This window comes from Dermacoccus sp. GAS27A, assembly GCF_044909235.1.
Taxonomy (GTDB): domain Bacteria; phylum Actinomycetota; class Actinomycetes; order Actinomycetales; family Dermatophilaceae; genus Dermacoccus; species Dermacoccus nishinomiyaensis.
Genome location: NZ_JBIYDW010000011.1, coordinates 57,389 through 115,059, shown reverse-complemented (window position 1 = coordinate 115,059; position 57,671 = coordinate 57,389). Strand labels below are relative to the sequence as shown.

Sequence of the window (57,671 nt, the reverse complement as noted above, 5' to 3'; positions counted from 1 at the left end):
CCGGTGAGGGCGATGGACAGGGGCATGAAGGCGATGGAGATGAAGAAGTCGAGGCTGGCGATCCGGCCGAGCATCTCCAGCGGGACGTGTTCCTGCAGGACTGTGCCCCAGATGACCATTCCGATCCCGATGCACGCTCCGTAGAGCGCCAATCCGGCGCCGATGGCCCAGGGATTGCTGGTGATCGCGGGAACTGCCAGTGGCAGGCAGCCGAGTGTCCAGGCACCGACCATCGCGGGCAGGAAGCGTGAGGGGGTGGGCCACGAGCCGGCGAGGAGGGAACCCGCCAGGCCGCCGATGCCCAGAGCTGCGATGACCGTTCCGTACACAGCGGCACCGTTGTCGTGGCCTGAGCGGAGGAGGGCGGGCAGAAGGACTTCCAGCGGGCCGGTCACGACCAGGCCCATGGCGGCCGCGAACAGGACGCTGGAGCGGACCCAGCGCGTGCGCGCTACGTAACCGAACCCGTCGAGCAGGTCCCGCAGTGGCGAGGGGGCCGGAGCCTCGGCTTCGGACTCGGCCGGACTGGCCGCCGGAAGGCGCAGGGCGGCGATGAGAGCGATCCCCAGCGCCCCGGCGATGAGGTACCCGCCCGCGGCGGGCAGGCTCGCGCCGATGACGGCCCCGACTGCGGCGGGGGCCAGGCTCTGTCCGACCAGCGGTCGGATGGCGCCTTCGAGCCCGTTGACGGCCATCAGGTCGTCGCTGCCCACGAGGACGGGGACGAGCGCGGTGTAGGCCGGGAAGAAGAAGGCGGTCGAGGCCCCGATGATGAACGCGGACACCGCCAGTATCCAGAAGGTGACCATGCCGACGATCGCGGCGGTGGAAGTCGCTGTTGCAACGGCGAGGTTGAGCGTGAGGACGGCAACGATGACGGACTTCTTGGAGATCCGGTCGGCAAGTACCCCGGCAGGCAGAGACCCGGCGAGCAGACCGGTGCCGCTCCACGCCACGACACCCGACAAGGTGGCCGGCGTTGCGCCCAGGTCTAGGGTCTGCACGGCCAGGTAGAGGGCCCAGGCACCCTGGGCGAAGACGGTCAGCACCATCGCAGTGAACAGCCAGCGGTAGGTGGGAAGGGTCAAAGGGCGAAGCGGGTTCATGCCAGGTCCTTGGGGTCGAGGCTCAGGTGGGGCCAGTCGGCGAGGTCGGCGAGCATCTGCCGGTCGTGCGTGGCGACGATCACGGCACAGGAAGTCCGCACGAGCTCGGTGGTGATGTCGTCGACGAGGCTCGACGACAGATGGTTGGTGGGTTCGTCCAGGAGCAGCAGGTCCGGGTCCATCGCCAGGCACATGGCCAGATGAAGGCGGCGTTGCTGCCCTTGCGACAGACGCCCCACGGGGGTGCGGGTTGCCGCAGGCTCGAGCAGCCCGAGCGATCCGAGGGACGGTGCCTGTGACCGGCGGCCCTGCGTGGCCAGGTACGTCTCGAAAACCACGTGGGCGGGGCGGGCGTCGTCCCAGTCCGGGACCTGCTGCGACAACAGGGCGACGCGCGCCCCCGGGTTCACCCTCAGCTGCCCCGCACTCGGGTCCAGCCGCCGACCGAGCAGCCCCAGTAGCGTGGACTTCCCCGCGCCGTTCGGCCCGGTGACCAGCAACCGGTCTCCACCACTGATGTCCACGGACACCGGCACGGCCAAGCGGTCCATCACGGTGACCATGGCGGCGGTCACGATGCTCTTACCAGGGCGGGCCGACGATACGGGCCAGCCCAACCGCAGTGGCGGCGTCGGCACGTCGATCTCATGACGCTCCAGATCCTCGACGCGGCGGTTGAACGCCTGGACCACCCCGGCAGCGCGGGTGGCGCGTTGATGCTTGCCCGTGCCCTTGTCAGGTCGCCATCCGCCCTGTGACAGGCGGGAGCGCGCTTCGGCTGCAGCGCGCGTCAATTCTTGGTGCTGGGCGACCTGGTCAGCGTGGTCCTGCTCCCAGGCGGCTCGTTCTCGTAGCCGCCCTTCGCTCCATCCCTGATAGCCGCCCGAGTACACGCGGGGGCGGCCGTCGCGTGTCGGGTCGAGATCCAGGAAGCTGGTCGCCACGTCCCGCAACAGGGCGCGGTCATGGCTGACCAGGGCAAGGCCACCTGGGTGCTCGCGCAGGCGGTCGGTCAGGAACGACAGGCCTGCACCGTCGAGGTGGTTGGTGGGTTCGTCCAACAGAAGCAGGTCTGGGGCCGAGCCGAGTGCCACGGCCAGGCGGACCCGGTACCGCTGGCCGACCGACAAGGTCGACAGGAGGCGACCGCGGTCGCCGCATGCGTCCAGACCGGCCAGCGCGATGTCCACACGGCGTTCGGCATCCCACGCATCCAAGAGCGTGGCTGTCTCCAGCGCGGCCGAGTACGCGTCGGCCGCGTCTTCTCCTGCCCCCAGCGCCGCGCTTGCGACGTCGAGGGCCTGCAGGGCGGCCCTGGATGGGGCCGTCGCCTCGGCGACGAGGTCGCCGACCGTTTGGTCGCCCTCGGTGGGCATGTCCTGCTTGACCAGGACGAGGGAACCCGCTCGGGTCACCACGCCTGAGTCGGGCGTCACGACTCCGGCCAGCACGTGGAGCAAGGTCGTCTTGCCCCGGCCGTTGTCTCCCACGATCGCCAGGCGTGAGCCGGCAGAGACCGTGACGTCCACCCCGTTCAGGACATGTCTGTCACCGAGGGTGACGTTGATGGATTCAGCGCGGAGGTGTGCGGCAGCGCCCTGAGGCGTTCCATTCCAAACACACGACCGCGACGATTGCGTCGTTGGCATTGCGTACTCTCAGCTCGTCAAGGAGCCGGGCAACGCAAAGCGGCCGCCCGGCAGATGGCCAGGACGGCAGACGAGAGATTAGAAGGGGTCCCGCCGCCGTCAGCGGGCGGAACGCAGCTTCATCGAGGCAATGCCTGAGTACATGCGTTCGAGGCTACACAGCCTGCGGACCGTCGGCGAATCAATTAACGTCTCCGGTCAGTACATCTAGCTTCAGGCCGAGGGCCTGCGCGATGGTGAGGAGACTCTGGCCACCGGAGGGGTCTGCTAGTACGTACCCGCCGCCGTGGCCGCGGGATGACTCCACGATCTCGGCGCGTACTAACGCGGCAAGGATCTTGTGCAGATAGGACTCCGAAATCCCTGCGTAGCGGGCCAGCTGCGCGGCCGTCGCCGGGCGCCCCCCCGCCAGTAGAGTGCGACGCAAACGTGCGCGGCCTCACTGATGCTTTTGGGGAGGCTCACACGCTGAGGATACGACTCAGGGTGTCGCCTTGATCGCACAGGCGCTCAGTGGCGCGCTAGTTCTAGCTAGCTGGGGTGGTTCCCTCTGCGGCAGCCAAGAACTGGGCCCGAAGGGCATGTAAGAGGTCGCCGTCTCTGGTGCGCCAGCACTCCCACCCGGGGTAGCTGCCGTGCCCGACACTCATCGTCGCCGCGGCCGACAATGATGACGCGCGCCGTCCGTCCGGCAAACGGAGGCGCCCATCGCGTTCGACCGTCACCGTAAACGTCTGCCCGCTCTGGGGCCGCCGCCAGGCAAGGGTTTCACCCTCATGCAGCAACCCGGCGCTGAGCAGATCAGCAAGCGTCGCGGGGAAAGAACGCTTCGCCGAACCGCCGTCTCCGTTTCCCGTCTCGGTGTTCCCGACCGACGTGGCGGTGGGTGGGCCAAGCTCCCCGCGACGATCGACGTCGAGGAACTTCTGCCCGTCGGCGTCCTGATACATGCCGACGCTCAATACGACCAAGGGCACCCCAGCGCCACGCAAGAACGCGATCGCGGCCTCGGTGCGGCGGTGGAAGGACGCCGCCGCCAGGACAATATGTGGATTAGGTGAGATCGGCACGGGCTGCTCGGTGCCGGTGAACTCCTGCCAGTCCGCCCAGAACTGCTGAGCACCGTTCGTGTACAGCGTCGCAACCTCCTGCAGGTTGCTCTCTCGCGCCCACCCCGCATACTCCAGCGACTGTGACAACAGCTGCCGATCGACGTCACGCTTGACCTCGATGACGACGATCCGACCCGTCTCGTCGAGAGCGAGGATGTCGGGGATACCCCCGTGCGGAAGGTGCGCTTGACGCGCCACGCGAAACAGCGTCCGCCCGAGCATCTCCTCGAGGTTGTCCCACAACAGGTCTTCAACCTCGCGCTCGTACAACCCGTCGGCCGCCGCGTACTGCGCGAACGGCACCAAGCCCTGGCCCTCTTGTTCGATGCGGAACAGCGCCATCTCACTGCACCTCCCGGATCGCCAGGGGCGGGAGGGCGTCGACGATCCTCATCGTCTCCAGGCTGACGGTGACGATGCGGGCGAGCAGATCGATGATGTACCGCGGGTCGCCAACCTCCTTCGACCAGTCGTTCGGGTCGTTGACGATCCCAGAGGCCTTGTCCGTCTTGATGTAGTAGCGATCGATGATCCACTCGACCGCCGAACGCGAGCCCAGCATGTACCGGTACGCCTCCTCCGGGATACCCGAGAGAGTGATGCGGCCGTTGTACTGGATCGTCGAGTGGTCGTGACGTTGACCTGCGGCCTTCTGTTCGGGTGACGGCTTGCCGAAGCGCATCTTTTTGTCGCCCACCGCGTAGAACGCGTACGGATCCTGACCATCGGCAGGCTGCGCGTCCAGCCCCTCGAGCGGGTACGGCTCGACGCTCTCGTATCCGAGGTGCAGCTCCGAGAGCTTGCATCCTGCGTCGATGAACGGCTGGGCGTCATCGACGAGGGGGATGCGCGGCAGCATCTTCTTCAGATCCGCCGCGTACGTCTCGCGGTAGTCGGACGAGTGCAACAGCCCGTAGACGTAGAAAAAGATGTCGTCCTTCGCAACGGCCGATCCGTAAGCCGCCTGGAACTTCGTCAGTACTTCATCGGTGATGTTATTGGCGACCGCGTCTTTATCCCCAAAGAGCCCGTCGCTCTCAGTGTCCCCAACAGTGAACAACGGGGCGACCCTCGTCGTGGCACCAAACAAGTCCAGAGATGTGGGCTGGCCAACCATCAGAACACCTGGCGGACGATCAGTCTTCGGTGTAGAGAAAGCAATGGCAATATTTTTACAGTCCGTACCACTGAAAAATCCTGGCACGCGTCCCCGAACTTCAACTAGTGGGCCGCTACTGAAGATCAGTTGTTTAAAGAATGGCCGATACATAGCTCGCGAAAGTGCAGGCTGATCTGCGATGTCCCGCCCCCGCGCAAAACGTTGACGCAAGCCGCGAGACCATGGGATCAGTGTTTCGCGATCCGCGTCAGCCCCCGCCAATGCCTCGTTGTACAGGCGGATTAGCAACGACGCATGTGCCCGAGATTCATCAGCAGAGGAGGCGACAGCCCAGGAGTCTCGACTGGTGGAAATCCCTAGAGCTGTGACTCTCATTACGTCGGTGTCAATTGAGGGGGCGTGGAGGAAGTCCTCTCTGCGCGGGTTGATCCAGTCGCCGTGTTCATTCGGGGTAATGCGCGTCGCGGGCTCGAGTCCCGTTACTGACCCCGCCTCTGCAACCTTGGCGAGTTTCTGTTCGCGGGTGAGGTAGTCGCCGATGTCGGTGTAGTGGATCGTCGCAGGGCCCGACTTTGCAGGGTCCTTGACGAGGATCGTGATGGTCACAGTTGCGCGGGAGCCCGCGTTGAAGACCTTGCCGCCCTCCTTGCGTGACTGCTCACCCGCGGTGCGCTGGTTGCCGCGCAGGTTGTAGACGTAGATGTCGCTGAACTCCTCGGTAAGGCTCTTACGCATTCCGTCGAAGGCGTTGGACTCTAACCAGCCGCCATTCGTCACGTACGCGATGACGCCACGGTCCTTGATCCGCAGCGACGCCCACTTGATGGCGCGCACGTACGAGTCGTACAGGTTCCTTAAGAGTGTGGCGGAGGAACTCTCTGCATAGGACCGTCGAATCGCAGCATCGAGGTCGGGATACTTCTCGTTCGCGTTGTTGTCGTTCGCCGAGTCCTGGCCCACCGAGTACGGCGGGTTACCAACGATGACCTGGATGTCGAGCTTCTTGAGCTTTTCCAGGCGCTCGTTGTTCTGCACGAACACCTCGGTGTCGAGGCGGTCGTCGTTCTCCCACGACTGGAACGTGTCGGTGAGGATCAACCCTTCGAACGGCTCGTAGTCCGTGGGCTGGTCCAACGATCCCCGCAGGTCCTGGTAGGTCGTTTCGATGTTGACCGCGGCGATGTAGTACGCGAGCAGCAGGATCTCGTTGGCGTGCAACTCGTTCGCATACTTGCGTGCCAGGTCATGCGGTTCGATGAGGCCCAGCTGCAGCAGCCTCACCATGAACGTACCCGTGCCCGTGAACCCGTCAAGGATGTGCACGCCCTCATCCGACAGCGTCTGCCCGAAGTGCTCGCGCAGCACGGCGTCCGCGGAGCGCAGGATGAAGTCGACGATCTCCACGGGCGTGTAGACGATGCCAAGCTTGTCGACGGTGCGCTTGAACGCCGTGCCGAAGAACTTGTCATACAGCTCGACGATGATCCGCTGGCGGCCCTGCGCGTTATCGATGCCCTCCACGCGGGAACGCACGGACGCATAGAACCCCTCGAGGCTGGAGTTCTCCGTATCGAGTGAGTGCTCATCGAGCAGGGCGAGCATCTTCTCCATCGCCTGGGCGACGGGGTTGTGCTCGGCGAAGTCATACCCGCCGAACAGGGCCTCGAAAACGGGACGGGTGATGAGGTGCTGGGCGAGCATCTCCACCGCGTCCCCACGCGTGATGCCCTCGTTCAGGTTGCCGCGCAACCCGTCGAGGAACCGCTCGAACTCGGTCGTCACCGCGGTGTCGGGGCCATCGAGGATGCCGTTGATGCGGGCGATGTGCTGCTCGGCGATCTTCGCGACATCAGCCGCCCAGGACTCCCAGTAGCGACGCTCGCCGACCTTCTGCACGATCTTCGCGTAGATCGCGTCCGACCACTCGCCCCACAGGAGGTCGAGCTCGCCCTGGGTCGTTCCCTCATCAGGTGTGTGAACGTTGCCATCGGCATCGATGCCCGCGATGCCGATCTTCTTCGTCGGCTTCTTCTTGTTCAGCTCGATCTGGTTGACCGTCGAGGTGAAACGGTCATCGTGAGCACGCAGCGCACGCAACACCTGCCAGACCGTCGCGTACTTCTTGTTGTCATTCAGCGCCTGCTCAGGCGGCGTGCCCGCGGGAACGGCGACGGGCAGGATGATGTACCCGTACTCCTTGCCGGGCGCCTTGCGCATGACGCGCCCAACGGACTGCACGACGTCGACCTCGGACGAGCGCGGCGTGAGGAACAGCACCGCATCGAGGTTCGGCACGTCCACGCCCTCGCTCAGGCATCGGGCGTTCGTCAGGATGCGGCACGTGTTGTCGGCCGGCTCGGCCTTGAGCCAGTCGAGACGCTCGTTGCGAGCCAGCGCATTGAACGAGCCGTCGACGTGCTTGATCTCGATGCGCAGCGAGGTCGACTGGTCCGAGGTGTCGTCATCAGGCAGATCCACGGCAGCAACGTGCTTGTTGACGACATCAGGGAAGGCCTGAGCGATCGCCTTGGACGTCTTGATGTCCTTCGCGAACGCCACCGCGCGCTTCATCGGCGCGGAACTTTCGCCTTCGACCGTGTCGAAGTGCTTCGCCAGGCCTTGCCAGCACCCGACCATCCGCGCGGCATCCCCGAGCTGAATCTCCCCATCCTGGGCGAGCTCAGCCTGGAAGTTCTTCGTCACGTACTCCTCATCGACGGCGAGGATGAGCACGCGGTAGTCCGTCAGGAGGTTCTTTTCGACGGCTTCCCCGAACCCGAGGCGGTGCAGCTCTGGCCCAAACTTCGTCTCGTCATCCATCGACGCGAGTTCTGCGGCGCCGTCGAGCGCCTTCTTCTTCGACTCCTCACCGAAGATGCGCGGCGTTGCCGTCATGTACAGGCGCTTCGTGCCAGTGATGACGTCGTTGTTGTGCACGCGCACGAACGCCGACTCGTCCTGCCCCGCAACGCTCACACCCGTGGTGCGGTGAGCTTCGTCGCAGACGATGAGGTCGAACGGACCGAAACCGCCCTGGGCCTGTGCGGCCGCGACCACGTCGATCGACTGATACGTGGAGAAGATCACCGTCATTGACTCGGTGTCCTCCGAGGCTTCCCGCCAGCGATTCTGAATCAGGGCAGGGTCTGTCGTCGCGGGCAGCGCGACATCGACGGCGGAGATGTCCTCAACAGCGTTGGAGCGGCTCGTCGACTTCGGATCCGAGCAGATCGCGATCCTGCGCTGCGGAATCAGCTCATTAGCCGCCCACTCGCGCACCGTCTGGCTCAACAGGGAGATCGACGGCACGAGGAACAACACGCTGCCGACCGCGCCGACCTGCTGTTCCGCGAGGCGCAGCGAGGTGAATGTCTTGCCCGTGCCGCACGCCATGATGAGCTTGCCGCGATCATGCGTCTTCAGGCCCTCGATGACCTTGTCGATCGCGGTGCGCTGATGTGGGCGCGGGGTTTTCTTCCCGACCGTCGGTAGCGTGTCAGGTGCTGACCAGGTGAACTTGCCCCAGTCAACGTTCGAGTTCTGCAGGTCGGCGAGGCTGATACGCCGCACCTTCACCGTTTGATCACGGATCGTGTCCTCGGCGTTCTTGCCCCACGGCGCGCCCGTGTCGACGACGATGCGCTGCCCGAACTTCGAGGTGCCCGACGCTGACAGGAACGAGTCGATGTCGCCCTTCGACACCGTGTGATTTTCGGCGTAGAACTTGCACTGGATGGCGACGTTCTCCCCCGTCACCCGGTCGACGGCGACGAGGTCGATGCCCGTATCACTCTTGCCGTCACGCCCTGGCCAGTCCTGCCACAACCACACGTCGGAGAACTGGTCGGCGAACAACGGATCTGTCTGCAGGTAAGCGGCCATGAGCTGCTCAAACCGCGAACCTTTGTCTCGCTCCGACGTCGCCTTCGCCCGCAGATCGTCCAGAACTTCATGCACTGTCACGCTCATGGGGGACAGTGTCTCAGGGGAAGCGGTGGGCGCGGGCGCTGTTTCCCGTCCGAATACGAGCCAGATGGCTGGATGCGAGCGACCCACCGCTCGCATCCAGCCATTTCGCTCGCATTCACCGCCGAGGTGGGACCTGGTGCTCCCGGGCAGATTCGAACTGCCGACACCCGCTTTAGGAGAGCGGTGCTCTATCCCCTGAGCTACGGGAGCGTGCGCCGAAGCGCGCCCGTCAGCCTAGCCGATCATCCGAGCGCGCTGGCAGGCCTCTCCCTGGCGCCCGTCCTAAGATCACCCCATGCCCACCTGGCGAAGCCGTTACGTGCCCACCCCGCTCGGGGTCATCCGCGCGACCCCGCCTCCCGCGTCGACGCCGCCCGAGGAGACGTCGTTCGAGCCGCTTCGCGACGAGGACGACCAGCCGCCACCCGAGGCGACGATCGTCAACTCGGCGATCTACGCGGGCGAGCAGAAGGTCAGCGACGCCGGGTCGATCGCCGAGGCGTGGCGCGAACTGCACCACCCGTCACACCACGACCACGGCCCGCGCATGGCGTGGATCGGCATGACGCAACCGACGCCGCGTCAACTCCAGCAGGTCGCGCGCATCTTCGACCTGCACCCCCTCGCTGTCGAGGACGCGATCGTCGCGCACCAGCGCCCCAAGCTCGAGCGTTACAACGAGACCCTCTTCGTCGTGCTGCGCCCCGCGACGTACGACGACGCGACGGAGACGGTGAAGTTCGGTGAGATCCACGCCTTCATCGGCCCCGACTTCGTCATCACGGTGCGCCACACGGCGCAGCCGGTCCTCACGCCCGTGCGGAGCCGCTTCGAGAACAACCCCGACCTGCTCGCGCGCGGGCCGCAGGCCGTCCTCTACGGCCTGCTCGACTTCATCGTCGACGGGTACGCGCCCGTCGCCGCCGGCCTCGAGAACGACATCGACGAGATCGAGACGCAGGTCTTCGAATCCGACCCGACCGTGTCGCGCCGCATCTACGAACTCTCCCAAGAGGTCATGGAACTCCAGCGCGCCGTCAAACCCCTGCAGACGATGCTGCGCGGCCTCGAAGCCGGCGCCGCCAAGTACGGAACCGACGACGAGATCATCACCGCCCTGCGCGACGTGCGCGACCACGTCACCTCGATCGTCGAACGCAACGACAACTTCCGTCAGTCACTGTCGGAGATCCTGCAGCTCAACGCAATCCTCGTCGCGCAGACGCAGAACGAGGAGATGAAGCGCCTCGCCGAGGTCGCCAACAACCAAGCCGACGAGGTCAAGCGCGCGTCCTCATGGGCCGCCATCCTCTTCGCCCCGACGATCGTCGCCGGCGCCTACGGCATGAACTTCGACGACATGCCCGAGCTGCACTGGGCCTTCGGCTACCCCTTCGCGCTGCTCCTCATGGTCGCCGTGTCGTTCGGCATGTGGCTCGTGTTCAAACGCAAGAACTGGCTCTGACGGCGACGCGGCACGGCGCGCTCGAACGCCACTCGCCCGCGACGCGGTGACCCCGCCCACGCTCACGACCACGCCCATGCCAGGGCAGCCTCACCCCGCGAGCGCCTCCTCGACACTGACGAACGGTCGGTCGGTCGCCTCGGCGACGGCGGCGTTCGTCAGCTGCCCGGCGTGCGTCGTCAGCCCGCGCCCGAGAGGAGCGTCGCCCTGGCACGCGGCGCGCCATCCGTCGTCGGCGATCTGCAGCGCGTGGCGCAGCGTGACGCCCGCAAGCGCATGGGTCGACGTGTGCGCGACGGCGCCCGGCATGTTCGCGACGCAGTAGAAGATGCTGTCGTGCACCCGGAACGTGGGGTCGGCGTGCGTCGTCGGGTGCGAATCCTCGAAGCACCCTCCCTGGTCGATGGCGATGTCGACGAGCACCGAGCCCGGCCGCATCCGCGAGACGAGCTCGTTGCTCACGAGGGTCGGCGCCTTCGCACCGGGCACGAGCACCGCGCCGATGACGAGATCCGCTCGCAGACAGGCCTGCTCGACCTCGTGCGCGTTGCTCATCACCGTCCGCATCCGCCCACCGGTTGCCGTGTCGATCGCCCGCAGCCGTGCGGCATCGAGATCGAGGACGGTGACGTCGGCGCCCATTCCGAGCGCGACACGAGCCGCGTTGAACCCCGACACGCCGCCGCCGAGCACGACGACATCCGCGGGGCGAACCCCCGGCACGCCGCCCATGAGCACGCCGCGCCCGCCGTACGGCTTCATGAGCGCCTGCGCGCCGACCTGCGGGGCGAGGCGCCCGGCGACCTCTGACATCGGTGCGAGCAGCGGCAGCGACCCGTCGTCGAGGCGCACCGTCTCGTAGGCGATCGAGGTGACACCGCGCTCGAGAAGCTCCCCCGTAAGCGTCGGGTCGGCCGCGAGGTGCAGGTAGGTGAACAGCACCTGGCCCTCGCGCATGCGGTGATATTCCTCGGCGACCGGCTCCTTCACCTTGAGGATGAGATCACTGTCGGCCCACACCTCGTCCGCGTCGTCGACGATGACGGCGCCCGCCGCGCGGTAGTCGTCGTCGGTGAGGCTCGAACCGTCCCCGGCGCCGCGCTGCACCCGCACCTCGTGCCCGTGCAGCACGAACTCGTTGACGCCCGCCGGCGTGCACGCCACCCGGAACTCGTTGTTCTTGACCTCGCTCGGAACACCGACCCGCATGATCTTCTCCTCCGACTCCTTCGACGTGACCGTGATCACTTGCCACGCTAGGAGTTCACCGCGCTACGAGCGAGTAGGGCCGGGCCGAGCGCCGTCAGAGCCGTCACATCCGCCCGCGATCCCACGCGGGCAGGGCTGCGATGAACGCATCGAGGGCATGGATCAGCAGCCGCCCGTCCCCCCGTTCGAGCAGCCACCCACGCCCCATCCGGCCCAGCGAGCGCGCCCGCCATGCAAACACCGGCCATGCAGCTGAGTGAGCTGACGAAGAACTTCGGCAGCCACCGCTAGGTCGATGACCTGAGACTCACCGTGCCGCGCGGCTCGATGTTCAGCGTCGTCGGCCCGAACGGCGCCGGCAAGACGACGACCCTGTCGATGGCGACCGGGCTGCTGCGCCCCGACGGTGGCCGCGTCGAGATCCTCGGCCACGACGCATGGCGCGACCCGGCACGCGCGAAGTCGCTCATCGGTGTCCTGCCCGACGGCCTGCGCACCTTCGACCGCCTCAGCGGCCGCGAACTGCTGCGTCACACCGGCCTGCTGCACGGCGTCGACGTCATCGACGTCAATGCCGCAGCGACCAACTGCTCGACGCACTCGGCCTCGACGAGGCCGCCGACAAGATCGTCGCCGACTATTCCGCAGGCATGACGAAGAAGATCGGCCTCGCCTGCGCGCTCATCCACGCCCCGCGCGTCTGGGCGCGCGGCAGCTCGAGCAGACGCTGCCCGAACTGCTCGCGAAGATCAACACCTGAGCCGTGCGACGCCCTGACGGGCGCGTCCAGGCATGCTCGTGATTGCATGGGTACTCACCGGTAACAACGAAAAGGACCGCATGAAGCACTGGATGCGCCCCGCCCTCGCGATGCTCGCCGTCGCCTGGGGCGGCAACGAGTTCACGCCCCTGCTCGTCATGTACCGCACGCAGCATCACCTGCCGCAGGTGACGGTCAACGTGCTGCTCTTCGCGTACGTCCTCGGCATCATCCCCGCGCTGCTCATCGGTGGGCCGCTCTCCGACCGCTACGGCCGACGGCGCCTGCTCGTCCCCGCGCCGTACATCGCGATGCTCGCGAGCGCCGTCCTCGCGTTCGCCCACGCCAACGTCACCGTGCTGTTCCTCGGGCGCGTGCTGTCGGGCATCGCGCTGGGTCTCGTCATGGCCGTCGGCTCCTCGTGGATCAAGGAGCTGTCGAGCCCGCCGCACGACGACGCGCCCGACGGCACCGGCGCCAAGCGTGCGTCGATGTCGCTGACGGCCGGCTTCGGCCTCGGCGCCGCGTTCGCCGGCCCTCTCGCGCAGTGGGCGCCCTACCCCGACGAGCTGTCGTACCTCGTCAACATCGTCGTGACGGCGATCGCGGCCGTGCTCGTCCTGCGCACGCCGGAGACGGTCGACGCGGCGTCGCGCTCGACATCGTCGTTGCGTGACGATCTGCGCATCCCCGCCATCGGCCACCGTCGGTTCCTGTTCGTCGTGCTGCCGATCGCCCCGTGGGTCTTCGGCGCCGCCGCGTGTGCGTACGCCGTCCTGCCCGCGCTCATGTCGTCGCACGTCTCGTCGGCGCCGATCGCGTTCTCGGCGCTGCTGTGCGTCGTCGGCCTGACGTGCGGCTTCCTCGTCCAGTCTGTCGGGCGCCGCATCGACTCCCCCGGCACCACCCGAGCGGTGCGCGTGGGGCTCGTCGTCCTCGTCGTCGGCATGCTCGCCGGCGCGCTCGCAAGCCGCGAGCTCAACATCGCCACCGCGATCCTCGGCAGCTTCTGCCTGGGCGCCGGCTACGGCCTCGCGATGGTGAGCGGCCTGCTCGAGATCCAACGTATCGCCGGGCCCCGCGACCTCGCCGGGCTGACGGCCGTGTTCTACGGCGTCACCTATCTCGGCTTCGCCGTCCCCGCGATCATGGCGACGCTCGCGCAGGACGCCGGGTTCAGCTACCCCGCGATGTTCGAGTTCGGCGCGATCATGGCCGCGCTGTGCCTCGCCGTCGTCGTCCTCGCCGACCGTCGGATGCCTGCGAACGGCTGAACGGCTTGCGGGCGCAGCTCACACGACGATTCACTCGAAGACCGTGAGGAGCACGATCGCGACGACGGCGGCGATGAGGAAGCTGCTGATCGACGAGGCGAGCAACCGCTCCGACGTGCGCTGCGGCACGAGTTCGGGGTGACGCTCGCCGTCGGCCCGGCCCGTGAACGGCGACAGGATGACGGGCGAATCGACTGGAACATAGGCCCGCGCGGCGCCCTCCAACGCGTCGAGGTCGGCGGGCGCGAACATCGAGATGCCGGCGACGAGCAACGGACGATCGCCCCCGTCGAGGAAGACGATGGCGTCCTCGGCCGTCCACCACCGGAAGCGGCGCGGCACGATGCGCGCGGTCTCGTTCCACGCGATGAAGACCTGATCACGCCCACCGGCGAGATACTCGACGCCGTCCTCGTCGACGCGCAGCCGCGTGCGCATGTCACTGAGGAACGAGAAACCGAAATAGGCGACGAAGAAGACGACGACCGCGACGATGTTGCCGACCGACGGGCGAATGGCGAGCACGGGCGCCGCCAGGACGGCGAACAGCACGACCTCACAGGCGTGATGGCGCCAGAACGCCCACGGGCTCGCCTCGATGACCACGGGGCCTAGTCAACCAGACCGCGCCCGCGGCGACGAAGCGGGCGCGGGGGGCCGGTCGAGCCCCCAAGACTCCACCGACCCCGCCCATGCATCGCCCAGCCTGCACACCCCTGAGCATCGAGCGCGACGCACGGCTGACCGCCGTTCATTCATACAGACGCCCGACATCCTGAGCCGGTTGCACCCCACCGCAGACTTTTTTTCGACCCGGAGCTTTTGCTCGGGCCCAGGACGCTCGCGCGAGCGCCCGCCATGGGAGACAATCCCAATGACGCGGGGAGGCACCCTGCGACGAGCGAACCAGGGAGCCACCCGACGATGCACCGCCTCACCCCCAGCACCCACGCCGGCCTTCGTGCCGGCTCTCGTGCCGGCGCAGCCGCCCTGCTCGCCGCGGGAGCCATCGTGCTCGGCGCGCCAGCGGCAACCGCCGACCCCACCGCACCGTTGGGCTCGCCGAGCATCGGCGCGGGCGTGAGCAGCGCCGTGTTCCAGAGCGCCACGTGCAGCGCATCCGGCGGATACTCGGCCCTCGTCACCCTGACGAACGCCGCCCCTGAAGCCCAGACGTTCTCATTCACGACCGGCGCCGGAGGCGGCGCGACACCGGCAGCGACGAGTGTCGGCGCCGGTCAGAGCCTCACCGTGCGCGTCAGCGCACCCTCGCGGGCCCGTGCCATCTTCGTGACGACGGCCTCCGGCGGCTCCGCCGGCTCGCTGCCCCTCAGCGGCTGCGGTGACGCACCGTCCACATCTTCGACGTTGTCCGCGACCGCTGAGCCGACACGGACACCGCGCCAGAGCACCTCGCCCGTCCCGACGAGCGACGAGCCGATGCTCGCGCCCACGATCTCATCTACGGGCGCATCGAGCCCCGCATCCCCCCTGGCCCCCACGACGCCGATGGCACCGACGACACCGCGCAGCAGTTCGACGAGCGCCACCTCGTCGCCCGAATCGTCTTCGTCTTCGTCCGGGTCGTCTTCGTCTTCGTCGTCGAGTCGTTCCAGTTCGGCGTCGTCGACCAGCACCTCCAGCCCGTCGCTCGCCTCCTCGGACGCGGCATCAGCCGACGAATCCGACTCGAGTTCGACGAGCCCCCTGCTCGTCGCCGGCGGCGTCGGCCTCGCACTGCTCGGCCTGGCGCTCGCCGTCACCGTCATTCGCCGCGACTACCACTGACGCAGGATCGTCACGGCAGACCACCACGACCCCGCTCGAAGCACGCGCCACACGAAGAAGCGCCCTCCCCGTCACGATGACGGGGAGGGCGCTTCTCAGGTGGCCGCGCGGGCCGACCGATCAAATCGATCAGAGGCGACCGTAGGTCGAACCCGACAGCACCGGGTACAGGCCGGTGACGGTGCCCGGGTGGCGCGCCTCGTAGACCATGCCGTTGCCGGCATAGATCGCGACGTGGCCCGGCAGGAAGACGAGATCGCCGGGGCGCGGGTCGCTCACGGGCGTCGTCATCGCCTTGATGGCGCCCGACTGGTGCGGCAGCTGGATGCCGGCCTTCGCGAAGACCATCGCGACGTAACCGGAGCAGTCGGCACCGGAGGTCGACGATCCGCCGTAGACGTAGGGGATACCCGTCAGGCCCGCGGCGATGGAGACGACACCGGAGTTCGAACGCGAGGCGGAAGCCGTGTTCGTGGCCTTCCGCGCGCTCGAGGCGTAGGTCGGCGTGGCCGAGTGCGTCGTGGTGGCGTGACGCACCGTCGCGCGGTGCACGGGTGCCTGCTGGTGACGCGGCGTCTGGGCGACCGGGCGAGCCTGGGTGTGCTGCGAAACCGCCTGGCGAGCGTGCGTGCGATGCACGCGCTGGTGCGTCGCGGTAGCGCGGTGGGTGTTCGTCGACTGCGACGCGGCGCGGTGGGTGTTCGTCGACTGCGACGCGGCGCGGTGGGTGTTCGTCGACTGCGACGCGGCGCGGTGGGTGTTCGTCGACTGCGACGCGGCGGGCGCGGTGCGCTTCTTGACGACGATCGAGCGACGCTGCGCCGGCTGCTCGACGGTCTTCGCCTTGCGCTCGGCCTTGACGGGCTTCACGGAGGCCGACGTCAGCGCACTGCGGGCCTGCGAGCGCGACACCTGCTTCAGCGCCTGCGCCGTCGCGCGCGTCGACTTCTTCGCGGCGGCGGGCTTCGGGGCGGCCTTGGCGGCGGGCTTCGGGGCGGCCTTCGGGGCGACGACGAGCTTCTTGGCCGGCGTGACGGTCTTGAGCTCGAGGGGTGTCGTGGCGGCAGCGGCGGCCTCGTGAACGGCGCCCGACTCAGGGGCCGCACCGGCGCTCTGCGTGATGCCGAGACCAGCGACCAGACCACCGGAGACGGCGACGGTCGTGGTGAGCATGGCCAGGGTGCGCGTCTGCTTCACAGGACGCAGCGGGCCCGGCGTGTTCTTGATGGACAATGTGCAACCTCTCGAACGCCTGTGAGGTGAGCTGTCGGGTTCGGACCTGTTGCTCGGCCCGGCTCTCGGCGCTTCGTGCGTGCGACGCGAGCTTCACCCCGAGTTCTTGATCTGCGCTTCGCTGATCAGGAACGAAGAAGTGGGTCCCCCACCCCTGCCAGGTGGTGTAGCTGACATGACTCGCGCGCCGCAGGCAGGGCTCGGCGTGTCCGGCACGCGAGTGTTCGTTGTCGAACCAGGTAAGACGGTAACGAATCAGTCACGACGACGGTGAATCAGGAACCGGCGAGATAGGCGTCATTCCGGCGTCGAGCATCTGCCTCAGGCCCCGTTCGTCTTGCCACCAGCGGAGGTTTAGATTCCGTTACAGAGTGCGCTCGTGATGAACATCACATGCAACCTCAGGCCTGCTGACCCGTCACGGACACGAATACGTGCGAGGCGATGTCCTCGGGCAGCGACACGGCGTCGTCAGGCCGATCGGCGACGGCCGCGTGGACGCGGTCGCCGTCAGCACGCACGTCGAGGGCCACCCCGGGGCTCAGCCCGACGCTCGTCAGCACCGCGAGAGACTCGGCGTCCGCCTGCGCGGGCTCGCCGATGCGGCGCACCACCACGCGCAGCGACTCGCTGCCGGCCACCTCGACGAGCGACTGCACGCCGTCACGGAAACCCTCCGGCGCCTCGCCCCAGCCGAGCTCGTCGAGCCCGGGAATCGGGTTGCCGTACGGGGACAGGCCCTTGTCGACGATGAGCTCGAGGATCTTGCGCTCGACGCGCTCGCTCATGACGTGCTCCCACCGGCACGCCTCGTCGTGGACGTACTCGAGCTCGAGGCCGATGACGTCGACGAGCAACCGCTCCGCGAGGCGATGCTTGCGCATGACGCGAGTCGCGAGCAGGCGCCCCTCGGGTGTCAGTTCGATGCGCCGGGAGTTCGCGACGTGGAGCAGACCGTCGCGCTCCATGCGCGCGACCGTCTGCGACACCGTGGGCCCGGAGTGGCCGAGGCGCTCCGCGATGCGGGCGCGCAACGGGGGGATGCCCTCTTCTTCGAGGTCATAGATGGTGCGCAGATACATCTCGGTGGTGTCGATCAGGTCAGTCACGACGACAAGAGTGCCACCTCCGGCGCCGCCGCGCACGGGTGCTCGCAATACCGGCGTCGGTGGGGCGAGGCTCGGAGCGTCAGTCGCGCGAACGGATCGCCTCGAGCGGACCGCCGGAATGAGCAGGCGCGACGGGCAGCGCCTCGGAGGTGTTCGTCAGAGCGATGCTCGTCGTGGGAGCGACGTCGGCAGGGGTGAGGCCGGGCGAGCCGCGAGGGCAAGGGGGCCGAAAGAGAAGAACCCGAGGCGCGCGCTCACGAAGAGCGCTGCGGCCTCGGGGTGAAGCGCAGCCGCCAGGGGGGAGGGAGTGCGGCGCGCTTCGTGACGAGACGCTACACCCGCTCCCCCCATCATTGAAAGTTAAATCGGAAAGCCAGGGCTGTGAAGATGCTGTGAGCTTCGCAACGCGCTGTCAGAGCCATTCGCCGAACGCGGCCGGCTCGCGCGTGAAGCGGTATGTGGCCCAGTTGAGTTGGGTGACGGAGCCGTCGGCGTCGCGGGTGATGACGAGCCATTCGCCGCGCTCGCGACCCGCGACGGTGCGGTAGCGGTTCTCGTCGACGCGCTCGAAGACGGCCGGCGCCTTCCACTCGGGCATCCCCTCGACGCGAGCCTTGAGCGTGCCGCCCTCGACGACGAACGTGAACTGCGTCCCCTCCGAGAACCACACCCCGAGCAGCGGGACGAGTTCCGGGGGCACGGTGATCCCGGGCGTCCAGGCTGCGGGCAGCTCGGGTTCGCGCTCCTCGACGGCGCTCGCGAGGTCCGTGGCGAGGGCCGCGGGATCGGGGGTGTGCGTCGCGTTCATGAGAGCGACGCCCGTCGTCGCGCTCTCGCGGTGTGTGAAGACGCCGGTGATCGCGCCCGGCCAGCCGCCGGTGTGGCCGACCCAGATGCGATCGTCACGGCGCAGCAGCATGAACCCGAGACCCCATGCGGCGCCCCAGCGATCGACGTCGGCGACGATCTGCGGCTGACACATCTCCTCGAGCGTGTCGGCGGAGAGGATCGCGGGGTCGGGGTTCGCGACGAAACCGCCCCAACGCGCCATGTCGCGCACACTCGAGACCATGCCCGCGGCCGGCGCGATGGCGCGCGAGTCGAAGACGGGTTCGTCGACGGGGACGTCGCTGTACGGCGGCACGAAATAGGTGCCCGCAGCATGCGGGTCGGTGTCGACGCCGCCCGGGTAGCCGAGAGTTGTCGACGTCATGCCGAGTGGGTCGAGGAGCCGACGCTGCACGCTGGCGAACCAGTCGCCACCGTCGAGACGATTGATCATCTCGCCGAGCAGCGCGTACCCGAGGTTCGAGTAGTGGAAACGCGTGTGAGCGGGCAGGACGCGTTCGCTGTGGGCGAGGCTCGCGAGGAACTCGTCGCGACCCGGCATGACGAGCGTGTCGAACACGTCGCCGACGGCCTCGCGCTGGATGCCGGAGCTGTGCGACATGAACTGACGCGGCGTCATGCGCGCTAGCGGCGAATCGGCGGTAATGGTGTCAATGATGTCGCGGGCCGGAGCGTCGATGTCGAGCTTGCCCTCGTCGCGCAGGGCCATGATCGTCACCGCCACGAACGTCTTCGTGTTCGACGCGATCTGGAAGCGCGTGTTCTCGTCGGGCGCAGTCTGCCCGACGCGCTCCGCGCCGACGTTCTGGCCGAGGTGCGCCGCCCCGAAACCGTTGTGCCACAGCAGCGTCCCGCGTCGCGCCACCCCGGCGGCGAGGCCCGGCACGCGACCCGAGCGCTGAGCGTCGAGGGCGATGCGGTCGAGAGCCGTCGTCGTCTCGCGCGACAACCGCGTCGCCGTCGAGGGTTCGACGTGCCCGTCGACCTGAGAGACGCCGGGCGTGGCAGCACGATCAGCCTGCACGTCCCGCGCGGCCGACGTCATCGCGGCAGCGTCAGCCTGGGAGTCGAGCGTCGCGGTAGCCCCTTCGTCCTGCGCGTCGAGTGCTGCTAGGGCACGATCGGTCGACGGGTCGTGGGGTGTCGGCGTGGACGAGTCAGTCATACCTCCACGCTAGGTGGTGACGTCGTCCGCTCCGGATTTGCGGGCCGGCGAAATAACGACAGGAGATTCGCGGGCGCGGGACGCATCGTTGCCACGCCTCACCGCCACGCCGCGCCATGCCGGCGACGCCCCACCCGTATCCATCGGCGATTTTCGTCCACATTCGCGACCGGGCGAATGTGGACGAAAATCGCCGATGTGCACACGTCGACGGCTCAGGGCCAGCGACGTTCGATACGCCAGGCTGACGGGTCGTCGAGGTCGCCGTCGCCGACGCGCACGTAGACGAGGCGGTCGTGCAGACGGGAACGGCGCCCCGCCCAGAACTCGATCTCGTCGCAGTTGATGCGGTAGCCGCCCCAGAAGTCGGGCAAGGGGACGTCGTCGGCGCCGCCCGTGTCGGGGTAACGGGCCGTCATCTCGGCGTTGGCGGTCTCGAGCTCGGCGCGGCTCGTCAGCGGCCGCGACTGCTTCGACACCCACGCCCCGACGCGCGAACCATACGGGCGCGAGTCGAAGTAGGCGCGCACGACGTCACGAGGCAGCTCGACGGCGCTACCGGTGAAGCGGATCGCGCGAAACATCAGCGGCCACGTGAGCGCCCCGGCGATCTGGTCGTTCTCGGCGATGTCACGGCCCTTGGCCGATTCGAGGTTCGTGTAGAAACCGGGGCCGTCGGCCCCGAGGTAGCGCATGAGGACGGTCCGCACGTGCGGCGCGCCGGCGGCGTCGGCCGTCGCGATGCTGATGGCCTCTGGCTCGGGCACGTCGCCTTGGGCATTCTGGCGTTCGCGTGCTTCGCGCACCCACGCCTCGATCAGCTCGAGCGGCGCCGCGGGCAACTGCGACTCGTCGAGACCTTCACCGTCGTAATCCATGCGCACCTCGGTCATGCCCCCATCTTGCCCGCCCGGGCCGCTGCGCAGGGCGCCGGGGCGCACTCTGCGTCGGGACGAGCGGACAGGCCCGGTTCCGGAGGCACTCAGCGACGATTCTCGCCGCCTCCGCCGTGACGGTTCTCGCGGCTGCCCGGCTTGGCGCTTGGTTGGCATGCGAAACGGGCGGCGCGGGCTGCAGCGCCCGTCCTAGAGTCGACAACGTGACTGACGCGAAGAGCCCCGCCATCGTCATCCCCGACGCCCTCAAGCCGAGCGACGGACGCTTCGGTGCCGGCCCGAGCAAGATCCGCCCCGACGCACTCGCAGCGCTCGCGGCTGCAGGTGAGGGTGCAACTCCGCTGCTCGGCACGTCACACCGTCAGGCGCCGGTGAAGAACCTCGTACGCGAGGTGCAAGAGGGCCTCGCGCAGATGTACGACCTGCCCGACGGCTACGAGACGGTGATGGGTCTCGGCGGGTCGAACGCATTCTGGGACGTGGCCGCGTTCAGCCTGATCGAACACCGCCAGCAGAACCTCGTCTTCGGCGAGTTCACCGCCAAGTTCGCGACGTCCGCGACGGCGCCGTTCCTCGAAGCCCCCGACGTCATCGAAGCCCCGGCGGGCAGCGTCGCCGAGGCGCAGCCGAAGCCCGGCATCGACACCTACGCGTGGGCGCACAACGAGACGTCGACAGGCGCGATGGCGCCCGTCACGCGCCCGGAAAACACCGACGACGACGCGCTCGTCCTCATCGACGGCACGTCCGCCGCGGGCGGCCTGCCCGTCGACCTGACCGAGTGCGACGTCTACTACTTCGCGCCGCAGAAATCGTTCGCGAGCGACGGGGGCCTGTGGTTCGCGTTCATGTCCCCCGCCGCGATCGAGCGGGTCGCGCGCATTAAGACGTCGGGCCGCTGGATCCCACCGTTCCTCGACCTCGACGCCGCCATCACGAACAGCCGTCAGGCGCAGACGTACAACACGCCGGCGCTCGCGACGTACGTCCTCATGAAGGCGCAACTCGACTGGTTCAACGCGAACGGCGGCCTCGACTTCGCCGTCGAACGCACCCGCGCCTCATCGAAGGCCCTCTACACGTGGGCGGACGCGCACCCGCACGCGACACCGTTCGTCACGGACCCGGCGCACCGCTCCCTCGTCGTCGGCACGATCGACTTCGACGACGCCATCGACGCGGCGGCGATCGCGGCGACGCTGCGCGCCAACGGCATCGTCGACGTCGAGCCCTACCGGAAGCTGGGACGCAATCAGCTGCGCGTCGGCATGTACCCTGCCGTGGAACCCACCGATGTGGCGGCGCTCACCCACTGCATCGACCACGTCATCGAACGGCTCTGACGCCACCGTCACCTCAGGCCGCTCCAACGAAAGGCCCACCGCGTGCCCCTCGCTCACAACCTCACTCGCGAAACCGCCCAGCACCGTTCTCGCACAGTGACATTGAGCGACCAATCCATTCATCTGGATCTGACGGGCGCGCCGACGGAGGCCGCGACGTTCACCTCGACGTCGACACTGCGCCTCACCTGCACCGAAGGTGCGGTGTCGATCGACCTCGTCGCCGATGCCGCCCCATGCGTTCTGCTCGACGGCGTCGAACTCGACGCGAACGCCACGAGCTTCGAGGATTCTCTCGTCACCGTCCGCGGCCTGACGCCGGGGCGCGAGCACGTCGTCACCGTCATCGCCGAGTGCCACTACAGCCACACCGGCGAAGGCCTACACCGCTTCCGCGACCCGCAGGACGGCGAGACGTACCTGTTCACCCACTTCGAACCGACCGACGCCCGCCGCGTCTTCGCCTGCTTCGACCAGCCCGACCTCAAGACGCACTTCGCGATCAGCGTCACCGCCCCGTCGCACTGGCTCGTGCGCAGCAACGGGGCACCCGAGAGCGCCGAACCAGCCGCCGCGAGCGACGAGACGCACGGCAACACCACCACCGACCTCACCCTCACGACGTTCACACCGACGATGCCGCAGTCGACGTACATCGTCTGCGTCATCGCGGGCCCATACGCGCTGGTCGAGGACGAGGCTGTGCTGAGCGACGGACGCCGCGTGCCGCTGTCGATCATGTGCCGCCCGGCGATGCGCGCGAGCCTGCCCAGCGCGGACATGCTGCGCTGGACGAAGGCCGGGCTGCCGTGGTGCGAGCGCAAGTTCGGCTGCAGCTACCCCTGGGGCACCTACGACCAGATCTTCGTGCCCGAGTACAACATCGGCGCGATGGAGAACCCGGGCCTCGTCACGTTCAACGAGAACTACCTCAAGCGCGGCGACGCGACCCGCAGCGAACGCGAAGCGCTCGCCACGACGCTGCTGCACGAGATGGCGCACATGTGGTTCGGCGACCTCGTCACGATGCCGTGGTGGGACGACCTGTGGCTCAAGGAATCGTTCGCCGACTTCATCGGCGCGCAGGCCGCGTCCGAAGTCACCGAGTTCGACGACGCGTGGGCCACGTTCGGGCTGGGCCGCAAGGCGTGGGCGTACTCCGCCGACCAGCTGCCGACGACGCACCCCATCGTCGCCGACATCCCCGACGTCGAAGCCGCGCGCGCCAACTTCGACGGCATCACCTACGCGAAGGGCGCCTCCGTGCTGCGCCAGCTCGTCGCGTACGCCGGTGAGGAGGCGTTCTACGAGGGCGCGGCGCTGTACTTCGAACGTCACGCCTTCACGAACGCGACCCTCGACGACTTCCTCGACGCCCTCGGCGAGGCGAGCGGACGCGACATGACGGCGTGGGCGCAGGCCTGGCTGCAGACGTCGGGCCCCGACACGCTCGAGGTGGCCGGCGGCGTCATCACGCGCCGCGGCGACCGCACGCGCCCGCACCGCTTCCACGCCACCGCATTCGACGTCGAGGCGCCCGACGCCTCCGAAGCCGCCGCCTGGCACGCCACCGGCGACGCGTGGCTCGACCTCGAAGGCGAGAGCGACAGGCTCGAGCTGCCGGGCGAACTGCGTGGCGCGGTCGTCCTCGTCGACGACGAGGACTGGACGTACGCGAAGATCGCGCCGAGCACCGAGACGCTCGAGCTGTTCGCGACGCAGCTCTGCCACCTCGCCTCGGCGACGCATCGCGCCACGGCGTGGGGGCAGCTGTGGCAGGCCACGCGTGATGCGCGCCTGCCCGCCGAGACGTTCGTGCGCGCCGCGCTGACCCAGCTCGCGGACGAACCGTCGGCGACGATCGTCGACGGCGCGGGACGGTTCGCGATCGCCGCGATCACGTCCTACCTGCCCGACGCCGCCTCGCGCGCCGACTGGGCGCAGGCGTTCTGGCGTGTCGCGATCGACCGGGCCGACGCGTCGACGGGCACCGATCTTCCGGGCGTGTGGCGCCGACTGGCCCTCCTCGTCGCGGCCCTCGCCCCGAGCGTCGACGATGAACTGCGCGCCCTGCTCGACGCGCACACCCCGTTCGAGCCCGGCCAGGACGAGCGTTGGAGCGTCCTCACCTCACTCGCGGCGCACACCCGTGACGACGACGCCCGTCGCGACGTCGACGCCCGCCTCGCAGATGAACGCACGCGCGACACGACGCAGCGCGGTGCAGCCCAGGCGCTCGGCGCGACGGCAGCTCTCGGCCTCGACGACACCAAGCAGGCCGCGTGGCAGCGCGTCGACGACGCGTCGCTGACGAACGAGCAGGTCGCCGCGCTCGTCGCCGGGTTCACCCACCCCGCGAGCGTCGAGCTGGCCGGCGCGTACGCCGACAGCTACCTCGATCACCTCGAGACGTGGTGGCGCGAGCGCAGCCAGGTCATCGCCTCACGCCTCGTGCGCGGCCTGTTTGACACCCAGCCGAACACCGAAGCCGCAGAAGCCTGGCTCGCCTCGCATCCCGACGCGCCGGGGGCACTGCGTCGGATCGTCGTCGAGGAGGTCGACCAGCTGCAGCGTCGCCGCCGCGCGCAGGCGGTCAGCGACGGCTCGCGCCCCTGAGCCACATACCCGAAGGGCCGGGCCTCAGTTCGCGAGCTGCGCCACGAGCGGCACGAGCACGAACGCGGCGAGGGCGATGATGACGATGAGTCGGCGGGTCTTCGGGGTCATGTCGCCGATTCTCTCACCGCGAGATGGGTGGGCCGCATCGCGATGACGTCGCGCGCGGCGTAGTGCCGCACCCGCATCAGGGCGAGGCCGGCGACGAGCGTCGCGACGCCGACCGCGACGCTGCCGACGGCGATCGTCGCGCGGGCGCCGAAGGTGTTGCCGATCCACCCGATGAGCGGCGCGCCGACCGGCGTGCCGCCCATGAGGATCGCCATGTAGAGCGCCATGACGCGCCCGCGCAGCTGCGGGTCGACGGAGAGCTGGACGCTCGCGTTCGCCGTCGTCAAGGCCGTCAGCGCACACAACCCGACGGGCACGAGGAACGCGCCGAACAGCCACACGTTCGGCGCCATCGCGGCGAGTGCGGAGAACACCGTGAACCCGGCGAGCGCCGCGAGCAGAAGCCGCAGTGACGGCGACTTGCGCCGGGCCGCGAGCAGCGCCGCGGCCAGCGACCCCACCGCCATCACCGACGAGATGATGCCGTAGGCGCGCGCGTCGGCGTGGAAGACGCTCGTCGCCATGAGCGCCGTCGTGATCTGGAAGTTCATGCCGAACGTGCCGAGCACGAACACGAGACCCATGATGAGCTGCAGGTCGCGCCGCCGACTCACGTAGGCGAAACCTTCGCGCACCCCGCCGCGGCCACGCCGTCGGGGCGCCGGCCGTAGTTCGCGCGGATTCATCGCGAGCAGCGCGCCGAGCACGGCGACGAACGACGCCGCGTTGAGCACCATCGCCCAGCCCGTGCCGATGCCCGCGATGAGCAGACCCGCGACGCCGGGGCCGATCAGGCGCGCCGCATTGAACGACGCCGAGTTGAGACCGACGGCGTTCGTCAGGTGCCCCTCGGGCACGAGTTCGGAGACGAACGCCTGACGCGTCGGGTTGTCGAGGGCCGTCGCGATGCCCTGCACGAGGGCGATGCCGAAGACGCTCGCGAGCGTCGCCGAGCCCGTCAGCAGCAGCCCCGCGAGCACGAGCGACGTCACCGCGAGCGCGCTCTGGCTCAGCATGAGCAGACGCCGCTTGGGGTAGGCGTCCGCGAGGGATCCGGCGAACGGGGCGAGAAGGACAACGGGCGCGAACTGCGTCGCGGTGATCGCGCCGAGCGCGGCGGCGTCGTGGTGCGTCAGTTCGGTGAGGACGACCCAGTCCTGCGTCACGCGCCCGATCCACGTGCCGACGTTCGACACGAGCGCGCCGCTCGCGTAGAGGCGATAGTTGCGGATGGACAACGAGGCGAAGGTGGGGCTCGTGGTGACTCCTCAGGACGACATGGCTGACGGCAACCTCGTCAACACCTGCCCCGCCCGGAATATTCCTTTTCGATCATTCTTCGGCGTCGGTCGCGCGGCCGTCGAGCACGTCCTCCTCGAGCACGTCGTCCCTGAGCCGCAGCCCGTACGTCGCGAGCGAGAGGTCGGCGAGCTTGCGCGTCGCCTCGGGGTCGTCGTCCTGCCAGGCGCGGGCGACGTCGTCGTCGATGGCGGCGAGCGCACGGGGCGAGGCGCTCGTCAGCGCTTCGAGCGCGAGCAACCGGCGTCCGCCCGGCATGGAACGCAGGCGGGCGAGGCGCCCCGCGGTGACGGCGTAGCGCAGGCGCGTCAGCAGCCACGGCACGAGCGCGAGGACGATCGGCAGCGCCGCCGTCAGGACCCCGAGCAGGACGGCGAAGCGGCCCAGCCCCGTCGCAAGGTCGTGCCCCGAGCCGGCCATGTCCGTCGCAGTGCCGGCGGCCTTGTCGAACGGGGTGCGCACCTCGGAACCGACGAACGGGACCTTCGCGACGGCATTCGCCGCGTCCGTCATGTCGAGCGCCAGGCTGGAGCTGCCGTGCTCGAGCTTCTGCGCGCCGCTCTGCGCCACGAGCGCCCGGTCGTGGACGACGGTGCCCGCCCAGATCGCGAGGACGCACCACAGCGCGAGGGCCACGTCGGCCACGATCTGACGGGCGCGGCGCGAACCGCGATCGGCGTAGAACTTGAGCCCCATGACGTGCCTTCTCTCCATCAGGATCGGGTGCGTGCCGCTGCGTGCCGTCCCATCGTAGGGGACACCTTCTCCAGCCGACTTCCAGCGAACGTCCAGTCGGGCGGGCGAGAATGACAGGCATGAGCACGCCCGAAGCACGCATCCTCATCGTCGAGGACGACACCAACATCCGCGAACTGCTCGCCACGAGCATGAAGTTCGCCGGTTTCGACGTCTCCGTCGCCGGCACCGGCAGCGAAGGGCTCGCCCTCGCCGCGACGCAGGAGTTCGACCTCGCCGTGCTCGACGTCATGCTTCCCGACATGGACGGCTTCGCCGTCACGAGCCGCCTGCGCGAGGGCGGACGCGAACTGCCGATCGTCTTCCTCACCGCGCGCGACTCCGTCGACGACACCGTCAAGGGCCTCACCGTCGGCGGCGACGACTACATCACGAAACCGTTCAGCCTCGAAGAGGTCGTCGCGCGCATCCGCGCCGTCCTTCGCCGCACGAAGGCCGACGACTCGGACGGCCCCACCGTCACCGTCGGCGACCTCGAGCTCGACGACGACAGCCACGAGGTGCGCCGCGCGGGCCGCGTCATCGACGTCTCCCCCACCGAGTTCAAGCTGCTGCGCTACCTCATGCTCAACGCCGGTCGCGTCGTGAGCAAGGCCCAGATCCTCGACCACGTGTGGGACTACGACTTCCGCGGTGAGGCGGGCATCGTCGAGTCGTACATCTCCTACCTGCGCCGCAAGATCGACGTCGACGGTCTCGAACCGCTCATCCACACCAAGCGCGGCGTCGGATACGTGTTGCGCGAACCGCGCTGACGTAGGCGATCCCCCTGGTCTCCCCCGACGGCTACACGCTGCGCCAGCAGTACCTGCGACTGCGGCGCGGCGTCCACCGCTGGCCGCTGCGCGCCCGCATCGTCGCCGTCCTCGCCGGCCTGCTCGGCGCAGCGATGTTCGTCGTCGGCACTGCCGGGTCCTGGCAGCTGCAGAGCTACCTCGTCCAACGCGAGGACGCCGACCTCGTCGCCGCCGCGCCCACCCTCGTCGCCTCGACGATCCAGCAACAGGCCGAGCACGCGCGCGTGACGAGCGCCGTGCCCGTCAACGTGTACGCCGTCCGCATCGTCGGCGCGCAGGAGACGAACGACTTCGTCCCCGCCACGGGGCCCCGCCCCGACTTCCCAGACGTGACGAAGGCCAGCGCCATCGCGCACGGCGGGCACCCCTACACCGTCCACTCGCAGGGCGAGAGCACCGTGTCGTGGCGCGTCGTCGAAGGCATCGACGAGACCACCGGCGAGCCGTACGCCGTCGCCGTCAGCATGGCGAACGTCGACACCGTCGTGCGACGCATGCAGGTGCTCACCATCGGCGTCAGCGCGATCGCGCTGCTGTTCGCGACGCTCGCGGCGCTGTGGGCGGTGCGGCGGGCGATGCGGCCACTGCGAGCCATCGAGGACACCGCAGCCGCCATCGCCGCGGGCGACCTGACACGCCGCGTCCCCAACCCCGACTCCGCCGACGAGATGGAGAGCCTCGCGCGCTCGCTCAACGTCATGCTCAGCCAGGTCGAACGCTCGATGGAGATCAAGGACCGCAGCGAGGAGAGCATGCGCTCCTTCGTCGCAGACGCCTCGCACGAGCTGCGCACTCCCCTCGCCACCGTCCGCGGCTACGCCGAGCTGTACCGTCAGGGCGCGGTGAGCGACCCCGACGACGTCGCCGCCGGCTTCCGCCGCATCGAGGACGAGGCGAAACGCATGAGCGCCATGGTCGACGACCTGCTCCTGCTCTCTCGCCTCGAGACGGAGCAGCGCGCCGCGACGATCGGGGCCACCGCGCCCGGCACGCCGCGACGCCATCACGACGTCGACCTCACCGTCATCGCCGCGGACGCCGTGAGCGACGCAGAGGCCCGCGGGGACGGCAAGCGCCGCTTCGCACTGCACGGGCTCGGCGGCGGCCTGGGCCCCGTCATCATCAGCGCAGACGAGCAGCGCCTGCGCCAGGTGATGACGAACCTCGTGAGCAACGCCGAACGCTACGCTCCGGGCACCGAACCCATCGAGGTCGGCGTCGGTGCGGTCGACGGGCGCGCCGTCGTCGAGGTCGCCGACCACGGCCCCGGCATCCCCGCCGACATGCGTGGCCGCATCTTCGAACGCTTCTACCGTGCCGACGTCGCCCGCAACCGCGCGAGCGGCAGCACCGGCCTCGGCCTGTCGATCGTCGCCGCGATCGTCGCCGCCCACGACGGTGAGGTGAGCGTGCGCGAAACCCCCGGCGGGGGCGCGACGTTCGTCGTCAGCCTGCCGCTTGCCGCGCCGGATTCACAGGCGCAGCACAGCTCGCATCACGTTGCCGACGAGACTGATGACGTGGAATAGCCTCGACTGACTACTCTCGTGACCCGAGAGGCCCCCTCAGCGCATCGGCCGACGCAGCCCGCGTCAGCGCCGATCCGAGACCAGGAGCAGTGCCATGACCGAGACGCCCGACAGCGCCCCGAACCCCGACGAGCGACCGGACGGCGCCCGCCGTCACCAGCTGCCGGGCCAGGCTCCACGCCCTGACGACACGCAGGTGATCCGCTCCGAACCGGCCCGCCTCGACGCCCCACCCGCAGGGGGGATGCCAGCGTCCGCCCCCGCGCCGACGTCCGGGCCTCAGCCCGGGTACCAGCCGAAGCCCGGGTACCAGCCGAAGCCCGGGTATCAGCAGCCGTGGGCTCAGCCGGGATACGAGCAGCCGGGAGCGGCGTACGGCGTCGGCTCGCAGCCTGCCGGTGGCGGGCGTTCGGGACGCGGCGGGCGCGGCCTCGCGCAGATCGGTGCGGCCTCGCTCCTCGCGGCGGCCTTCGCGTCCGCCGGGACGTACGCCGTCGTCCAGCGCGACGACACCGGCGCCGTCTCGGGCGGCGGCAACTCGACGGTCATCAAGGCCGACCCGGCCGACTTCGCCGACGCCGGCGCGATCAACTGGTCGGCGACGGCCGCGAAGGTCAACCCGAGCGTCGTCTCGATCGACGTCAGCTCCGGCTCCAGCGGCGGCGAGGGCTCCGGCGTCGTGCTCGACAAGAGCGGCAACATCGTGACGAACAACCACGTCGTCAGCGGCGCCGGGTCGAACGCGACCGTCACCGTCACGCTCAACAACAACCGCACCTACCCAGCGAGCGTCGTCGGCACCGACCCGTCCACCGACCTCGCCGTCATCCGCATCAAGGACGTCCCGGACCTGCACCCCGCCGAGATGGCCGACGACAGCAAGCTCGTCGTCGGTCAGCCCGTCATGGCTGTCGGCAACCCCCTCGGCCTCGCAGGCACCGTGACGACGGGCATCGTCTCCGCCCTCGACCGGCCGGTGACGACGAGCGAGAGCGACTCCGACAGCTCCTCGACGTCGACCTCGACCGTCGTGACGAACGCGATCCAGACGAGCGCCGCGATCAACCCGGGCAACTCGGGTGGCGCGCTCGTCAACGGCAGCGGCAAGCTGATCGGCATCAACTCCTCGATCGCGTCGCTGTCGAACGGCGCCTCGGGCGGCCAGAGCGGCAACATCGGCATCGGCTTCGCCATCCCGAGCAACGTCGTGAAGAACATCTCGGGCCAGCTCATCGCCAAGGGCAAGGCCGAGCACGCGCTGCTCGGCATCGGCACGTCGCCGACGGAGGTCAAGAGCGGCAACGCGACGCTGACGGCGGCGAAGGTCGCGTCCGTCGCCCCCGGCAGCGGCGCCGCCAAGGCGGGGCTGCGCAAGGACGACGCGATCACCGCGATCGACGGCGAACCCGTCACCTCGCCCAACGCGCTCGTCGGTCAGGTGCGCTCGCGTACCGTCGGCAGCGCCGTCAAGCTGACGATCATCCGCGACGGTCGCCAGCAGGAGGTCTCGGTGACGCTGGGAGCTCAGTCCGACGTCAAGAATTGAGCGCTCCCCGCAACGGGTGCCAGGCGTAGAGTGAGGGATTCTGCCTCCACTGCCCCCGAAGGTGGTTCGCCATGCCCGCTCCCGTGCTCGAGCCTGCGCTCGACCCCGCCCTCGACCACGAACGCGCGCACCTCGCCGCCGCACGCGCCCAACTCGCGCGCATGCGCGATTCGGCCGCCTCGCTCGACGCGTCGCGGGCCAGCGACGCCGTCAGCGGCGAGGCGCTCGGGGCCACGCTCACCCGCCGCGTCGCGGCGCTGACCGACGACCCGTCGACGACGCTCTTCTTCGGCCGCATCGACTGGCGCGACCCGGCCGCGGGTGACGCCGCGCGCGTCGAGGAGCTCTACGTCGGGCGCCGCCACGTCTCCGACGAGGCAGGCGACCCGCTCGTCATCGACTGGCGGGCGCCCGTGTCGACGGCGTTCTACCGAGCCTCCCCTGCCGAACCGATGGGCGTGTCGCTGCGGCGGCGCTTCGGCGTCGAACGCGGCGAGCTGACGGCGTACGAGGACGAGCGTCTCGCTGCTCCTGGGGGCGGCGACGAGGCGGGCGCCGACGATCGGGCGGGCAGCGACATCCTCGCCGCCGAGATCGAACGCCCCCGCTCGGGCCCGATGCGCGACATCGTCTCGACGATCCAGCCCGAGCAGGACGCGCTCGTGCGCGCCGACATCGCGACCACCGTCTGCATCCAGGGCGCGCCCGGCACCGGCAAGACCGCTGTCGGCCTGCACCGCGCGGCGTGGCTGCTGTACTCGTTCCGCGCCCGCCTCGATCGCGCCGGCGTCCTCGTCGTCGGCCCGAACGCGGCGTTCCTCGACCACATCTCCGCGGTGCTGCCGTCGCTCGGCGAAGCGCGCGTCGCGCACGCGACGATCGAGACGCTCCTCGACGGCAGCTACCGCGACGACACCCCGAAGAACCGACGCTGGCTCGTGCGCGGCGCGGACGAGGCGCAGGTCGCCGTCCTCAAGGGCGATGCGCGGTGGGCCGGCATCATCCACCGCGCGGTGTGGGCCCACGTCGGGCAGCCCGACGAGGCGCTCGTCGTCCCCCGTGGCGCGCGACGCTGGCGGGTGCCCGCGTACGAGGTGGCCGAGATCGTCGCCGAACTCCGTTCGCGCGGCGTGCGATACGAGGCCGCGCGGGCGATGATGGCGCAGCGCCTCGCGCACAGCGTCATGCTGCAGCTCGAGGCCGCTGGCGACTCCCCCGACGATCGCGTCCAGGATTGCATCGCCCGCAGCGCGCCGGTGAAGGCGTACGTCAAGGCCCTGTGGCCGCAACTCGACGCCGCCGGCGTCGTCCACCGCCTCCTGTCGGACGCCGACTTCCTGCACGAGTGCGCCGACGGCGACCTCGACCCGCACCAGGAGGTGAGCGCGGTGTGGGAGAAGCCGCCGCGCACCAAGGGGTCCGCGAAGTGGTCACCGGCCGACCTCGCGCTGCTCGACGAGGCCGCCGACTGCATCGAACGCACGACCAGCCTCGGGCACGTCATCGTCGACGAGGCGCAGGATCTGTCGGCGATGCAGCTGCGCGGCGTCGGGCGCCGCTGCTCGACGGGCTCGGCGACGGTGCTCGGTGACGTCGCGCAGGCGACGACGCCGTGGGCACCGGGGTCATGGACTGCGACGATGACACACCTCGGCAAGAGCGACTTCCACCTCGAGGAGCTGCTGCAGGGCTTCCGCGTGCCCGCTGCCGTCATCGAGTACGCCGCGCAGCTGCTGCCCGTCATCGCGCCCGGCCTCGCCGCACCGCAGTCCGTGCGCAGCAACCGCGGCGAACTCGACCTCGTCGAGACTGGCCCCGACGCGCTCGCGGCCGCCGTCACGGATGCGGTGCGCCATGCGACGACGACGCCCGGGTCGGTCGGCGTCATCGCCGTCCCCGGCGCGCTCGACGACATCGCGGAGGCGCTGACGCACGCCGGCATCGGCTTCGGGCGCCTCGGCGCGGATCACGGTGACGACGCCGACCATCAGGTCGAGCTCGTGCCCGCGCAGGTCGCCAAGGGCCTCGAGTTCGACCGCGTCATCGTCGTCGAACCCGCCGACATCGCGGACGCCGAACCCGATGAGGCGACAGGCCTGCGGCGTCTCTACGTCGTGCTGACGCGCGCCGTCAGCGCCCTGAGTGTCGTCCACGCGCGCCCGATCCCGGCGCCGCTGACGTCGTGAGAGCACACCCGATCACGGCGCGCTGATCGCGGCGAGAACGTTGAGTTTCGCGGCGCGCCGTGCCGGCCACCAGGCGGCAAGGACGCCGACGAGGGCGGCGAGCAGGAGGAAGAGCGCGAGCCGCAGCCACGGGATGACGAGCACGTCGACGCCCGAGTTCGCCTGCGTGCGCTGGAACAACACCCCGAAGATCGTGCCGAGCACGACACCGATGACGGCGCCGACGAGCGAGATCGTCACCGCCTCGAGGCGCACCATGGAGCGCAACTGCGAGCGGGCGAGGCCGACGGCGCGCAGCAGGCCGATCTCGCGGGTGCGTTCGATGACGGACAACGCGAGCGTGTTGATGATGCCGAGCACCGCGATGACGATGGCGAGACCGAGCAGGCCGTAGATGAGCACCAGCATCGTGTCGATCGGGGCTCGCTGCTCGGCGGCGTAGCCGGCCTGATCCTTGACCGTGACGGTCGGCAGATCGGCGACGACCGAGTCGAGCCCCTTCTTGACGTTCGCCGCATCCGCGCCGGGTCGGCGCAGCACGTAGAGGGTGTTGTCCTTCGTCGAGCCGCCCACCGTCTCGAACGTCCGCATGCTGACGACGTAGTCCGCCGCGCGCGGGCTCGCGTCACGGTCGAAGATGCCGATGACGGTGAGGCGCTTGACGTTCGCTCTGCCGATCGTCAAACGCGTCACGTCTCCGACCGTGATGCCGTACGCCTTCGCCTTCTCCGACGAGATGAGCACGGAGCGATCGTCGAGGGCGTCCTTGCCGGAGTTGAGTTCGACGGGTGCGACCTGACGGAACGTGGCGGCGTCGACGCCTTCGATCGTCGCGGGCGCATCGTTGAACGTGCCGTCACCGAGACGCAGGCGCGAGACGGTCTGTACGCCGTCGACGCTGCGCATCCGCGTCGCGATGGAGGCGGAGATCGGCTCGGAGAACTGCCCGCTGACGACGTAGTCGCCGCGGAAGTTCTTCGCGATGAGGGCATCCACGCTGCCCGAGGCGGACGCGCCGAACACCGTCATCATCGACACGAGCGCCATGCCGATCATGAGGGCCGACGCGGTCGCCGCGGTGCGGCGCGGGTTGCGCAGGCTGTTCTCGGCCGCGAGCTGTGCGACGATGCCCGAGCGCGGGCGCGCCACGGCGGCGATCGCACGCACGACGGGACGCGCGAGCACGGGCGTCGCCGAGATCGTGCCGAACAGCATGAGCACCATGCCTGCGACGAACACCCAGATCGAGGTGTCGGCCGCGAGCTTCCAGGCGGCCAGGGCTGCACCGACGACGAAGACGAGGGCGCCGACGACGGCGCGGCGGCGCACCGTCTGCTCGGGTTCGACCTGGTCGTCGCGCATCGCCGTGATCGGTGAGATGCGCGAGGCTCGCCGCGCCGGCAGCCAGGCGGCGAGCGCCGTCACGCCGAGCCCGACGAGCAGCGACACCGCCACTGTGCGCGGTTCGAGGACGAGCCCACCGGTGTCGATGTCGGCGCCCAGCGCTGAGAGCAGCGCCGAGATGCCCTTCGCAAGCAGCACGCCGACCCCGATGCCGACGAGTGAACCCACGAGGCCGACGACGAGCGCTTCGACGAGCACGCTGGCGAGGACCTGGCGTGACGACGCGCCGAGTGCCCGCAGGAGCGCGAGTTCGCGGCTGCGTTGCGCGACGAGGATGCCGAAGGTGTTGACGATGAGGAACGAGCCGACGAGCAGCGCGACGCCCGCGAACACGAGCAGGAACGTCGTGATGAACGACAGCGCCTTCTTGATGCCGCTCGCGGCCTCGTCGGAGGCCTGCTTGCCGGTGACCGCCTCGAAACCCTTCGGCACGAACGGTTTGATCTGCTCGACGACGGTGCTCTGCGATACCCCGGGGCGCGCCTGGACCCACAACGAGGTGTAGGCGTCCTTGCCGTCGAGGAACAACTGCTGCGCAGTCTTCGTGTCGACGACCGCGAGCGTCGAGCCCACCATCGAGCCGTTCGCGTAGCTCGCGTACCCGACGAGCCGGCCGGACCAGCGCGGCGTCTGGCCCGACGTCAGGATGCTGACGGTGTCGCCCAGGTGGTAGCCGCCGCGTTCGGCTGTCTTCGCATCGAGCGCGATCTCCCTCGCCGACGTCGGTGCCCGCCCCTGCGTGATGTGCAGCCCGGGCACGCCGTCGGCGGCGCGTGCGTCGTGGTAGTTCACCCCGAACGCGGGCGCCCCCTGGCCGCCGATGACCTTGCCGTTCTTCGCGAGGACGGTGGCGCTCATCGACGAGACGACGCCGTCGACCTGCGCGACGCCCTTGGCCGAGCGCGCCTCGGCGAGGACGTCGGGGCCGATCGTGCGCGTGTCGCCGCCGCGCGAGTGCTGCGAGGCGTCCTGGGTGGCACGCACGGTGGCGTCGCCGACGGTGCCGTTCATGATGCCGCTGAACGCGCGGTTGAGGGAGTCGGTGAACATGAGCGAGCCGGCGACGAACGCGACGCCGAGCACGATCGCGAACGTGCTCATGAGCAGGCGCAGCTTGCGCGCCCAGACGGCCTTGAGCGAGGTGGCTAGCACGTCAGCGCCTCGCGGCGGCGTCGAACGCCTTCATGCGATCGAGGACGCGCTCGGACGTCGGCTCACGCATCTCGTCGACGACGCGTCCGTCCGCGAGGAAGACGACGCGGTCGGTGAAGCCCGCGGCGACGGGGTCGTGCGTCACCATGACGATGGTCTGGCCGAGTCGGTCGACGCTGCGGCGCAGGAACGACAGCACCTCTTCGCCCGAGCGGGAGTCGAGGTTGCCGGTCGGTTCGTCCGCGAAGATGATGTCGGGCTGCGTGACGAGCGCCCGCGCGCACGCGACGCGCTGCTGCTGGCCGCCGGACAGCTGGCTCGGACGGTGCCCGAGCCGTTCGCGCAGGCCGACGGCGTCGATGACGTCGTCGAACAGCTCTTGATCGACCTTTCTGCCCGCGATCGAGGCGGGCAGCATGATGTTCTCGCGCGCCGTCAGCGTCGGCACGAGGTTGAACGATTGGAAGATGAAGCCGATGTGGTCGCGCCGCAGGCGCGTGAGGCGCTTGTCGTCGAGGGAGCTGACCTCGATGTCACCGATGAAAACCCGCCCCGACGACGGCGTCTCCAGCGCCGCGAGGCAGTGCATGAGCGTCGACTTGCCCGAGCCGCTCGGGCCCATGACGGCGGTGAACTCGCCTTCGAACAGCTCGAGGCTCACCCCGTCGAGGGCGAGCACCCGGGCGTCACCCTCGCCGTAGGCCATCGTCAGGCCGTCGGCCTCGGCTGCCACCACACGCTTCGTCATGATGCCAAGGTAGCCGTCCGCACCGACAACCGTCCCCCGGGCCGCGAGACCGGCTCGTTCGTCCACAGCTGTGACGGCTGCGCGGCCCTGTGGACGGCCCGAAGCACGGGTGGGCGCCGTCGGCCTACCGTCGGAGGCAAGCGCCACGGGAGCAGCCCGCGCGCCCCACGAAAGGCACATCATGGCATCGCAGTACACCGTCGACTCCGACGCGATCTCCGCTCACGGCACCGACACCGCGACGCTCGTCACCGACCTCGAGACGTCGCTGACGAACCTCAACACGAAGCTGACGACGCTGCAGACGCAGTGGAAGGGTTCGGCGCAGACGAACTTCACCTCGCTCATGACGACGTGGAACACCGACATGAACAAGCTGAAGTCGACGCTCGACACGATCAGCTCGACGCTGCACCTCACGAGCAGCGAGTACTCGACGGCGGAGGACAACAACGTGCGCCGCTGGGTCACCGCCTGAGCGCGGCACCTGCCGGCCGTCGGGCCCGACGACGTGTCGGGCCCGACGGTTCGTCACAGCGCCGCGGCGAGCTCCGTGGCCTGCTTGATGGCGCGCTTCGCGTCGAGCTCTGCGGCGACGTCGGCGCCGCCGATGACGGTGACCTTCGCCGGGTCGAGACCGAACGTGTCGGCCACCGACTCCTGACCCGCGCAGATGACGACGGTGTCGACGTCGAGCACGCGCTTGGTCGGCTCCTGTCCCTCGAACTTCGCCTTCGCCTCGGCGGGGACGCTCGCGTACTTCGCGTCGAGGGCCTTGAGCTGCGGCACCATCGTCAGGGGCAGGCCCGTCTTCTTCGACGCTTTCGTCAGCGGCCCGACGGCCCGCGGCGGCGTGGGCGTGATCGTCAGGTGAAGGCCGGCGTCGTCGACCTTGTCGTAGGTGGCGCCGCCGATGAACTCGACCTTCGAGTCCTTGAGCGTCTGGCGGTGCACCCAGCCGCTGGTCTTGCCCAGACCCTTGCCGAGCGCGGTGTGCTTGCGCTGCACGAGGTAGACCTGGCGGCGCGGCTTCTCCGTGACCTTCTCGACGATGTTGCCGGGCACGTTCTCCGACTCGGTGACGCCCCAGCGCTCCATCCAGTGCTTGAGGTTCTCGTGCGGCTCGTGCAGCAGGTACTCGCTGACGTCGAAGCCGATGCCACCGGCACCGACGACGGCGACGCGCTCACCGGCGACCTTCTCACCGCGCAACAACTCGTCGTACATGACGACCTTCGCGTGGTCAATGCCCTCGATGGCGGGGCGACGCGGCGTCACGCCCGTGGCGAGGACGACGTGGTCGTAACCGTCGAGCGTTTCGGCGTCGGCGCGTGTCGAGAGGCGGACGTCCACCTTCAACTCGTCCAGCCGCGTCATGAAGTAGCGCAGCGTCTCGGCGAACTCTTCCTTGCCGGGGATGTTCATCGCGAGACGGAACTGGCCGCCGAGGTGGTCGCGTGCCTCGAAGAGGGTGACGTCGTGGCCGCGCTCGGCGAGGTTCGTCGCGGCGGCGAGACCTGCGGGGCCCGCGCCGACGACGGCGACGCGCTTGGCGCGCGGCTTCGGCACGGGCAGCAGGACGAGCTCGCCCTCGCGACCGGCCTGCGGGTTGACGAGGCAGCTCACCTTCTTGCCGCTGAACGTGTGGTCGAGGCACGCCTGGTTGCACGCGATGCACGTGTTGATCAGGTCGGCGCGGCCCGCCTGCGCCTTCTTGACGAAGTCGGGGTCCGCGAGCAGCGGACGCGCCATCGAGACCATGTCCGCGAGACCATCCGCGATGATCTGCTCGCCCACCTCGGGGGTGTTGATGCGGTTGCTCGCGATGACGGGGATGTCGACCTCGGCGCGCAGCTTGCCCGTCGCCCACGCGAACGCGGCGCGCGGCACCGACGTCACGATCGTCGGGATGCGCGCCTCGTGCCAGCCGATGCCGGAGTTGAACATCGACACGTCACCCTGCAGGTGCTGCGCGAGCGTCGCGATCTCCTCGAACGTCTGGGAGTTGTCGACGAGGTCGGCCACGGAGATGCGGTACAGGACGAGGAAGTCGTCGCCGGCGGCATCGCGGACGGCGCGCGCGATCTCGCGCGGCAGCGTCATGCGCTTCTCGGCGGAGCCACCGAAACGGTCGGTGCGGTCGTTCGTGCGGGCGGCGAGGAATTGGTTGATGAGGTAGCCCTCGGAGCCCATGATCTCGACGCCGTCGTAGCCGGCCTCCTTCGCGAGGCGCGCCGAGTTCGCGTAGTCGCGGATCGTCTTCTCGACGTCCTTCGTGCTCATCGCGCGCGTGCCGAACGGCGTGATCGGCGACTTCTTGTTGGACGCGCTCTTGCTCCAGGGCGTGTAGCCGTAGCGGCCCGCGTGCAGGATCTGCATGACGATGCGCCCGTCGTGCTCGTGGACGGCGTCGGTGACGAGCTTGTGCCGCCCGAGCTGCCGCTTCGCCGTCAGCATCGAACCCATCGGCCCGAGCTGGCCGGTGATGTTAGGCGCGAAACCACCCGTCACCATGAGCGCGACGCCGCCCTCCGCACGTGCCGCGAAGTAGCGCGCGAGCTGCGGGAAGTCCTTCGCCTTGTCCTCGAAGCCGGTGTGCATCGAGCCCATCATGACGCGGTTCTTCAGCGTGATGCCGCCGGCGTCGAGGGGGCTGAGCAGGTGCTCGTAACTCATCGTGTTCTCCCGGGTGCTGGGGTGCGTTCGTTGTCGGGCTGTCTGTCGTTCACGTCGTGCGGTCTGTCGTCCACGGCGACGCTCGCCGCGAGGTTCCCGTCGGCGTCCACGTTCAGGTTTTCGGCCTCATCACCGTCTTCACCCCTGCGTGCAGGTGCACCCGGGTGCACCTGCACGCAGGAGGTGGGCAGCGTCTCGCCGCTCAGCAGCGCCACCATCTCGTCGCACCACTCGAGCATGGCGCGTTCGGTGCGGATGCCCCCGCGCAGGACGGCGTAGGTCGGACGCTCCTCGTCGCTGAGGGATGACGGATCGGGGTAGTGCCTCGCGCAGTTGGCCTCGAAGTAGGCGAGCTGGGCGGCGTGCTCGTCGCGATGACGGCGGATGTCGGCGACGACGGCGTCCGCGTCGCCGAAGCGCATGCCGCGCACCTTGACGGCGAACTCGGAGCGCAGCGTCTCGCTCGGGGTGGGAGTGCGCGTCCACGCGAGTAGTTCCGCGCGACCGGCCGGGGCGATCGTGTAGACGCGACGGTCGGGGCGCCCATCGCCCGCCTCGGTGCGGACCTCGACGAGGCCTGCGTCCGCCATCTTGGCGAGGACGCGGTAGATCTGCTGGTGCGTCGCGCTCCAGAAGAACCCGAGCGAACGGTCGAAGCGCCGCGTCAGGTCATACCCGCTCGCCTCGCGCTCGGCGAGGGACACGAGCAACGCATGCTGCAACGACATGCACTTAGTTTCATATGCGCAGATGCGCATGTCAACCGCCTCGATGTTGCCTGCGATTCGAGACGCGGCACGCCCGAAACCCGGGGCAACATCGCGAGAGGAAGTGCTCCCTGGACGACAAAAGGCTGACGCCCGCCCGAGCATTCACTCAGGCGGGCGTCAGCCCGTGGAGGCGCGCTTTCTCAGAAGCCCATACCGCCCATGCCACCGTCCATGCCCGCCGCAGCGTCAGCGCCGGCGTTCTTCTCCGGCTTGTCAGCGATGACGGCCTCGGTCGTGAGGAACAGCGCCGCGATGGACGCAGCGTTCTCCAGCGCCGAACGCGTCACCTTCGCCGGGTCGATGATGCCCGAGGCGATCATGTCGACGTACTCACCGCTCGCAGCGTTCAGACCCTGACCGGCGGGAAGCGAGCGCACCTTCTCGACGATGACGCCCGGCTCGAGGCCCGCGTTCGTCGAGATCTGCTTGAGCGGAGCCTCGGCAGCGACGCGAACGATGTTCGCACCCGTCGCCTCGTCGCCCTCGAGAGCGGAGAAGGCCGACTCGGCGTCCTTCGTCGCCTGGATGAGCGCGACGCCACCACCGGCAACGATGCCCTCCTCGACGGCTGCCTTCGCGTTGCGCACAGCGTCCTCGATGCGGTGCTTGCGCTCCTTGAGCTCGACCTCCGTCGCGGCACCCGCCTTGATGACGGCGACGCCGCCGGCGAGCTTCGCGAGGCGTTCCTGCAGCTTCTCGCGGTCGTAGTCGGAGTCGGAGTTCTCGATCTCGGCGCGGATCTGAGCGACGCGGCCCTTGATCTGCTCGTCGTCGCCGGCACCTTCGACGATCGTCGTCTCGTCCTTCGTCACGACGATCTTGCGGGCGCGGCCGAGCATGTCGAGCTCGGTCGACTCGAGCTTGAGGCCGACCTCCTCGGAGACGACCTGGCCGCCCGTGAGGATCGCGATGTCACCGAGCATCGCCTTGCGGCGGTCGCCGAAGCCGGGAGCCTTGACGGCGACGGCCTTGAACGTGCCGCGGATCTTGTTGACGACGAGCGTCGACAGGGCCTCGCCCTCGACGTCCTCGGCGATGATCGCGAGGGGCTTGCCGGACTGCATGACCTTCTCCAGGACGGGCAGCAGGTCCTTGATGTTCGAGATCTTCGAGTTGACGATGAGGATGTACGGGTCGTCGAGGACGGCCTCCATGCGCTCGGTGTCGGTGACGAAGTAGCCCGAGATGTAGCCCTTGTCGAAGCGCATGCCCTCGGTCAGCTCGAGGTCGAGGCCGAACGTGTTCGACTCCTCGACCGTGATGACGCCTTCCTTGCCGACCTTGTCCATCGCCTCGGCGATGAGCTCACCGATCTGCGGGTCAGCGGCGGAGATGGACGCGGTCGCAGCGATCTGCTCCTTCGTCTCGATCTCCTGGGCGTGCTCGAGCAGCTGCTTGCTGACGGCGTCGACGGCCGTCTGGATGCCGCGCTTCAGCGCCATCGGGTTCGCGCCGGCCGCGACGTTGCGCAGACCCTCGCGCACCATCGCCTGGGCGAGGACGGTGGCCGTCGTCGTGCCGTCACCGGCGACGTCGTCGGTCTTCTTCGCAACTTCCTTGACGAGCTCGGCGCCGATCTTCTCGTACGGGTCCTCGAGCTCGATCTCCTTGGCGATCGAGACACCGTCGTTGGTGATCGTGGGGGCGCCCCACTTCTTCTCCAGGACGACGTTGCGGCCCTTGGGGCCGAGGGTCACCTTCACGGCGTCGGCGAGCGTGTTCATGCCGCGCTCGAGGCCGCGACGGGCCTCCTCGTCGAAAGCAATGGTCTTGGCCATGGCTGTGGTTCCTCCACGTGACGTTCGGATCGACCACATCAGCGCCCGCGACGGACGGACCCGATCACGCGCCGGTCATGTCGGCGCGCCCCGAACCCTCACTGCTGCAGTCAGGCTTTTGTCACTCTCACGATCAGAGTGCTAACCCCATGATTAGCACTCGCCCCCACCGAGTGCAAACCCTCCGCGCGCGCACCCGCGTGTTGTTCGCTCACAGCGGCACCCCGACGTCTGTCGTGCGGCTGCCAAGATGGGCTGCGGCGCCACGAGAGCGGCGACATGTGGGGACGTGGCGGCGCGCTGAGCCGCGGTTCAGACGGTGCGTCGACGCCCCGCGCGGCGTCGCTGGATCCGCTTGACGAGCAACGGATCCGCGGCGAGCGCCGCCTCGGTGTCGGCGAGCTTGTTGAGCTGCTGGTAGTACTGCGTGCTCGTCAGCCCGAAGCGCTCCTTGATCGCCGCTTCCTTGGCGCCGGGCAGCTTCCACCACTCGCGTTCGAAGGCGAGCATCGCACGGTCGCGCTCGCTCAGCCCGGGCGCGTCGGCGTCACCGGGCACGTGGGCACCCGCGGGGGTCTCGATCATGGCCATCCGCTCAGGATACGAGGCCGCCCGGCCCGTTCCAACCGCGCTCGGGGCGGGTTGTCAGACCCGCGCGATAGGTTGGACACATGCCTCGTCCGTACGACGAACTCGTCCACCCGAGCTGGGTCGAACCCCTCGCGCCCGCCGCCGAGCACATCGCCGCCGCGGGGGCGTTCCTGCGTGACGAGGTGGCCGCGGGGCGCGGCTACCTGCCTGCGGGCGACGCCGTGCTGCGCGCGTTCACGCAGCCGTTCGACGAGGTGCGCGTCCTCGTCGTCGGCCAGGATCCATACCCGACGCCCGGGCACCCGATCGGCCTGAGCTTCGCCGTCGCACCCGACGTGCGGCCCATCCCCCGCAGCCTCGCGAACATCTACACCGAACTGCACGACGACCTCGATATCACCCCACCCGAGCACGGTGACCTGTCGGCGTGGACCGATCAGGGGGTGCTGCTGCTCAACCGCGTCCTGACGGTGCAGCCCGGCAAGCCGGCGAGCCATCGCGGCAAGGGCTGGGAGCACGTCACCGCGACGGCGATCAACGCGCTCGTCGAGCGCGAGCAGCCCCTCGTCGCCATCCTGTGGGGGCGCGACGCGCGCTCACTCGCGCCGCACCTCGGCGACACGCCGACCGTCGAGTCGGCCCACCCCTCACCGTTGTCGGCCCGCGGCGGCTTCTTCGGCAGCAAGCCGTTCAGCCGCACCAACGCCCTGCTCGAAGAACTCGGCACGCACACGATCGATTGGCGCATCCCGTGACAGACACGACCCCCGACACCCGTACCGCCGAAGAGGCGCCCGCGGCCCGCAGCGGCCACGAGCGGACGTGGCGGCGCTACGTCGCCATCGGTGACTCCTTCACCGAGGGCATGAGCGACCCCGACCCGCGTCAGGACGACGCCTACCTCGGCTGGGCCGACCGGCTCGCCGTCGACCTCGCTCAGGTCGCCGACGGCGCGGGGCACGCATTTGAGTACGCGAACCTCGCGATCCGGGGCAAGCTGCTCGCCGACGTCGTCGGCCCGCAGCTCGACGCCGCGCTCGCGATGCAGCCCGACCTCGTCAGCATGGTCGGCGGCGGCAACAACATCATGCGCCCGAACGTCGACCTCGACGACGTTGCCGATCAGCTCGAGGCCGCCGTCGTCCGCCTCAAGGACGCCGGAGCCGACGTCATGCTCGCGACGATGGTCAACCCCACGGGTTCGAAGATCATGACCCGCTTGCGACCGCGCATCAGCTGGCACATCGCGAACCTGTGGGGCATCGCGCAGCGACACGACTGCTACGTGCTCGACGTGTGGGGCATGCGTGCACTGCGGGACATGCGCATGTGGGGTGCCGACCGCCTGCACCTGTCCCCCGAGGGCCACCGCCGTGTCGCGCAGCAGGCGGCGTGGACGCTGGGCCTGCCGACCGAGGGCGACTGGCTCGACCTGCTCCCGCCGCTCGAACCGAAGCCAGCCCGTCAGCGCCTGGCGGAGAACGCCGAGTGGTCGAAGGAATACTTCGGCCCGTGGATCGAACGCCGCCTGCGCGGCACGAGCTCGGGTGACGGGCGTGAGGCGAAACGCCCCCACCCGATGCCGATCGACCCGAGCGTCGCCCCCGAGCTGTTCCGACGGGCCTGACCACCCCGGCGTCCTCGCCCCGAGAACCGATCCGATCAGCCGACCGAGAGACAGAAGGCCACGAGGATGAATCGTTCCCTCACGACGGCGACCGCCGCCACCGCATCCGCCGCCGTGCTGGGTCTGTCCGGCTGCGGCGGGTCGAGCAGCACGAACTCGTCGGGCTCGAACGCCGCCGGCAGCTCCTCGGCCACGGCGAGCTCGAGCAAGACCATCACCGTCCTCGCCGCGGCCTCGCTCACCGAGAGCTTCACCAAGCTCGCCGAGGACTTCGAGAAGAACCACCCCGGCGTCGAGATCAAGATGAGCTTCGCAGGCAGCCAGGACATCGTGCGCCAACTCAAGGGTGGTGCACCGGCCGACGTCGTCGCCATGGCCGACACGACGACGCCCAAGACGATGCCGGCCGACATCACGCAGGGCAAGACCTGGACCGACTTCGCGACGAACGAACTCGAGATCGCGACGCCCAAGGGCAACCCGGGCCACGTCACCGACCTCGCGAGCCTCGCGAAGGTCAGCACCGTGCTGTGCGCCAAGACCGTGCCGTGCGGGCGCGCCGCCGACAAGGCGCTGGCGAAGGCGAACGTCCACGCGCACGTCGTCAGTTACGAGCAGAACGTCAAGTCGACGCTCGCGAAGGTCTCCTCCGGTGACGCGGACGCCGCGGTCGTGTACCGCACGGACGTCAAGGCCGCCGGTGACAAGGTGACGGGCGTCGATATCGCGTCCGGCTCGAACGTCAAGACGACGCTGCCGATCGCGACGTGGAGCAACAACGAGTACGCCAAGCAGTTCGTGCAGCTCATCACCGGCGCCGAGGGCCGCAAGGTGCTGAGCGACGCCGGGTTCGGCTCGCCGAGCTGACGTGAGCGCCCCCAGCGCCAGCAGAACGAGCCCCACCCGCCGCGCCCCCGATGCCGGCGGTGTGGTGCTCGGGGTGTTCGCAGCGGTCGCGGTCGCGTTCGTCGTCGTCCCGCTCGTTGCGCTGCTGCTGGAGGTGCGCTGGTCGCACTTCGCCGCCGACCTGCAGACCGCCGGCACACGCGAAGCTCTCCTGCTGTCGCTTCGCACCACGACGACGACGGCAGCCCTGTCCGCACTGTTCGGCACCCCGCTCGCCTGGTGGCTCTCACGCCTGCGGGGGCGTGCCGCCGCGTGGCTGCGGGCACTCGTCACGGTCCCCCTCGTGCTGCCGCCCGTCGTCGCCGGTGTCGCCCTGCTCGACGCGTGGGGGCGCGGCGGCCTCATCGGCACGGTGCTGCAGGACAGCTTCGGCACGTCGCTGCCCTACTCGTGGGTGCGCGTCGTGCTGGCCGAGACGTTCGTCGCGATGCCGTTCTTCGTCGTCGCCGCCGAAGGCGCGTTCCGCGGCATCGACGCTCGGTGGGCGCGCACCGCCACCGTGCTCGGCGCGAGCCGCTGGTACACGCTGCGCCGCGTCCTCATCCCGATGGCGGCGCCCGGCCTGCTCGCGGGGTTGACGCTCTCCTGGGCACGCGCTCTCGGTGAGTTCGGGGCGACGATGACCTTCGCCGGCAGCTTCCCCGGCACGACCCAGACGGGCCCCCTCGCGGTGTATCAGGCGCTCGACATCAGTCAGGACGCCGCCACCGCCCTCGCGGCCCTCATGCTCGGCATCTGCCTCGTCGTGCTCGCCTTGCTGCGCGGACGCTGGAGCGGTGTGCGATGAACCCGTCTTTCTCGCCCGAACCGCCTGAGACGCCCGAACCGGAGGGGTTGAGCTTCGCCGGCACGATGCGGCGCGGCTCGTTCGAGCTCGAGGCCGCGTTCACGTGCGCTCCGGGCGAGGTGCTCGGGGTGCTCGGCCCCAACGGCAGCGGCAAGTCGACGCTCGTGGCCGGCATCAGCGGCCTCGAACATCTCACGAGCGGTGAGCTGCGCGTCGGGGAAGCCTGTTGGGACGACGGGCGCGGTCACGCCGTGCCCCCCGGCCGCCGTCAGGTGGGTCTCATGACCGCGGCGGGCGACATCTTCGGCTATCTCGACGCCCTCGAGAACGTCGCGTTCGGGCTGCGGGCGCGGGGCGTATCGCGCTCCGCCGCGCGCCGTCGTGCGCGGCAGGAGCTCGAGCAGGTGGGCATCGCCGACCTCGCGAGCCGCCGTCCGCACGAGTTGTCGTCAGGCCAGGCACAACGCGTCGCTCTGGCCCGTGCACTGGCCCTCGCCCCTCGGGTGCTGCTGCTCGACGAGCCGCTCTCGGCCATCGACCAGAGCGGCCGCGACGAGTTGCGCGCGCTGCTCGGCGAGCGCCTCGCGCGCACCGACGCCGTCACCCTGCTCGTCACCCACGACCCGCTGGAGGCACTGACGCTCGCCGACCGGCTGCTGTTCCTCGAAGCCGGGCGCGTGACGCAGCTCGCCCCGCCGCAGGAGGTCGTGCGCTATCCGCGCACGGCGTTCGCCGCCCGCGTCGTCGGCCTCAACCTGTGGCGAGGGACGAGCGACGGTCGCGCCATCACGACGCCGGGTGGCGCCCGCATCATGGCCGCCGACGTGCCGCCGTCGGGCGAGCGGGCGTTCGCGGCCTTCGCGCCGACCGCGGTCTCGCTGTGGCGCGAGGTGCCCGCCGGATCGCCTCGCAACACCTGGCCGCTCGTCGTGCAGCAGATCGAGCACACCGGGACGTCGGCCCGCGTGCACCTGCGGGGTGACGCAGGCGTCGCGGCCGATCTCGTGGCCGACGTGACGCTCGAGGCCGTCACCGAACTCGGCCTGCACCGCGGCTCGCACGTCGCAGCGAGCGTCAAGGCCACCGACGTCACGCTGTACCGCTGACCCCTCAGCGCGCGAGCTCCTCCTGCCCTCCTGCACCATCGCGACGGCCTCGCCCGACCCTGTTGCGCCCAGATGCACCCGGGTGCTCTTGCACGCAGGTGCATCTGGGCGCACGGAGGCGGGGCCGCCGCGTCGTCGGAGCGACACGACGAGCCAGGCGCCGCGGGAACGAGGGTGACCCACCCCACATTTCATTCGCACCGCTCGTTAGAGTGCGTCACATGAAGATCACGCAGCACACCGTCGCTCTCATCTCCGGTGCCGGCTCGGGCCTCGGCGAGGCCACCGCCCGCCGTCTGCACGCCGACGGCGCGGCCGTCGTCATCACCGACCTACCGAGTTCGAACGGCCAGGCCGTCGCCGACGACCTGGGCGAGCGCGCCCTGTTCGTCCCCACCGACGTGCGCGACGAGGAGCAGGTGCGCCAGGGCGTCAACGCCGCCGCCGAACTCGGTGAGCTGCGCATCGCCGTCGCCTGCGCCGGGGTCGGCACCCCGGGGCGCGTGCTCGGCAAGAACGGCGTCCACGCGCTCGAGAAGTACCGCACCGTCATCGACATCAACCTCGTCGGCACCTTCAACGTGCTGCGTCTGGCCGCCGAGGCGATGGTCGCGAACGAGCCCTCCCCCACCGACGACGGCGCACCGGACGCACACGGTGACCGCGGCGTCATCGTCATGACGGCCAGCGCCGCCGCCTACGACGGCCAGATCGGTCAGGCGGCCTACGCCTCGAGCAAGGGCGGCATCGTCGGGCTGACGCTCCCCGCCGCCCGCGACCTCGCCGACAGCCACATCCGCGTCATGACGATCGCGCCCGGCACGATGGAGACGCCGATGCTCGCGGGGCTGCCGGAAGCGGCGCGCGAATCGCTCGGCAAGGTCGTGCCGCACCCCTCGCGCCTCGGCCGCCCGAGCGAGTACGCGGCACTCGTCGAGCACATCGTCGCGAACCCGCTGCTCAACGGTGAGGTCATTCGTCTCGACGGTGCGCTGCGTATGCCGCCGAAGTGAACCCCGGGTCCTCGTCCCAGATCTTCACCTCGGCCCCGCGCAGCAGGTTGACGTACAGCAGGCCGAAACCGAAGAGTGCGATGCCACCGACGACGTCGAGGACGAAGTGGTTGCCCGTCGCCATGACGTCCCAGTACGTGACGAGCGGGTAGAGCCAGGCGGCGCGGGCCCACACGGGCCGGCGCCGCTTCCACGTGTCGTACACGACGTAGGCGACCCAGGTGGACCAGGCGCAGTGCAGGCTCGGCATCGCGGCGTACAGGTTGGCCGATTGCGACGGGTCACGCGCGAGGCGGCCGCCCATGATGTTGTAGACGGCGTTGATGTCGATCATGCCGTCGACGGCGAACCGGGGCGGGGCCATCGGCAGCAACCAGAACACGAGCAGGCTGGGCAGCGTCATCGCGATGAGCAACCGTCTGAGGCGCCGGAACCCGTCCGGGTTCATCCACCAGGCCCACGCGAGCGCGATGGGCACCGTCGCGAGCACCATGCCGTAGTAGTACCCGGCGCCTTGCGCGAGGACGGGCACCTCGGCGAGCGATGAGTTGAGCCATCGTTCGATGTCGATGTGCAGCCACTGCTCCAGGTCGAACAGGCGGTGCGCATGCCGGACCGACTCGTCGTGCTCTCCGCGGATGTGCTCCTGCGCGAACGTGAAGTACTGGAAGAACATCCAGAACAGGAACAACTCGATGAGTAGCGCCGGGCGGCCACCGAGCGGGCGCACGAGCGCCCTGACGAAGCGGGGCGGCGGCTCGGTGGTGCTCAGCGAGAAGTCGTCACGCGACGGCGTCAGGTCGCGCATCGAACGCTCGGCAGGCGTGAGGGAGTCGGGCATGCCACTCCTCACCTCGTCGCGGCCTTCGAACAAAACACGTCAGTGTATCCCCGCGCACTCAGGCAGGCCGAGCCTCGGGGGCGGGCCCGCTCAGTGGCGGTCGATCAGGACGTACGACGCCGCCGCCGACAGTGCCGCCACCCCGACGACGGACGGCCACGCGCCGATCTTCTTCGCGAGCGGGTGCGAGGCGCCGAACCCGCCGACGTACACGGCGGTCAGCGCCGCCGTCTGGGCCGCGCCGCCCTTGGCGAGCCACGTGCGGCCCGCGTACCCGCCGGCGAGCGCGAGCACGACACCCCCGAGCGGACGGATGCCCGTCTCACGGGCGGTGAGGTAACCGCCGAGGAGACCGAGGGCGGCCACGGGTGCGGTTTCGACGTCTGCTGCAGGCTTGAGATTCATGCCCTCATCGTAGGTCGTCGCCCGAAGGGACGGGCATCGCGACCCGCCTCGTATAAGATTTATAGGGCTGCCGATACCGGCAGTGTGCTGGAGTGGCGCAATCGGTAGCGCACCTGTCTTGTAAACAGGTGGTTGTGGGTTCGAGTCCCATCTCCAGCTCTCACCGCCCGCCTGCCCGGCCAGGGCACATGACGAGGGCCCCACCGCTTCGAAGCGGTGGGGCCCTCGTCGTCGATCAGGCGATCAGACGTGCGATCAGTGGTTGTTCAGGTACGCCTGCAGGGCGCGGACGGTGCGGGCGTTGAGGTAGGTCGCGCCGTCCTGGGAGATGCCGAGCTTCGACTGCAGCGCGGCGACCGTGCGGGGGCCGATGATGCCGTCGGGCGTCGTGCCGACCGCGCGCTGGAGGGCCATCTTCGTCTGCGGGCCGACGATGCCGTCACGGTACGTGCCGACCCAGGCCTGCAGCGAGCGAGCGGTCTGGCGACCGAGGCTGCCGTCGACGGCGAGCTTGCCGGACGTCGCGGCGGGAGCCTTGACGGCAGAACGAGCGGTGGAACGCGACACCTGCGTGTTCGCGGCCGCAGCGGCAGGAGCCGCAGCGGTGCTGCCACCGTTGGCGCGGGTCAGGCCACCGCGCACGGAGCACACGGGCCAGGCGCCGGGGCCCTGGACGGCGAGGGTCTTCTGGGCGATCGCGATCTGCTGCTCGCGCGTGGCGAGGTCGGCGCGAGCGGCGTACTGCGTGCCACCGAAGCCGGCCCACGTCTGCTGCGTGAACTGCAGGCCGCCGTAGAAGCCGTTGCCCGTGTTGATGTGCCAGTTGCCGCCCGCTTCACAGGCGGCGACGCGGTCCCAGACCGAACCGGCCGGTGCGGCCGAGGCGGTGGTGGCGCTCGTGACGCCGGCGCCGACGGTGGCGGCACCGACGAGGGCGACGCCCGCAGCCTTGCGACCCATGGTCGAGTCGGAGGGAGCGGAGTGCTTCGGGGTGTAACCCATGGAGGTGTTTCCTTTCCTGACGACGCCGGTGAGGTGAGCTGTCGGGTTCGAGCGGTCAGGTGCTCGGCCGGTTCGGGACCGGCTTCACCCCAAGGCACTCAACGAGTGCCACGAGTGGGTCCCCCACCCTCGTCTGCGGTTCGCACGGTGCGAATGAAGCGGCGCCCGACGAGGTTTGGCGTTGGCGCTGCCCGCGAATTCTTGGTGTGTTGAGTTGTGAGCCGCTTGGGCGACACTCACGACATCGCCACAGCGAGGAGAACGTTACGCGACCTACGTCACAAAATGTGAATCACCGCGGCCCCCGCCGTCGCCGCGCGCGAGAACCCCCCGCCCGTCAGCGGCGACGAGCCCTGCGGCGCTGCACGATCGGGCGGTCGAAAGGCGCCGACAGCACGTCCCCGAGAAGCGCCCCCGTGCTCAGCGCGAGGGCGATCCCGACGGCGCCGAGCATCGTCGTCACCCCGACCCCGGACTGCGCCACGCGCGTCGCTCCGAGCAGTGAACCCGACACGGACTCGTACATGCCGCGGAAGATGCGCAGGCCGGGCAGCATCGGCGAGACCGCGGGCATGACGAGCACGAGCGCGGGGGCGCCCAGGCGCAGCGCGAGCAGTCGCGCGCAGAACCCTACGGCCGTCGCGGCCATCGCGGTCGCCGTCGTCGCGCCGAGGCCGATGGAGCTGACGAGGAACGTCACGCTGCCCACGCCCAGGGCGCCCATGACGGCCGTCGGCACGAGCATCCGGACACGCGAACGCATCGTCACGGCCGAGCAGACCGCACCGAGCGCACCGCAGGCAACCTGGAGCAGAAAAGTCGTCGACGGCGAGTCGTAACGCAGCACCCCGGGCGATTGGAGCCCGAGGTCGAGGGCGTTGTCGAGACTCAGCGTCAAGGACAACCCAGCACCGACGCCGACCGTGATGCCCGCGCAGGCGAGGATCACCGTCAACACGCGCCCGGAGGCGGTGACGGGATAGCCGGTGACGGCGTCCTCGACCGCGGACGCCATCTGACGACCGGGCAGCAGCGCGACGATGCCGCCCGAGATCGCGTACGCGAAGTCGGCCATCGTCATCGAGCCGGGCAGGTGGGTGGCGACGAACTCGCCGACGAGATGACTCTGGTGCGACATGTACGCGAGCCACGCGAGCATCGTCGAGGCGAGTCCGCCGGCGGCCGCCGAGTAGAAGCTCGGCACCCCCAGGTTGCTCAGCACGCGCCCGATGCGGTCGACGATGATCGCCGACACGAACGCGACGGCGACGGCCATCCAGCTACCACCGAGGATCGTCGCGACCGACGCGGCGAGACCACCGAACGCGACCGAGACGAGCCATCGCGGGTACAGCCGCGGCATCCGCTGGATGCGCCGCAACTGCTTCGTCGCCTCGTCGAGATCCATGCCGCCCGCGACGAGGCGCTCGACGAACTGGTGCACGGCCGTCAGCCGGGAGAAGTCACGCGTCGACGAACGGGCGACGCGCAGCATCGTCAGCGGCGGATGGCCCGGATGCGGTGACGGCGTCTGCAGCAGCAGCGCCTGGTTCGTGATGTCGACCTCGAGGCGGCGCAGCCCCGCCGATGCGGCGACGGCGACGACGCTCGACTCGACGTCACGCGTGCTCGCCCCGCAGCGCAGCAACAACTCCCCCACGCGCACGGCGATGTCGAGCGCCTTGTACTGGGCCGAGTCGTCGCTGACTCCCGCGAGGACGTTCGGGTCGCGGTAGGGAGTGTTCTTCAGCGCATCGGCGATGGGCAGCGGCTCGGTGACCGGTTCGCTGCGCAGGAACCGCATCCGCGGCGCCAGGACCGGCTGCGTGTTCTCCGAGATCGGGTTGGGCCCCGTCGTGCCGTGCTCTCGTCCGTACTGACCCATTCCCTGATCCTAGGACGCCGAACGTGACGATCCCTCGGCGCGCGCTGTGGACGCGCTGTGGTGCATCGACTCAGCGCTGCACGCTCGGCGCGTACCGCGCCAGCGGGTCGTCGATGCCGCCCGTCAACGGGAACCATGAGATGTCGCCCTGCTGCAGGAACGAGCCGACCAGCATGAACAGGCCGAGGCCGACGGCGATGCCCGCGACGATGCGCGTCGCGTTCTGCGGCACGAGGCCGCGCACGAGCGAGCGCGAACCGCGTCGGTAGCCGACCGAACCGGCGCCTCGCCACAGCGCCAGTTGCGCGGCGCCCGCGCCGAGCACGAGCGGCAGCGCCCACCACACGCGCGGCACGCCGCCGCGCACGGCCACCCAACCGATGCCGACGAGCGCCGCGACGCAGGCGAAGACGACTGTCGGCAGGATGAGGGCGAACAGCGTCGACAGCGTCGCGCGCAACGCGTGCCACGGCGCACTCGCGACGGCGACGGCGCCGTCGCTGCGTCGTCGTCCGGCCTCGTAGCGTCGCAGGACGGTCTGGGTGATCGTGGAGTCGCTGAAGCGCGCGGCGAGGTTCCACACGACGAGCAGCACGAGCCCGACGACGGGCACGAGCGCCGTCACGCCCAACCACAGGACGAAGATCGCCTGCAGCGTTCCCGATCGATGCGGCAGGTTGATGCGCGGGTCGTGCTCGCCCGGGCGCGACTGCGGTTTCGGCGCGAACGGAACGGGCGCGGAGCCGTATGGGCTCGGGTTGGCATACCCCTGGGCGCCCTGACGCACCGGGGCCCCCTGCTGGGCACGCTCGGCGTCCGTTGGCCCCGCACTCACCGGCGGCGGCGACGTCACCGGCGCGACGCGCGTGGCGTCCGGGCGGCCGAGCACAGCCGTCGCGTCGGGGCGGGGTTGCTGCGCTTCGGGCCGAGTCACGCGCGGCTCTGCCGCGCGTCGCACCGGGACGTACGTCGTCGGTTCGCCGCGCGCGTACCGCTCCATCTGTTCGATGACCTGCCGGGCCGACGGTCGCTCCTGCGGCACCGGGCTGAGCGCGGCGGCGAGCAGCGGCCGCAGCCGCGCGTCGACGCCGCCGAGGTTGGCCTGACCACGCGTCACGCGGTCGAGCACCGCCGGCATCGGGCCGCGCCCGAATGGCGGCTCACCCTGCGCGGCGAAGGCGAGCGTCGCGGCCCAGCCCCACCAGTCGGTCGACGTCGACACGGGCGCACCCTCGACGAGCTCGGGCGAAAGGTAGCCGGGGGTGCCCATGACGAGGCCGGTCGACGTCAGGCGCGCGTCGTCGGCGATGTGGGCGATGCCGAAGTCGATGACGACGGGGCGCCCGTCGACCATGAGCACGTTGCCCGGCTTGAGGTCGCGGTGGACGACGCCGGCGTCATGGATGGCCTGGATGGCGACGGCCAGGTCGCGCCCGAGGCGCGCCAGCGCGTCGGGCTCGAACGGCCCGCGGCGCTTGACGACCTCGTCGAGTGGAACGCCGGGCACGTACTCGGTGGCGATGTACGGGCGCTCGCCGTACGGCTCCGCGGCGATGACGGCGGCGACGCCGGGTGTGTGGACGCGTTCCAGCGTCGCGACCTCCCGCGCGAGGCGGGTGCGCGCGTCGGGGTCGTAGGCGATGTGCGGGCGCAGCACCTTGACGGCGACCTCCCGCCCGTCCGAGCGTCGGGTGTCGAGCGCGCGGTAGACGACGCCCATGCCGCCCTCACCGATCTTGTCGAGGATGCGGAAGTGGCCGATGACGTCCCCACCGTCGGCCGGGGTGGCTGCGTGAGCGCCCGAGCCCTGCCGCGTCCGCGTGCCTTGCGGCGCCACCTGTGTCGCGTCGTCGTGACGCTCGGTCGCCGGCGACGGCGTCGGGTGGGTGCGCCGCGGCAGACGGTGTCCGGCGCGTGTCGGCTCGGGAGGCTCCGGTGACGTCATGGCTCCACGGTAGGCCGCGCACATGACAAAGTGCTGGACCGACGCGGCCCGGCACGCCCCCGCCGCCCCGCGATAGGCTCGTGACGAAGACGCGAACGGCCCCGGCGCCCCGCCGAATTCGAGCGCACGCCGCACCTGTTCGTCCCGCGCACCGATGAGCGAAGGAACTTTCCGATGAGCGAGACCTACGACTTCGTCGTCGCGGCCAACCGGCTGCCCGTCGACCGCGTGACGACGCCGGACGGCGAGTCGCAGTGGCGCCGCTCCCCCGGCGGCCTCGTCACCGCGATGGACGCCGTCATGCGTGGGCGTGACGGCGCCTGGGTCGGTTGGGCGGGCGACCCAGGTGAGGCGCCCGAGCCGTTCGACGACGGCGGCATGCACCTGCACCCGGTCGCGCTGTCGGAGCAGGAGGTCGCCGACTACTACGAGGGCCACAGCAACGACACATTGTGGCCCGTCTACCACGACGTCATCATCACGCCGACGTTCCGTCGCAGCTGGCGTTCGGTGTATCGCCGCGTCAACCGTCGCTTCGCGAACGCCTGCGCCGAGGTCGCCGCGCAGGGCGCGACGGTGTGGGTGCACGACTATCAGCTGCAGCTCGTGCCGGAGATGCTGCGCGAGATGCGCCCCGACCTGCGCATCGGCTGGTTCAACCACATCCCCTTCCCCGCCGTCGAGCTGTTCGCGCAGCTGCCCGGGCGCGAGGAGATCCTCGAGGGGCTGCTCGGCGCCGACTTCCTGGGTTTCCAGCGCACCGAGGACGCGGGCAACTTCCTGCGCGCGGTGCGTCAGTACCTCGACCTCGACGTGACGGGCGACGTCGTCGACCTCGGCGAACGTCAGGTGCGCGCAGCCGCGGTGCCGATCTCGATCGACGTCGAGGGGCTGCGCGAGATCGTCGAGTCGGATTCGGTGCAGGCGCGGGCGCGTGAGATCCGCGAGCAGCTCGGCAACCCGGAGAAGATCCTGCTGGGCGTCGATCGCCTCGACTACACGAAGGGCATCCGTCACCGCCTCAAGGCGTTCGGCGAACTGCTCGCCGACGAGCGCCTCGACCCGAGCAAGCACAAACTCATCCAGGTCGCGACGCCGAGCCGCGAGCGCGTCAAGGCGTACATGGATCTGCGCGACCAGATCGAGCTGACGGTCGGGCGTATCAACGGTGACTTCTCGAGCATCGGCGCGACGGCGCTCACGTACCTGCACCGCTCGTTCGACCGCGAGGAGATGGCGGCGATGTTCGCGGCCGCCGACATCATGCTCGTCACGCCGCTGCGCGACGGCATGAATCTCGTCGCGAAGGAGTACGTGACGTGCTGCGCCGACGACGGGGCGCTCGTGCTGTCCGAGTTCACCGGCGCCGCGACGGAGCTGAGCGACGCCTACCTGTGCAACCCGCACGACATCGCGGGTCTCAAGCATCAGATCATGAAGGCCGTCGACGCGCCGGCGCCCCAGCGTCGTCAGCGGATGGACTCGATGCGTGCCCTCGTGAGCGAGAACTCGGTGCAGCAGTGGGCGAAGAACTACCTCGCGAGCCTCGAGGCCGCCCCGAAGGCGCCGTCGACGCAGGCCGCGTCGTGACCGCGACGCCGCTGCGGCCGCCGTCACGCGAGGAGCTGGGTGCTTTCGCGCGCCGCGGTGACGTGCTCGTCGCCTCCGACTTCGACGGGGTGCTCGCGCCGATCGTCCTCGACCCCGCGAGCGCCCGCCCGCAACCGGGCACGATCGAGGCACTCAGTGCGATGGCGGCGCTACCGGGCGTGAGCGTCGCGCTCGCATCGGGTCGTGACCTCGCCACCCTGCGCGCGCTGACAGGGATCGACGAGTCCTCCCCCATTGTCCTCATCGGCAGCCACGGCGCAGAGATCTCGACCACCCTCGGCTCCGCCGCCTCGGGCGGCAGCGCGCTGAGCGACGTCGAGCGCGCCGCCCTCGACGGCGCCACCCACGCGCTCGAGACGATCGCCGAACGACTGCCCGCGACACGCGTCGAGTACAAGCCGGCCGGCGTCGTCCTGCACACCCGCGGCATGGACGAGGACGAGGCCGAGCGCGCGACCTGCGCGGCGCTCGCCGTCCCGCAGGATGTCCCGGGCGTCCACGCGATGCGCGGCAAGGCCGTCGTCGAACTGTCGGTGCTCGACGTGTCGAAGGGCGCGGCACTCGCGGCCCTCGCCGCCGAGCGCAACCTGCGTGCGACGTTCTACCTCGGCGACGACGTCACCGACGAGACGGTGTTCACGACGCTGCGCGCGGGAAGCGACATCGGCGTCAAGGTCGGCGACGGCGACACCGCCGCAGCGCACCGCGTCCCCAGCTGCACCGACGTCCCGACGCTGCTCGACGCTCTGCTCGGCGCGCTGACGAAGGCGCGGCGCTACGCGCCACGAGACGACGCCGACGTCCGAGACGACGCCGACGCCGGGGAGGGCGCCGTCAGCGCACCGGAGGCGGGCCGGTAGAGGCGCGCACGACGAGGTCGGGCGCGAGCACCAGCTCACGGGCGCACGGCGCGGCCGCTGCGAGCCCACGGATCTGGTCGAGCAGCGTGTCGACGGCGCCGTCGGCGAGCGCGGGGACGTTCTGGCGCACCGTCGTCAGCGGCGGCGAGGTGTGCTCCGTCATCGCCGAGCCGTCGAATCCGACGACGGAGAGCTCCCTCGGCACGTCCAAGCCCGCGTGACGCGCTCCGCGGATGACGCCGAGCGCCATGAGGTCCGAGCCGCAGATGATGCCGCTCGCGCCCCGCGCGGTGAGCTGCGTTCCCGCGAGTTCGCCGCCCTCGACGCTGAACCACGTGTGTTCGACGAGCGCCTCGAACCCGAACTCGGCCGCGGCGTCGCGGAATGCCGTCAGCTTGCGGATCGACGGGGTGTAGCGTGCCGGCCCGACGGCCAGACCGAGCCGGCGGTGCCCCAGACTCAGCAGGTGGCTGACGGCGAGGCGCACCGCGACGCGGTCGTCAGTCGACAACGACGTGACGGCGAGGTCGTCGCGGTGGCCGTTGACGAGGACGACGGGCAGGCCCTGCGCGACGAGTTCCTGATGGCGCGCGATCGATGCCGTCGTGTCGGCGTGGCGACCCGAGACGTGGATGAGCCCGGCGATGCCGCGTTCCAGCAGCATCGACAGGTACTCATCCTCCTGCACCCCACCGGCGCTCGTCGGGCACAGGACGGCGGTGTACCCGGCGGCCGCGAGCCGCGTCGTGACGGCCTGTGCGAGCGCGGGGAAGATCGGGTTGTCGAGTTCGGGCACGACGAGGCCGATGGCGCCAGCCCCCGCGCGGCGCAGACTCACGGGGCGTTCGTAGCCGAGGACGTCGACGGCGGTGAGGACGCTGCGGCGCGTGGCCTCGGCGACGCCGGCCTTGTTGTTGAGCACGCGTGAGACGGTCGCCTGCGAGACCCCCGCAGCAGCAGCGATCTGCTGCAGGCGCGGCGGCGATTCGTCGCCGCCGCGCCTGAGCGCCGCGTCCTCGGTGGCGCTCACGCGCCCGCTCCCGTCGCGCCGCGACGGTAGGAGTTCACTTCACCGAGCCGGTGGTGAGACCACCGATGAGCTGCTTCTGGAAGGCCAGGTACAGCGCCATGATCGGGATCGAGCTGAGCAGCGCACCAGCCGAGAACTGGCCGAACAGGGCGTTGCGGTCGTTGTTGACCGTCATGCCGTAGAGGCCGACGCCGAGGGTCTGCTTGTCGACGTCGGTGAGGAAGATGCTCGCGAGCATGAACTCGCCGAACAGGCTGACGAACGACACCATGAACACCGTGACGAGGATCGGGCGCACGAGCGGCAGCGTCAGGCTGAAGAACACGCGGGCATGCGAGGCGCCGTCGACGAACGCGGCCTCGTCGAGTTCCTTCGGAACAGTGTCGAAGTAACCCTTGAGAAGCCACACGTTCGATCCCATCGCGCCGCCCAGATAGACGAGGATGAGCCCCCACGTGGTGTTGAGGCCGAACGCGGGCATCACCTCACCGATCTTCGAGAAGGTGATGTAGAGGCCGACGAACGCGAGCAGCGCCGGAAACATCTGCAGCAGCAGCAGCGCGAGCAGCATCGCCCGGCGGCCTCGGAAGCGCAGGCGCGAGAACGCGAACGCGGAGCACGCGCCGATGAAGACGCTGAACACCGAA

At 69.6% G+C, this 57,671-nt stretch carries 45 protein-coding genes, 2 tRNA genes and 2 riboswitches (2 of these 49 running past the window's edge); of the genes, 19 read left to right on the top strand and 28 right to left on the bottom strand.

The window, feature by feature from the left end:
- The 6 genes from ABH936_RS12170 to ABH936_RS12145 all read right to left on the bottom strand — a co-directional run.
- Nucleotides 1-1,106, bottom strand: the 5' portion of a protein-coding gene (locus ABH936_RS12170) for an MFS transporter (protein ID WP_404603364.1). Its footprint begins 139 nt before the window's first position; the window shows 1,106 of its 1,245 coding nt (coding positions 1-1,106); the start codon lies at nucleotides 1,104-1,106; its stop codon lies off the left edge, out of view.
- Nucleotides 1,103-2,755, bottom strand: a complete 1,653-nt coding sequence (locus ABH936_RS12165) for an ABC-F family ATP-binding cassette domain-containing protein (protein ID WP_404603363.1) — start codon at nucleotides 2,753-2,755, stop codon at nucleotides 1,103-1,105. Before ABH936_RS12165 ends, ABH936_RS12170 begins: the two co-directional genes overlap by 4 nt.
- Nucleotides 2,756-2,936: 181 nt before the next feature.
- Complete coding sequence (locus tag ABH936_RS12160) at nucleotides 2,937-3,182, bottom strand: RrF2 family transcriptional regulator (RefSeq protein ID WP_404603362.1); 246 nt, start codon at nucleotides 3,180-3,182, stop codon at nucleotides 2,937-2,939.
- A gap of 100 nt (nucleotides 3,183-3,282) precedes the next feature.
- Complete coding sequence (locus ABH936_RS12155; RefSeq protein WP_165583983.1) at nucleotides 3,283-4,209, bottom strand: hypothetical protein; 927 nt, start codon at nucleotides 4,207-4,209, stop codon at nucleotides 3,283-3,285.
- A gap of 1 nt (nucleotide 4,210) precedes the next feature.
- Entirely contained in the window at nucleotides 4,211-8,956 is a 4,746-nt protein-coding gene (locus ABH936_RS12150) for a DEAD/DEAH box helicase (RefSeq protein WP_404603361.1), read from the bottom strand.
- 134 nt (nucleotides 8,957-9,090) lie between these two features.
- A tRNA-Arg gene (locus ABH936_RS12145) sits at nucleotides 9,091-9,166 on the bottom strand.
- 85 nt (nucleotides 9,167-9,251) lie between these two features.
- On the opposite strand from ABH936_RS12145, the gene ABH936_RS12140 reads away from it, so the two are divergent.
- Entirely contained in the window at nucleotides 9,252-10,421 is a 1,170-nt protein-coding gene (locus tag ABH936_RS12140; RefSeq protein ID WP_207623270.1) for a magnesium and cobalt transport protein CorA, read from the top strand.
- A 90-nt stretch (nucleotides 10,422-10,511) separates the two neighbouring features.
- Here the strand turns inward: ABH936_RS12140 and ald are convergent, their stop codons facing one another.
- Nucleotides 10,512-11,630 carry an alanine dehydrogenase gene (gene ald, locus ABH936_RS12135; RefSeq protein WP_165584001.1) on the bottom strand — a complete coding sequence of 373 codons (1,119 nt, stop codon included), beginning with the start codon at nucleotides 11,628-11,630 and terminating at the stop codon, nucleotides 10,512-10,514.
- 312 nt (nucleotides 11,631-11,942) lie between these two features.
- Between ald and ABH936_RS12130 the strand changes: the two genes are divergently transcribed.
- Together ABH936_RS12130 and ABH936_RS12125 are read left to right on the top strand one after the other, a co-directional pair.
- Nucleotides 11,943-12,284 carry an ATP-binding cassette domain-containing protein gene (locus ABH936_RS12130; protein WP_341352602.1) on the top strand — a complete coding sequence of 114 codons (342 nt, stop codon included), beginning with the start codon at nucleotides 11,943-11,945 and terminating at the stop codon, nucleotides 12,282-12,284.
- 186 nt (nucleotides 12,285-12,470) lie between these two features.
- Entirely contained in the window at nucleotides 12,471-13,664 is a 1,194-nt protein-coding gene (locus ABH936_RS12125; RefSeq protein WP_038569258.1) for an MFS transporter, read from the top strand.
- A 30-nt stretch (nucleotides 13,665-13,694) separates the two neighbouring features.
- On the opposite strand, the gene ABH936_RS12120 is transcribed toward ABH936_RS12125, so the two are convergent.
- From ABH936_RS12120 to pdxH, 6 genes are all read right to left on the bottom strand, one after another.
- A complete protein-coding gene (locus tag ABH936_RS12120) occupies nucleotides 13,695-14,270 on the bottom strand; it encodes a hypothetical protein (protein ID WP_038569261.1) in 576 nt (191 codons plus the stop codon).
- 632 nt (nucleotides 14,271-14,902) lie between these two features.
- The gene (locus tag ABH936_RS12115; RefSeq protein WP_038569264.1) at nucleotides 14,903-15,433 is read right to left on the bottom strand and encodes a hypothetical protein; all 531 of its coding nucleotides are present in this window, start codon (nucleotides 15,431-15,433) and stop codon (nucleotides 14,903-14,905) included.
- Nucleotides 15,434-15,581: 148 nt separating this feature from the next.
- On the bottom strand, nucleotides 15,582-16,685 hold the full coding sequence (locus tag ABH936_RS12110; protein WP_404603360.1) for a C40 family peptidase: 1,104 nt from the start codon (nucleotides 16,683-16,685) through the stop codon (nucleotides 15,582-15,584).
- 3 nt (nucleotides 16,686-16,688) lie between these two features.
- Nucleotides 16,689-16,901: riboswitch (cyclic di-AMP (ydaO/yuaA leader) on the bottom strand.
- A gap of 185 nt (nucleotides 16,902-17,086) precedes the next feature.
- Nucleotides 17,087-17,794, bottom strand: a complete 708-nt coding sequence (locus ABH936_RS12105; protein ID WP_040014453.1) for a metal-dependent transcriptional regulator — start codon at nucleotides 17,792-17,794, stop codon at nucleotides 17,087-17,089.
- Between the two features lie 412 nt (nucleotides 17,795-18,206).
- Nucleotides 18,207-19,808, bottom strand: coding sequence for a serine hydrolase (locus ABH936_RS12100; protein ID WP_165583980.1), 1,602 nt, complete (start codon nucleotides 19,806-19,808; stop codon nucleotides 18,207-18,209).
- A gap of 215 nt (nucleotides 19,809-20,023) precedes the next feature.
- Nucleotides 20,024-20,701: a pyridoxamine 5'-phosphate oxidase gene (pdxH, locus tag ABH936_RS12095; RefSeq protein ID WP_038571517.1), complete on the bottom strand. Its 678-nt coding sequence runs from the start codon at nucleotides 20,699-20,701 to the stop codon at nucleotides 20,024-20,026.
- Between the two features lie 206 nt (nucleotides 20,702-20,907).
- On the opposite strand from pdxH, the gene serC reads away from it, so the two are divergent.
- Nucleotides 20,908-22,047 carry a phosphoserine transaminase gene (serC, locus tag ABH936_RS12090; protein ID WP_165583979.1) on the top strand — a complete coding sequence of 380 codons (1,140 nt, stop codon included), beginning with the start codon at nucleotides 20,908-20,910 and terminating at the stop codon, nucleotides 22,045-22,047.
- 42 nt (nucleotides 22,048-22,089) lie between these two features.
- Nucleotides 22,090-24,663, top strand: coding sequence for an aminopeptidase N (pepN, locus tag ABH936_RS12085; protein ID WP_165583978.1), 2,574 nt, complete (start codon nucleotides 22,090-22,092; stop codon nucleotides 24,661-24,663).
- A 107-nt stretch (nucleotides 24,664-24,770) separates the two neighbouring features.
- Here the strand turns inward: pepN and ABH936_RS12080 are convergent, their stop codons facing one another.
- Together ABH936_RS12080 and ABH936_RS12075 are read right to left on the bottom strand one after the other, a co-directional pair.
- A complete protein-coding gene (locus tag ABH936_RS12080; RefSeq protein WP_165583977.1) occupies nucleotides 24,771-26,012 on the bottom strand; it encodes an MFS transporter in 1,242 nt (413 codons plus the stop codon).
- A gap of 94 nt (nucleotides 26,013-26,106) precedes the next feature.
- Entirely contained in the window at nucleotides 26,107-26,769 is a 663-nt protein-coding gene (locus ABH936_RS12075; protein WP_404603358.1) for a hypothetical protein, read from the bottom strand.
- A 110-nt stretch (nucleotides 26,770-26,879) separates the two neighbouring features.
- Here ABH936_RS12075 and ABH936_RS12070 point away from each other — a divergent pair, with 110 nt between their 5' ends.
- From ABH936_RS12070 to ABH936_RS12055, 4 genes are all read left to right on the top strand, one after another.
- Nucleotides 26,880-27,584 (top strand): response regulator transcription factor, encoded by a 705-nt coding sequence (locus tag ABH936_RS12070; RefSeq protein WP_040014574.1) that lies wholly within the window; start codon nucleotides 26,880-26,882, stop codon nucleotides 27,582-27,584.
- A gap of 134 nt (nucleotides 27,585-27,718) precedes the next feature.
- Nucleotides 27,719-29,155, top strand: coding sequence for an ATP-binding protein (locus tag ABH936_RS12065; protein WP_404603357.1), 1,437 nt, complete (start codon nucleotides 27,719-27,721; stop codon nucleotides 29,153-29,155).
- 94 nt (nucleotides 29,156-29,249) lie between these two features.
- Nucleotides 29,250-30,701 (top strand): trypsin-like peptidase domain-containing protein, encoded by a 1,452-nt coding sequence (locus ABH936_RS12060; protein WP_404603356.1) that lies wholly within the window; start codon nucleotides 29,250-29,252, stop codon nucleotides 30,699-30,701.
- 71 nt (nucleotides 30,702-30,772) lie between these two features.
- Nucleotides 30,773-32,887: a HelD family protein gene (locus ABH936_RS12055; protein WP_404603355.1), complete on the top strand. Its 2,115-nt coding sequence runs from the start codon at nucleotides 30,773-30,775 to the stop codon at nucleotides 32,885-32,887.
- Between the two features lie 12 nt (nucleotides 32,888-32,899).
- Here ABH936_RS12055 and ABH936_RS12050 read toward each other — a convergent pair whose 3' ends face one another.
- Both ABH936_RS12050 and ABH936_RS12045 read right to left on the bottom strand, forming a co-directional pair.
- Nucleotides 32,900-35,443, bottom strand: coding sequence for an ABC transporter permease (locus ABH936_RS12050; RefSeq protein WP_404603354.1), 2,544 nt, complete (start codon nucleotides 35,441-35,443; stop codon nucleotides 32,900-32,902).
- A gap of 1 nt (nucleotide 35,444) precedes the next feature.
- Nucleotides 35,445-36,191, bottom strand: a complete 747-nt coding sequence (locus ABH936_RS12045; RefSeq protein ID WP_083803167.1) for an ABC transporter ATP-binding protein — start codon at nucleotides 36,189-36,191, stop codon at nucleotides 35,445-35,447.
- A 181-nt stretch (nucleotides 36,192-36,372) separates the two neighbouring features.
- Between ABH936_RS12045 and ABH936_RS12040 the strand changes: the two genes are divergently transcribed.
- The gene (locus ABH936_RS12040; RefSeq protein ID WP_006943722.1) at nucleotides 36,373-36,669 is read left to right on the top strand and encodes a WXG100 family type VII secretion target; all 297 of its coding nucleotides are present in this window, start codon (nucleotides 36,373-36,375) and stop codon (nucleotides 36,667-36,669) included.
- A gap of 53 nt (nucleotides 36,670-36,722) precedes the next feature.
- Here the strand turns inward: ABH936_RS12040 and ABH936_RS12035 are convergent, their stop codons facing one another.
- From ABH936_RS12035 to ABH936_RS12020, 4 genes are all read right to left on the bottom strand, one after another.
- Nucleotides 36,723-38,867 (bottom strand): FAD-dependent oxidoreductase, encoded by a 2,145-nt coding sequence (locus tag ABH936_RS12035; protein WP_404603353.1) that lies wholly within the window; start codon nucleotides 38,865-38,867, stop codon nucleotides 36,723-36,725.
- A complete protein-coding gene (locus ABH936_RS12030) occupies nucleotides 38,864-39,595 on the bottom strand; it encodes a PadR family transcriptional regulator (RefSeq protein WP_404603352.1) in 732 nt (243 codons plus the stop codon). The genes ABH936_RS12035 and ABH936_RS12030 overlap by 4 nt, the downstream gene beginning before the upstream one ends.
- A 182-nt stretch (nucleotides 39,596-39,777) precedes the next feature.
- A complete protein-coding gene (groL, locus tag ABH936_RS12025; RefSeq protein WP_006943711.1) occupies nucleotides 39,778-41,415 on the bottom strand; it encodes a chaperonin GroEL in 1,638 nt (545 codons plus the stop codon).
- Between the two features lie 312 nt (nucleotides 41,416-41,727).
- Nucleotides 41,728-42,006 carry a DUF3263 domain-containing protein gene (locus tag ABH936_RS12020; protein ID WP_006943707.1) on the bottom strand — a complete coding sequence of 93 codons (279 nt, stop codon included), beginning with the start codon at nucleotides 42,004-42,006 and terminating at the stop codon, nucleotides 41,728-41,730.
- A gap of 80 nt (nucleotides 42,007-42,086) precedes the next feature.
- Between ABH936_RS12020 and ABH936_RS12015 the strand changes: the two genes are divergently transcribed.
- The 6 genes from ABH936_RS12015 (at nucleotide 42,087) to ABH936_RS11990 (ending at nucleotide 47,445) form a co-directional block, all read left to right on the top strand.
- Complete coding sequence (locus ABH936_RS12015) at nucleotides 42,087-42,761, top strand: uracil-DNA glycosylase (RefSeq protein WP_006943720.1); 675 nt, start codon at nucleotides 42,087-42,089, stop codon at nucleotides 42,759-42,761.
- The gene (locus tag ABH936_RS12010) at nucleotides 42,758-43,633 is read left to right on the top strand and encodes an SGNH/GDSL hydrolase family protein (protein ID WP_404603351.1); all 876 of its coding nucleotides are present in this window, start codon (nucleotides 42,758-42,760) and stop codon (nucleotides 43,631-43,633) included. Before ABH936_RS12015 ends, ABH936_RS12010 begins: the two co-directional genes overlap by 4 nt.
- 66 nt (nucleotides 43,634-43,699) lie before the next feature.
- The gene (modA, locus tag ABH936_RS12005; RefSeq protein ID WP_006943714.1) at nucleotides 43,700-44,500 is read left to right on the top strand and encodes a molybdate ABC transporter substrate-binding protein; all 801 of its coding nucleotides are present in this window, start codon (nucleotides 43,700-43,702) and stop codon (nucleotides 44,498-44,500) included.
- Between the two features lies 1 nt (nucleotide 44,501).
- Nucleotides 44,502-45,326, top strand: coding sequence for a molybdate ABC transporter permease subunit (gene modB, locus ABH936_RS12000; protein WP_313956482.1), 825 nt, complete (start codon nucleotides 44,502-44,504; stop codon nucleotides 45,324-45,326).
- A complete protein-coding gene (locus ABH936_RS11995; RefSeq protein ID WP_404603350.1) occupies nucleotides 45,323-46,432 on the top strand; it encodes an ABC transporter ATP-binding protein in 1,110 nt (369 codons plus the stop codon). The genes modB and ABH936_RS11995 overlap by 4 nt, the downstream gene beginning before the upstream one ends.
- A gap of 221 nt (nucleotides 46,433-46,653) precedes the next feature.
- Nucleotides 46,654-47,445, top strand: coding sequence for an SDR family NAD(P)-dependent oxidoreductase (locus ABH936_RS11990; protein WP_404603349.1), 792 nt, complete (start codon nucleotides 46,654-46,656; stop codon nucleotides 47,443-47,445).
- Here ABH936_RS11990 and ABH936_RS11985 read toward each other — a convergent pair.
- Together ABH936_RS11985 and ABH936_RS11980 are read right to left on the bottom strand one after the other, a co-directional pair.
- Complete coding sequence (locus ABH936_RS11985; RefSeq protein WP_281711938.1) at nucleotides 47,405-48,286, bottom strand: phosphatase PAP2 family protein; 882 nt, start codon at nucleotides 48,284-48,286, stop codon at nucleotides 47,405-47,407. The two genes, ABH936_RS11990 and ABH936_RS11985, sit on opposite strands and share 41 nt — an antisense overlap.
- Nucleotides 48,287-48,376: 90 nt before the next feature.
- On the bottom strand, nucleotides 48,377-48,691 hold the full coding sequence (locus ABH936_RS11980) for a hypothetical protein (RefSeq protein WP_006943710.1): 315 nt from the start codon (nucleotides 48,689-48,691) through the stop codon (nucleotides 48,377-48,379).
- An 86-nt stretch (nucleotides 48,692-48,777) separates the two neighbouring features.
- Between ABH936_RS11980 and ABH936_RS11975 the strand changes: the two genes are divergently transcribed.
- A tRNA-Thr gene (locus ABH936_RS11975) sits at nucleotides 48,778-48,850 on the top strand.
- Between the two features lie 96 nt (nucleotides 48,851-48,946).
- Here ABH936_RS11975 and ABH936_RS11970 read toward each other — a convergent pair.
- The 3 genes from ABH936_RS11970 to ABH936_RS11960 all read right to left on the bottom strand — a co-directional run bounded on the left by ABH936_RS11970 (nucleotide 48,947) and on the right by ABH936_RS11960 (nucleotide 53,523).
- Nucleotides 48,947-49,693: a transglycosylase family protein gene (locus ABH936_RS11970; protein ID WP_404603348.1), complete on the bottom strand. Its 747-nt coding sequence runs from the start codon at nucleotides 49,691-49,693 to the stop codon at nucleotides 48,947-48,949.
- Between the two features lie 6 nt (nucleotides 49,694-49,699).
- Nucleotides 49,700-49,853, bottom strand: a riboswitch (cyclic di-AMP (ydaO/yuaA leader).
- 177 nt (nucleotides 49,854-50,030) lie between these two features.
- Nucleotides 50,031-51,578 (bottom strand): threonine/serine exporter ThrE family protein, encoded by a 1,548-nt coding sequence (locus ABH936_RS11965; protein WP_404603347.1) that lies wholly within the window; start codon nucleotides 51,576-51,578, stop codon nucleotides 50,031-50,033.
- A gap of 70 nt (nucleotides 51,579-51,648) precedes the next feature.
- Complete coding sequence (locus tag ABH936_RS11960) at nucleotides 51,649-53,523, bottom strand: protein kinase (protein WP_404603346.1); 1,875 nt, start codon at nucleotides 53,521-53,523, stop codon at nucleotides 51,649-51,651.
- Between the two features lie 174 nt (nucleotides 53,524-53,697).
- Between ABH936_RS11960 and ABH936_RS11955 the strand changes: the two genes are divergently transcribed.
- A complete protein-coding gene (locus ABH936_RS11955; protein ID WP_404603345.1) occupies nucleotides 53,698-55,113 on the top strand; it encodes a trehalose-6-phosphate synthase in 1,416 nt (471 codons plus the stop codon).
- Nucleotides 55,110-55,994: a trehalose-phosphatase gene (gene otsB / locus ABH936_RS11950; RefSeq protein ID WP_404603344.1), complete on the top strand. Its 885-nt coding sequence runs from the start codon at nucleotides 55,110-55,112 to the stop codon at nucleotides 55,992-55,994. Before ABH936_RS11955 ends, otsB begins: the two co-directional genes overlap by 4 nt.
- On the opposite strand, the gene ABH936_RS11945 is transcribed toward otsB, so the two are convergent.
- Nucleotides 55,969-57,024 (bottom strand): LacI family DNA-binding transcriptional regulator, encoded by a 1,056-nt coding sequence (locus ABH936_RS11945; protein WP_208065629.1) that lies wholly within the window; start codon nucleotides 57,022-57,024, stop codon nucleotides 55,969-55,971. The two genes, otsB and ABH936_RS11945, sit on opposite strands and share 26 nt — an antisense overlap.
- Nucleotides 57,025-57,058: 34 nt before the next feature.
- A protein-coding gene (locus tag ABH936_RS11940) for a sugar ABC transporter permease (RefSeq protein ID WP_346030633.1) crosses the window boundary here: on the bottom strand, nucleotides 57,059-57,671 show its 3' portion. Its footprint extends 332 nt past the window's final position; only the last 613 of its 945 coding nucleotides appear in the window; its start codon lies off the right edge, out of view — the gene reads right to left on this strand; the stop codon is at nucleotides 57,059-57,061.

What these genes read in the sequence shown, in the direction of transcription:
- ABH936_RS11985 (WP_281711938.1), bottom strand. Translation starts at nt 48,286, where the DNA reads ATGCCCGACTCCCTCACGCCTGCCGAGCGTTCGATGCGCGACCTGACG.
- ABH936_RS11960 (WP_404603346.1), bottom strand. Translation starts at nt 53,523, where the DNA reads ATGACGTCACCGGAGCCTCCCGAGCCGACACGCGCCGGACACCGTCTG.
- ABH936_RS11980 (WP_006943710.1), bottom strand. Translation starts at nt 48,691, where the DNA reads ATGAATCTCAAGCCTGCAGCAGACGTCGAAACCGCACCCGTGGCCGCC.
- ABH936_RS11990 (WP_404603349.1), top strand. Translation starts at nt 46,654, where the DNA reads ATGAAGATCACGCAGCACACCGTCGCTCTCATCTCCGGTGCCGGCTCG.
- ald (WP_165584001.1), bottom strand. Translation starts at nt 11,630, where the DNA reads ATGCGGGTCGGTGTTCCGAGCGAGGTCAAGAACAACGAGTTCCGGGTG.
- ABH936_RS11955 (WP_404603345.1), top strand. Translation starts at nt 53,698, where the DNA reads ATGAGCGAGACCTACGACTTCGTCGTCGCGGCCAACCGGCTGCCCGTC.
- groL (WP_006943711.1), bottom strand. Translation starts at nt 41,415, where the DNA reads ATGGCCAAGACCATTGCTTTCGACGAGGAGGCCCGTCGCGGCCTCGAG.
- ABH936_RS12045 (WP_083803167.1), bottom strand. Translation starts at nt 36,191, where the DNA reads ATGACGAAGCGTGTGGTGGCAGCCGAGGCCGACGGCCTGACGATGGCC.
- ABH936_RS12030 (WP_404603352.1), bottom strand. Translation starts at nt 39,595, where the DNA reads ATGTCGTTGCAGCATGCGTTGCTCGTGTCCCTCGCCGAGCGCGAGGCG.
- ABH936_RS11970 (WP_404603348.1), bottom strand. Translation starts at nt 49,693, where the DNA reads ATGGGTTACACCCCGAAGCACTCCGCTCCCTCCGACTCGACCATGGGT.
- ABH936_RS11965 (WP_404603347.1), bottom strand. Translation starts at nt 51,578, where the DNA reads ATGGGTCAGTACGGACGAGAGCACGGCACGACGGGGCCCAACCCGATC.
- ABH936_RS12065 (WP_404603357.1), top strand. Translation starts at nt 27,719, where the DNA reads ATGTTCGTCGTCGGCACTGCCGGGTCCTGGCAGCTGCAGAGCTACCTC.
- ABH936_RS12020 (WP_006943707.1), bottom strand. Translation starts at nt 42,006, where the DNA reads ATGGCCATGATCGAGACCCCCGCGGGTGCCCACGTGCCCGGTGACGCC.
- ABH936_RS12165 (WP_404603363.1), bottom strand. Translation starts at nt 2,755, where the DNA reads ATGCCAACGACGCAATCGTCGCGGTCGTGTGTTTGGAATGGAACGCCT.
- ABH936_RS12155 (WP_165583983.1), bottom strand. Translation starts at nt 4,209, where the DNA reads ATGGCGCTGTTCCGCATCGAACAAGAGGGCCAGGGCTTGGTGCCGTTC.
- modA (WP_006943714.1), top strand. Translation starts at nt 43,700, where the DNA reads ATGAATCGTTCCCTCACGACGGCGACCGCCGCCACCGCATCCGCCGCC.
- ABH936_RS12070 (WP_040014574.1), top strand. Translation starts at nt 26,880, where the DNA reads ATGACAGGCATGAGCACGCCCGAAGCACGCATCCTCATCGTCGAGGAC.
- ABH936_RS12125 (WP_038569258.1), top strand. Translation starts at nt 12,471, where the DNA reads ATGAAGCACTGGATGCGCCCCGCCCTCGCGATGCTCGCCGTCGCCTGG.
- ABH936_RS12060 (WP_404603356.1), top strand. Translation starts at nt 29,250, where the DNA reads ATGACCGAGACGCCCGACAGCGCCCCGAACCCCGACGAGCGACCGGAC.
- ABH936_RS12055 (WP_404603355.1), top strand. Translation starts at nt 30,773, where the DNA reads ATGCCCGCTCCCGTGCTCGAGCCTGCGCTCGACCCCGCCCTCGACCAC.
- ABH936_RS12140 (WP_207623270.1), top strand. Translation starts at nt 9,252, where the DNA reads ATGCCCACCTGGCGAAGCCGTTACGTGCCCACCCCGCTCGGGGTCATC.
- ABH936_RS12100 (WP_165583980.1), bottom strand. Translation starts at nt 19,808, where the DNA reads ATGACTGACTCGTCCACGCCGACACCCCACGACCCGTCGACCGATCGT.
- ABH936_RS12015 (WP_006943720.1), top strand. Translation starts at nt 42,087, where the DNA reads ATGCCTCGTCCGTACGACGAACTCGTCCACCCGAGCTGGGTCGAACCC.
- pdxH (WP_038571517.1), bottom strand. Translation starts at nt 20,701, where the DNA reads ATGACCGAGGTGCGCATGGATTACGACGGTGAAGGTCTCGACGAGTCG.
- ABH936_RS12150 (WP_404603361.1), bottom strand. Translation starts at nt 8,956, where the DNA reads ATGAGCGTGACAGTGCATGAAGTTCTGGACGATCTGCGGGCGAAGGCG.
- ABH936_RS12035 (WP_404603353.1), bottom strand. Translation starts at nt 38,867, where the DNA reads ATGAGTTACGAGCACCTGCTCAGCCCCCTCGACGCCGGCGGCATCACG.
- ABH936_RS12115 (WP_038569264.1), bottom strand. Translation starts at nt 15,433, where the DNA reads ATGACGGTGACGGCGAGCGCCAGGCCGAGCAGTGCGAGGCCGACGCCG.
- ABH936_RS11995 (WP_404603350.1), top strand. Translation starts at nt 45,323, where the DNA reads ATGAACCCGTCTTTCTCGCCCGAACCGCCTGAGACGCCCGAACCGGAG.
- ABH936_RS12040 (WP_006943722.1), top strand. Translation starts at nt 36,373, where the DNA reads ATGGCATCGCAGTACACCGTCGACTCCGACGCGATCTCCGCTCACGGC.
- ABH936_RS12075 (WP_404603358.1), bottom strand. Translation starts at nt 26,769, where the DNA reads ATGGGGCTCAAGTTCTACGCCGATCGCGGTTCGCGCCGCGCCCGTCAG.